The organism is Bradyrhizobium sp. SUTN9-2 (assembly GCF_003122645.1).
GTDB lineage: Bacteria > Pseudomonadota > Alphaproteobacteria > Rhizobiales > Xanthobacteraceae > Bradyrhizobium > Bradyrhizobium yuanmingense.
Map to the genome: position 1 here is coordinate 7,052,652 of NZ_LAXE01000001.1, position 42,435 is coordinate 7,095,086.

Genomic DNA, 42,435 nt, shown 5'->3' on the forward strand with positions numbered 1-42,435 from the left:
GCCGGTCGCCGCGCCCGCGGTCATGCGCGGCGAAGCCGCGCCTGCACCGGACGTCGCCATCGCCTCGGCACGCGAAGCCGCACGCACCGCGCCGACCCTGGAGGCGCTGCGCGAGCTGATGCAAAATTTCGAGGGCTGCGCGTTGAAGCACACCGCGACGCGACTCGTGTTCGCCGACGGCAACCCGCAGGCGCGCATCATGTTCGTCGGCGAGGCGCCGGGCCGCGACGAGGACATCGAGGGACTGCCTTTCGTCGGGCGCAGCGGCAAGCTGCTCGATCTGATGTTAGGGGCCATCGGCCTCAACCGCACCACCGCCTATATCGCCAACGTCATTCCCTGGCGGCCGCCCGGCAACCGCACGCCGACGCCGCAGGAGACGCAAATCTGCCTGCCCTTCATCCAGCGCCAGATCGAGCTGGTGAACCCCGACGTGCTGGTGACGCTTGGCAATCCTTCGACACAGACGCTGCTGTCGACGCGCGAAGGCATCATGCGCACGCGCGGGCGCTGGTTCGACTACGACACCGGCCAGCGGGTGATCCGCGCGCTGCCGACGTTTCACCCGGCCTACCTCTTGCGCTCGCCGGCCTACAAGCGGCTGGCCTGGCAGGATCTGCGGGCGATTGCGAAGGCGCTGGCGCAGGGCGCCGTGTAACGACGCCCACGCCGTCATTCCGGGGCTCGCGAAGCGAGAGCCCGGAATCCATCGAGCGGCAGAGTTGGTGGATGAATGGATTCCGGGCTCGCGGCTTCGCCGCGCCCCGGAATGACACCGACCTACGTCCCCTTCGGCCGCACGATGGCCCAGCCGATGCGCAACAGCTGCTGGCGGCCGGTCACCAGCCATTCGAAGGCGCGCGGGACTTCCGGCACGATGCCGGGAAAGCGCTTGAGGATCTCCGGCGGCGGCGTGCCCGCGGTATCGGAGGCGCGCCAGACCACGACGCCGCCGGTCTCGCTGAACTTGGTCTGGCTCATCCACGGCGTCCGCGCGGGGGCGGCGTCGATGAACAAATGCGGCCGGCCGGAATGCAGCGCGATCAGGCTAGCGAGCTGGGTCTCGCCGGCGACGGCGCGCAGGCGATGGTTGGTGCGGCGGGCGAAGCTCTCGTCGAAGAAGTCCGAGATCGCGCGCGCCGGCATCGAGGTCGCAATTTCGCTAGTGCCCGTCCAGGGCAGGAACAAGACGCCGAGCACCACGCCGGCGGCGGGCGCGGCAACGGCGGCGGCCCAGACCATGCGGAGCATGCGCGCGCGGCGCATCGCGATGAGATCGCCGGCCGCGACGACCACGGCGAGCCCCGTCATGATCAGCACGACGCCGGGGCCGCCGACGACGGAATCGAGCCCCAGCAGGCCGGAGATCAGCACTGCGCCGAGCGGCAGAGCGAACGCGAAGAAATAGACGAAGTTGCGCGCGAGCGGCTCGACCGGCGGGCGGTAGATGATCGGCGGCTCCTCGCCCTTGCCGGCGAACATTCCGGTGTTGAGAAAGGTCAGCGCCGGGATCGCCGCCGCCCCGAGCACGAGGCCGCCGAGCAGCCAGACCGCATGCAGCGCGCGGTCGTTGAGCTCGGCGACTGGCGGCAAGGCCGGAAGCGCCAGCGTCTCGGCCCGCATCAGAAAGACCGCATAGGGCAGCGCCAGCACGGCGACGACGATTAGCGCGAACAGCGGATCGAGCCCGCGCAGCGTCCGGCGGCCGCCGGCGGTCGTAACCGCGAAGACGACGATCAGCAGCAGCAGGAAGATCGCGGCGGGCGTCGTCAGCAGCAGGAGGCCGGCTTCGATCGACCAGGCGAACCAGGCATTACCGCGGCGCTGGCCGATGATCTGCCAGGAGTGCAGCAGCAAGAGCGCCCAGAGCGGCCGTGCCAGGATCAGCGGACCGAAGTCCAGCGCGGACGAGGAGAAGGCCAGCACCGTCATGGTCAGGAGCACGGCGAGCACCGCCTGCTGCGAGCCGACCACGGCACGGGAAAGATGATAGAGCGCGACGAAGGTCGCGATCTCGCAGAGCTGGGCGAGCACATAGACGCCGAGCATGTGGCCGCCGGCGGCGCGATAGGCGATGTCGGCGAGCCAGATGGCAAGCGGCGGGCCGAGATCGGTGCCGACCTGGTATTCCCTGCCGAAGGCCAGAAGGGTCGCGAGAGTGCCGGGCGGGCTGCGGTAGAACACCAGCGCCACGAACAGCCACATCGCGGCCTGCAGCAGCACCGCAATCCAAACGATCAGCCGCGGCCGGGCGCGAATGAGCTCGATGACCAGGGAGGTAAACCGCATGCAACGTCCGAAGGTGCAGCCAACCCGTCCAGCCGGCCCTATTCGCTCACGTCTGTTTTGATAAAGGGCGTCACGGGTTGTGGCAACCGCCGCAGTTCGTCATGCCCGGGCTTGTCCCGCCTGCGCGGCCGAAGCCGCTTCGGCGCGGCGAAGGCCCGGGCATCCACGTTCTTCGTGCCGCTGGTAAGACGTGGGTGGCCGGGTCAAGCCCGGCCATGACGGATGGGAAAGCTGTAGGAGGATCGCTAGAGATTTACGGAAGCGTCGATCTCGACGCTCGCCTCCACCTGCACCTCGACCTCGGTGACCGAGAACAGATCCTGCACCGGCTCGACGGTCCAGGGCATGTGCTTGGCGCGGGCGGCGGCGACGGGAGCGAAGAAGCTGCGGTGGTGGATGGAAGGGCCGAGGCGATCAAGCGCGTCGAGATGCTCGGGGACGGCATAGCCCTTGTGCTGCTCGAAGCCGTAGCCCGGGCAGTCCTGCGCCAGTGCGCACATCAAGCGATCCCGGGTGACCTTGGCGACGATGGAGGCCGCGGCGATCGACAGCACGATACCGTCGCCGCCGATCACGGCCTCGCAGTCGCATGCGGTGTCGAGCCGGTCGCGGCCGTCGACGAAGACGTGCCTAGGCGCCTCGGGCAGGGCCACCACGGCGCGCTTCAGCGCCCACAGCGAGGCGCGCAGGATGTTGTCGCGGTCGATTCGCGCCGGCGAGGCGACGGCGACCGAGACCTGCGCGGTGGCGCAGATCTTGTCGAACAGCTTTTCGCGCTCCTCGGCGGTCAGGCGCTTGGAATCGTCGATGCCGCGGGGAATCCGGTCGGGATCGAGAATCACCGCGGCGGCCACCACGGGGCCTGCGAGCGGGCCGCGGCCAGCCTCGTCGCAGCCCGCGACCGGCCAGACGCCGCGCTTGATCAGCACGCGCTCGCGGCGGAAGCTGGGGGCAGCAACGGCAATGATGCCTTTCCTACCGGCAGGAACCTTCGCAGCATCGGCCGCAGATATCTTTGCCGCCTTGGCGGGCACAGCCTTCGGCGCGGCCTTTTTCTTCGGCGCGGCTTTGGCTGGGGTCTTGGCGGAGGGGTCCCGAATCATGGCCGGGATCGTGCGCCAGGGGGCTTCGCCAGCGCAACCGGGAACCCACGATATTCCCGTTATTCAGGCCGCCCGCCCTACTCCGCCAGATGCACCCGCCGGTCCTCGCCCACCTCGATGCCGGGTGCGACCACGACTTCCCAGACATGTGCATCGGGATCGGCAAAATAGCCGCAATAGCCGCCGTAATCGGTCGCGTGCGCCGCCTTCAGCAAGGTGGCCCCCTTCTCGACGGCGAATGCCAGCACCTCGTCGACCTCCTCGCGGGTCACGCAATTCCAGGCGAGCGTCATGCCGCGAAAGGTGGTGGGCCTCGGCTGGTCCTCCAAGGACGCGTCCGCGGCGAGCCGATCCCAGTGATAAAGCGCGAGCACCGGACCGCCGGTGTCGTAGAACGCAACCGCCTCGCCGGTCTCCTTCAGCCGGCGCGAGAAACCGAGCGCGTCGTAAAAGGCGATGCTGGCGCGGATGTCGTTCACACCGAGCGTGATGACGGTCAGCCGCGGCATCGGCACAGCGAGTTCCTTGAGCATGCGACACCTCTTGCACGTGTCCGCTCAAAACAGGCTGAGCTGATCACCGTTCCGCTTCGGCCGCGCAAAGTGATCAATGGTCAGCTTGGAGCGCCGCTTGTTGAGGCCGAGTCGCTCGCAGGCGATCTCGAAGCGGCGGCCGATGGTCCAGGCCATCGGTCCGGTGCCCTTCATCCGCTCGCCCCATTTGGCGTCGTAGTCGCGCCCGCCGCGCATGTCTCGGATCAGGGTGAAGACGTGGCGATAGCGGTCCGGATAGTTCGCCATCAGCCATTCGCGGAAGAGATCGCGCACCTCCAGCGGCAGCCGCAGCAGCACATAGGCGGCTTCCTTGACCCCGGCATGGGCGGCGGCATCGAGGATGCGCTCGATCTCGGAATCGTTCAGTGCGGGGATCACGGGCGCGACCATTACCGTGGTGGGAATGCCGGCGTCCGAGAGCTGCTTGAGCGCCTCCAGCCGTTTCGGCGGCGTCGAGGCCCGCGGCTCCATGGTGCGCGCCAGCTTCGGATCGAGCGAGGTGACCGAGATCGCGACCTTGGCGAGGTTGCGCTTGGCCATCCGCTGGAGAATGTCGATGTCGCGCAGCACCAGCGCCGACTTGGTGACGATGCCGACGGGATGCCCTGCGCGCTCCAGCACTTCCAAAATGCCGCGCATGATTTTGCGCTCGCGCTCGATCGGCTGGTAGGGATCGGTGTTGGTGCCGATCGCGATCATCCGCGGCTCGTAGCCGGGAGCCGCAAGCTCCTTCTCGAGCAGCGAAGGCGCCTCGGGCTTCACGAACAGTTTTGACTCGAAGTCGAGCCCCGGCGACAGGCCGAGATAGGCGTGGGTCGGCCGCGCGAAGCAATAGACGCAGCCGTGCTCGCAGCCGCGATAGGGATTGATCGAGCGGTCGAAACCGATGTCGGGGGAATCGTTGCGGGTGATCACCTTGCGTGAGGTGTCGATGGCGACACTCGTCTTGAACGGCGGCAGCTCGTCGAGGCTCTGCCAGCCGTCGTCGAAAGCGACGCGCGCCTCGGCCTCGTAACGGCCGCTGGCGTTGGACTGCGCGCCCCGCCCTCGCCGTCGGGCGCGGTCGATGGCGACGCCAAGCTCGGGGAAATCTGAAGGCGCACCCGCCGGCTCGGAGGGCGCCGTGACCGGCGGGTGCTTGAGAGCATGAGAGGATGCTGGACTCATGCAGCCAAGATAGCACGACATAGGAACAAATCAAGAACACAAACCAAAAACGTGAAAACAACCCCATGCACAGTAGAGCTGCCCAAACTTCGCGCGCCTGCCTTTGACCTCACGCAACACGGCCGTCACGACCATCCCGTTTCATGCCCGACGGATCGATCGCCCCGGAACCGGGTTGGTGACGATCGCGAAGTGAAGGTCGGCAGGAACATGACAATCCAACAAAAAACGGCCGAAGCGAGCAGCGACCTCGATCTGCTCGATCGCTATTGGCGCGCCGCCAACTACCTCTCGGTCGGGCAAATCTACCTGCTCGACAATCCGCTGCTCCGCGAGCCGCTGCGGCCCGAGCACATCAAGCCGCGTCTGCTGGGTCATTGGGGCACGACGCCGGGCCTGAACTTCATCTACGCCCATCTCAACCGCGTCATCCGGGCGCTCGATGTCAGCGTGATCTATGTCTGCGGTCCCGGCCATGGCGGTCCGGGCATGGTCGCCAACACTTATCTCGAAGGCAGCTACAGCGAGATCTATCCCGAGATCGCGCGCGATGCGGATGGATTGCGCAAGCTGTTTCGGCAGTTCTCCTTCCCCGGCGGCATTCCGAGCCATGCGGCACCGGAAACGCCCGGCTCGATTCACGAAGGCGGCGAGCTTGGCTATGCGCTGGTGCACGCCTATGGCGCCGCATTCGACAATCCGGATTTGATCGTCGCCTGCGTGGTCGGCGACGGCGAGGCCGAGACCGGCCCGCTCGCTGCGTCCTGGCACTCCAACAAGTTCCTGAACCCCGCCCATGACGGCGCAGTGCTGCCGATCCTGCATCTCAACGGCTACAAGATCGCCAACCCCACCGTGCTCGGGCGGATGCAGGACGCGGAGATCCGCGACCTTTTCCGCGGGTTCGGCCATGAGCCGCTGTTCGTCAGCGGCGACGATCCCAAATTGATGCACCAGGCCATGGCCGATGCGCTCGACGTTGCATTCGCCAGCATCCGCTCGATCCAGCAACATGCCCGCGACGGTCGCACAAGCGTCGAGCGGCCGCGCTGGCCGATGATCGTGCTGCGCAGCCCGAAGGGCTGGACCGGCCCGAAGGAGGTCGACGGCAAGAAGGTCGAGGGCTTTTGGCGCGCGCATCAAGTGCCAGTCGCAGGCTGCCGCGAGAACCCGGCGCATCTCAAGGTGCTCGAAGACTGGATGCGCAGTTACGAGCCGGAAAAGCTGTTCGATGGCAACGGCGTGCTCATTGCCGAGCTTCAGACGCTTGCGCCCGACGGCATCAGGCGCATGGGCGCCAATCCACATGCCAATGGCGGCGTGCTGAAGAAGGAGCTGAAGCTGCCCGACTTCCGCAGCTTCGCGATCGAGGTGCCGCAACCCGGCGAGGTCGTGGCGGAAGCGACGCGCGAGCTCGGCAAATTCCTGCGCGATGTCATCCGCCTCAACGCGAAGGAGCGCAACTTCCGCATCATGGGCCCGGACGAGACGGCATCGAACCGGCTCGACGCCGTGTTCGAAGCCACCGAACGCGTCTGGATGGAGCCCACCGAGCCTTACGACGTGCACCTCGCCCAGGACGGCCGCGTCATGGAGGTGCTGAGCGAGCATCTCTGCCAGGGCTGGCTGGAGGGCTATCTGCTCACCGGACGGCACGGCTTCTTCTCCTGCTACGAGGCCTTCATCCACATCGTGGATTCCATGTTCAACCAACACGCCAAATGGCTGAAGGTGACGCGGGAGCTGCCGTGGCGGCGTCCGATCGCCTCGCTCAATTATCTGCTGACCTCGCATGTCTGGCGCCAGGACCATAACGGCTTCAGCCATCAGGACCCCGGTTTCGTCGATCTCGTCGCCAACAAGAAGGCCGACATCGTCCGCATCTACTTCCCGCCGGACGCCAATACGCTGCTGTGGATCGCCGACCACTGCCTGCGCACCTATAACCGCATCAACGTAATCGTCGCCGGCAAGCAGCCGGCGCCGCAATGGCTGTCGATGCAGGACGCGGCGACGCATTGCGATGCCGGCATCGGCATCTGGACCTGGGCGGGCACGGAGGACGGAAAGGGCGAGCCCGACGTCGTCATGGCCTGCGCCGGCGACGTGCCGACGCTGGAGACGCTCGCTGCCGTCGACCTCCTACGCAAGGCGCTGCCGGACTTGAAGATCCGCGTCGTCAACGTCGTCGACCTCATGACGCTGCAGCCGAGGGAGCAGCATCCGCACGGCCTGTCCGACCGCGACTTCGACAGCCTGTTCACGCGCGACAAGCCTGTGATCTTTGCCTATCACGGCTATCCCTATCTCATTCACCGGCTGACCTATAATCGCACCAACCATGCCGGCATGCATGTACGCGGCTTTGCCGAGGAGGGCACCACGACGACGCCCTTCGACATGGTCGTGCTCAACGAACTCGACCGCTACCACCTCGCGATCGAGGCGATCGAACGGGTGCCGGGACTGGCGACCAAGGCCGCTCAGGTGAAGCAGCAATTCCGCGACAGGCTGATCGAACACTCCCGTTATGTCCGCGAGCACGGTGAAGACATGCCTGAAATACGTGACTGGGTCTGGCAGAACAGCGCCGGCGGCATCACGCCGGCCGAGGCCGGCGACTAGCGATGCCGGACACGGTCCTCGTCCTCAACTCGGGATCGTCGAGCATCAAGTTCGGCCTGTTCGATGTCGCGGCGGCCGAGCCCGCCCTGCTCTGCAAGGGCCTGCTGGACGAGCACGAGGCCAAACCCCGGCTGGTGGTGAAGGGCCCCACGGGCGAAGACCTGTTCGAGACAAGCAATCAGGCGCCTGACGGAGCCCGCGGCCATCTGTTCGCGGACGTGCTCACCTTCATCGAGGACCGGTTCGGTGGACGCAGCCTGCGGGCCATCGGCCATCGCATCGTCCACGGCGGGCCGGATTATTCAGGCCCGGAGGTCCTGACAGACGACATCATTGCGAAACTGGAGGCCTTGACGCCGCTGGCGCCGCTGCACCAGCCGCGCTGCCTCGCGCCGGTGCGCACACTGGCGGCGATCCGGCCCGGGCTGACGCAGATCGCGTGTTTCGACACCGCCTTCCATCACGGCCTCGCGCCGCCGGCGAGCCGCTTCGCCATTCCCCGGCGATTCGAGGCGCGTGGGATCAGGCGCTACGGCTTTCACGGCCTTTCGTTCGAATATGTCGCGGGACGCCTGGCCGAGATCGCGCCGGAGCTCGTGGCCAAGCGCACTGTCATCGCGCATCTCGGCAATGGCGCCAGCCTCTGCGCCCTGCGCGATGGCCACAGCATCGACACCACGATGGGGCTGACGCCGCTCGACGGCCTCGTGATGGGCACGCGCTGCGGTGCGATCGATCCGGGCGTGCTGCTCTATCTGCAACAGCACGAGAACATGTCGGTCGAGAATGTCCAGCACCTGCTCTATCGCGAGTCAGGCCTGTTCGGCGTCTCAGGGATATCCGCCGACATGCGCACGCTGCTGGCGAGCCGCGAGGCTGCGGCGCGTGAGGCCGTCGACCTCTTCACGTTCCGTGCGGCGCAGCAGGTCGCGATGATGGCGACCACGCTCGGCGGCCTGGACTGCCTGATCTTCACCGGTGGCATCGGCGAGCACGCCAAGGAGATCCGCGGCGCGATCGGCGAGCGTCTCGCCTGGATGGGCGTGCGCATCGACGCCGCAAGCAACGATGCCGCGCGCGAGCGCATCAACGGCAACGACAGCATGGTCGAGGTCTTCGTCATCCCCACCAACGAAGAGATGATGATCGCGCGCCATTGCGCGGCTCTGATCTAGGGCGTTATCCCGTTGCGAAAACACCCTCTCCGCAAGCGGGAGAGGGAGTGCACTTACGTTATAGCAATCAAACCTGATCTCATCATGCTTAGTGACCGCGGCCGGTCAGGAGCTGAAAAGTCGCCATCGCGACCTCGATCAGGATCAGCACCACGACGGCGATCTCCAGGCGGAGCGAGCGCTGGGTGTCGATGATATCGGTCAGCGCGTTGGCGGTCTCCGACACCGCGGCAAGCTTGCGCTCGAGCGTGTCGAGGCGCTCCTTCAGTTCGTATTCGTCCTCCAGGCGCGAATAGAGCCGGTCGAGCTCGGGCTTCTCCCAGAGCACGTCGGGCTTCTCGGCGACGGCGACGCGGCCGGCGACCCGCTGCTGCACCAGCAGCGCGTTGCCGATCAATTGCAGGATACCCTTGCGCCGTTGCGGCGTGCGACCGCGCTCGGCGAGCTCCCGTGCAAACGGCTCGATGACGTCGAAGACCGCGGCGACGCGCCGCTCGTCGCGCGCCAGCGACGTGCTCTTGGCGAGTGCGTCCGCAACCAGCAGCAGCCGGTCGTCGGAGAACTTGGCGAGGCAGATCGGCCCGCCCGGCTGGATCGTCTCGCCGGCTTCCTCGTTGCAGAGCTGCGCCTGCGCGATCTCCTCCTCGTAGGGGCTGAACTCTCCGGTAACGCGCGATCTCAGGTTGTCGACGAGGACCTTCTCCTCCGACGGCAACAGCCCGATCAGCACGACGACGCCGTAGCGAAAGATCACGGCAAGGCCGGCATGAACGCGGAAGGCGGCCGGCGTCGAGGACACCAGCGTGCCGATCTCGAGGCCAGACGCGTTGATGCGGTCGCCCAGCATCAGCGCCCGGATCCGCAAGGTCGGCGCGGCCTCCTGCTTCGGCGATGTTGGCGCGGTGCCAACGGCGAGGTGATCGGCGTTCATGCAAAGTCTCTCCCGGGCAGCGAAACGTCGCCACGAAGCATTCGGGGTTAATACCGTCAGGATCGGCTTGTGCCGAAACATTCGGCAATATTACCAGCCGCGCCTGGCACATCTGGCCGCGATGAACTCGCGGCAGTTTACCATCGCACGCCGAAGCCCCTTCCGAAAGTTGCACTCGGCAGCGCGACGGGTTTATGACAACATCATGCAACGCTACGCTTCTCCCGAAGTGCGGAAACTGAAGCCTCAATCATGCTGAGCGTCATCATTCCGACCGAAGGTGTCGAGCAGACGGCGGTCGCAACCCTGGCCGCGCTGGTGCCCGGCGCCACAGCCGGCGTAATCCGGGAAGTGCTTCTGGTCGACGGCACGCGCAACGGCGTTATCGAGCGCGTTGCCGACGCCGCGGGCTGCCGTTTCATCGGCTTCGAAGGGCATTCGCAAGGCGCTGCGCTCGCCGCCGGCGCGCTCCAGGCCCGATCGCCCTGGCTGATGTTCCTGCCTGCCGGCGCTGTGCTGGAAACCGGTTGGATCGAGGAAACCACCCAGTTCATCCAGGCCGTCGCCACCAGCGGCCGGGATCGTGCCGCGGTGTTCCGCTATGCCCGCTCGCCCTACGCAAATACCGCAGTGCGCGACGTCCTCTGGGCGGTGGCGCGCAGGCTCGTCGGTCCGCTCGGCGATCAAGGGCTGCTGATCGCGCGCGATCATTACGACCGGATCGGCGGATACCCGCCCCACGCCCGGCATTCCGAGGCGCGGCTGCTCCGGCGGCTCGGCCGGTCGTCCAGGACCATGCTGCGCAGCCGGATTGTCATGGTCGGCTGAAGCGCCGAGATACTTGCCAACGTCAATCAATTAATTGACAATGGCAAATATCGAGGTGATCCCATGCTATCGAAAGCTTTGCCGTCAAGCGCCGTCGCCGAACAGGCTGCCGGCGACCCCGTCGCGGCGGTTCGCGCCTTCAACCGCTTTTACACCCGCAAGCTCGGTGTGCTCGACCAGCACCTCGGCAATAGTCCGTTCTCGCTCAGCGAGGCGCGGGTGCTCTACGAGCTCGCCCATCGCGACGACCTTGCCGCAAAAGAGATCGGACACGAGCTCGGTCTCGATCCCGGCTATCTCAGCCGCATCGTCCAGAGCTTCGACGAGAAGGGGCTGATCACGCGAAAGCCGCTGCCCGCGGACCGCAGGCAGTACCAGCTCAGCCTGACCGCCAAAGGCCGACAGGCTTTCGCCAAGCTGAACCTGAACTCGCAAAACGAGGTCGCCGCGATGCTGGCTCAGCTTTCGCCTGGCGATGCGACCCGGCTCACGCAGGCGATGGCCACGATCGTGGCCGTGCTGGAGCAACGCCGAAGCCCGCCCGCTTCTTTCATGCTGCGCAGCCATCGCGTCGGCGACATGGGCTGGGTGATCTCCCGCCAGGGCGCCGCCTATGCTGCGGACTACAATTGGGACATCAGTTACGAGGCGCTGGTCGCCGAGATCTGCGCACAGTTCATCAGGAATTACGACGCCGCGCGCGAGCACTGCTGGATCGCGGAGGTCGGTGGCGAGCCGGTCGGCTCGGTGTTCCTGGTCAAGGCCACGGACGAGATCGCCAAACTCCGCCTGTTGCAGGTTGAGAAGAAAGCACGGGGCCTCGGCGTCGGCCGCGCCCTCGTCGAGCAATGCATCCAGGGCGCCCGCGAGCGCGGCTACAGCAAGATGACGCTGTGGACGCAGAGCATTTTGGTGGCTGCGCGCGGGATTTATCAAAGCGCGGGATTCAAGCTGGTCGCGACGGAGCCGCATCACAGCTTCGGTGCCGACCTGGTCGGCGAGACGTGGGAGCTGGATCTCTGATCTCGCAGCGAGCGAGATGCGCGTTGCTGCGCCCTCTCCCCTTGCGGGAGAGGGCATGTCAACTGGCAAATGCAAGCTCGCTTGGGTGAGGGGTATGTCTCCACAAGCATTGGTGCGCGCGGAGAGAACCCCTCATCCGGCGCTTCGCGCCACCTTCTCCCACAAGGGGTGAAGGGAAGAAAAGCAAGAACTCACACCGTCGCGCCCTGCGCTTTCGGCCGGCGCAGATGCTCGTCCAGCCGCGGCATGATCTCGACGAAATTGCAGGGGCGCGTGCGGTAGTCGAGCTGAGCCGCCAGGATGCCGTCCCAGCCGTCGCGGCAGGCGCCGGGCGAGCCCGGCAGGCAGAAGATGTAGGTCGCGCCCGCCACGCCGGCGGTGGCGCGACTCTGGATCGTCGACGCCCCGATCTTGGCGTGGCTCAGCATGTGGAAGGCGATCGAGAAGCCGTCCATGCGCTTCTCGAACAGCGGCTCGATCGCCTCGGGCGTGACGTCGCGCCCGGTAAAGCCGGTGCCGCCGGTGGTGATGACGACGTCGATGCCGCTATCGGCGATCCAGCGGCGGATCACGGCGCGGATCGCCTCGACATCATCGGTGACGATCTCGCGCGCGGCGAGATGATGACCCGCAGCGGTGAGACGATCGGCGAGGGTCTGACCGGACTTGTCGTCCGCAAGCGCGCGCGTGTCGGACACCGTGAGCACCGCAATGTTGAGCGGGATGAATTGTTTGGATTCGTCGATGGAGGCCATTCTTCACCCTCGCTCGTCGTTCCGGGGCTGACGCGTTACAACGCCCCCGCACCGAACGTGTTGCAGGCTTGGACCGTGCCCTGCTGGTAGCCGATCATGAACCATTGCTTGCGTTGCGCCGCCGAGCCGTGGGTGAAGGAGTCGGGTACCACGCGGCCGGTGGCCTGGCGTTGCAGCGTGTCGTCGCCGATCGCGCTCGCCGTGGTCAGCGCCGCCTCGATGTCGCCGGGCTCGAGGAAGTTCGGACGCTTCTTCGCCTCACGGTTGACCCAGACGCCGGACAGACAATCGGCCTGCAACTCCACCTTGACCTGGAGCGCATTGGCCTCGGCCTTCGAGCCGACCTGCTGCTGCAGCCGCGTCACGCGCGGAATGATGCCGAGCAGGTTCTGGATGTGATGGCCGACCTCGTGCGCGATGATGTAGGCGGTGGTGAAATTGCACGCCGACTTGCCGGAGCAGCCGCGAAAGCGGGTCTCGACCTCGCGGAAGAAGGCGGTGTCGAGGAAGATGGTCCGATCGGGCGGACAATAGAACGGCCCCATGGCCGACTGCGCCATGCCGCAGCGGCCGCCATTGGTGGCGTTGCGGAACAGCACGATCTTCGGACCGGTGTACGACTGGCCGTTGGCCTGGAAGATCTCGCTCCAGCGATCGTCGAGCTCGCCGAGGATGCCGGAGATCATGCTGCCCATCTCGTCGGTCGGCGCGCCGCGCTTGCCGGAGGAGGCCTGACGATCGGTCTGATAGGTCGGCGCATGGCCGCCGCCGGAGAGGATCTCGGCGCCGCCGATCAGGATTCGGGGATCGATGCCGAAGGCGTAGCCTACCAGGCCGAGGATGATGATGGTGCCGATGCCAAGCCCGCCACCGCCCATCGGCAGGCCGAACCCGCCGCCTCCGCCTCCGCCAAAGCCACCACCTTCGTCGCGACGATCCTCGATGTCGTCGCTGCGGCGGAAGTCATCGTAGCGCATGGCGGCCTTTCCTCTGGGGTCCCTGATTTAAGTTTCGACGGCGCACAGAAACGCGAAAGCTCAACGCGCCACATACGTAAAATTTCCGTTGCTTTTATCAATATCGTGGCCGGCAAAAATTGCCTAGTGCGACAGCCTGTCGATGCCAGCAAATTTTTCCGAGGGCCGAGCAGTTTTTCCGAGAGAAATTTACAGCCTTTTTCCCGCCACGATCGATCCCGCGAGCCGCGCAATCGCGAAATACACTGTAAAACAAGGCGAATGCGCGCAACAATTTGTGCGCGAACGATCATGCGGGGAGTGCTCACGAAAGCGGCGGGTTAAGTCGATTTTTACTTTGCCCCTTCAATGTAACGGGCAGTCGGTTGTTTGGTCCCGCGTCGCCGACAGCGTCGCCTGAGTCAGAGTTCTTGAGTCATGGTAGAGTCGCGTCGCGGGGCGTCTGCAAGGGCGCCCCGCACAAATTTTGAGTCGCCTTCGCATCGCATCATCGTCGGCGATTGCGTCGCCGAGATGTCGAAGCTCCAGGCAGGCAGCGTCGACCTGGTTTTCGCCGACCCGCCCTACAATCTGCAGCTCAAGGGCGACCTCAAGCGCCCCGACGAATCCCATGTCGATGCCGTCAACGACGACTGGGACAAGTTCGATTCGTTTGCCGCCTACGACGATTTCACCCGCGCCTGGCTGCTCGCCGCACGCCGCGCCATGAAGCCGTCGGCGACGATCTGGGTGATCGGCTCCTATCACAACATCTTCCGCGTCGGCGCCATCATGCAGGACCTCGGCTTCTGGCTGCTGAACGACATCGTCTGGCGCAAGACCAATCCGATGCCGAATTTCCGCGGCCGCCGCTTCACCAACGCGCACGAAACCATGATCTGGGCCGCGCGTGACGAGAAGGCCAAGGGCTACACGTTCAACTACGAGGCATTGAAGGCCGCCAACGAGGATGTGCAGGCGCGGTCCGACTGGCTGATTCCGCTCTGCACCGGCGAGGAGCGCCTCAAGGGCGCCGACGGCAAGAAAGTGCATCCGACACAGAAGCCGGAAGGCCTGCTGGCGCGCGTGCTGCTGTCCTCGTCCAAGCCCGGCGATCTCGTCATCGACCCGTTCAACGGCACCGGCACCACCGGCGCGGTCGCCAAGCGCCTCGGCCGCTCCTATGTCGGCTTCGAGCGCGACAAGACCTACGCCAAGGCGGCCGAGGCGCGCATCGCCAAGGTCGAACCGTTGCCGGAAGAAAGCCTTGCCCCGTTCATGACCGCGCGCGAGGCGCCGCGCGTTGCGTTCTCCGAGCTGATCGAGCGCGGCATGATCATGCCCGGCACCAAGCTGTTCGACGCCAAGAAGAAGCTGGGCGCATTGGTGCGCGCCGACGGCGCCATCATGCTTGGCGACAAGGTCGGCTCGATCCACCGGATCGGCGCGGTGGCGCAAGGCGCGCAGGCCTGCAACGGCTGGACCTTCTGGCACGTCGAGACCAAGAAGGGCCTCAAGCTGATCGACGAGCTCCGCGCCGAGATCCGCGCGGGAATGGCGGCGGAGTAGTTTCCTCTCCTAAGTCATTCCGGGGCGCGCGCAAAGCGCGCGAGCCCGGAATCCATCCAACAGCGTCCCATGCCGCCCAATGGATTCCGGGCTCGCGCTTCGCGCGCCCCGGAATGACGTCCGCGTGAGTTGAAAGCCGCGCCAACCAGGACTAGACTCGCCCCCATCAGCCTCCGTCCTGACCGGCCTGCTCCCATGCGACGACAGTCCGAGACATTGCTGCTGGTGCCGCTGCTGCCGATCTTCCTGATCGACATGTTTCCGATGTTCCTGATCGCGCTGCTCGGATTCTTCGGCCTGGCGCTGTTCGGCGTGCTCGTGATCTGCGTCGGGCTCGCCAGCAGCAACGAGGCGCACGACAATTTCAACCACGACGTTATCGTCCACGGCTATGCGCGCGGGTCGGAGCGCGCGGCACGGGCCTCCGACATGCATCTCGCCGCGCGGCTCGGCCTGCGGCTGGAGGCCGTGGGCGCGGCCATGGTCCTCGCGGCGGCAATCGGCCTCTGTTACGCCGCCTGATCTGCGTACCGCGCAGACACCGCCCGGCAAACTCGCCGGTTGCTCTCTCGGGCGAGGTTCAGGCAAGACAGGCTCGCCCAACGAGGCCGCGGCCGCGCGCGGCAATATAGACACCGGGGAGATGCTTGATGCTCAAGTTCTATTTCAATGGATCACCGAACCCGACCAAGGTCGCGCTCTATCTCGAAGAATCCGGCCTGCCCTACGAGCCGGTGAAGGTCGACACCCGCAAGGGCGAGCAGTTCACGCCGGAATTCCTCAAGATCAATCCGAACGGCAAGGTGCCGGCGATCGACGATGGGGGCACCATCGTGTTCGATTCGAACGCCATCCTGCTCTATCTCGCCGAGAAGACCGGCAAATTCCTCCCCTCCAACCGCGCCGAGCTCTTGTCCTGGCTGATGTTCGTCGCGAGCGGCGTCGGGCCGTTTTCGGGTCAGGCCGTGCACTTCAAGCATTTTGCGCCGAAGGACCAGAACCACGACTACGCCAACAACCGCTATCAGTACGAGACCGACCGCCACTACAAGATCCTCGACGCTCACCTGAAGGACCGCCGCTACATGGTCGGCGACAGCTATTCGATCGTCGACATGGCGATGTGGGGCTGGGCGCGGATGGTGCCGTTCAAGCTCGGCGACGACGCCTTTGCGCGATACCCGAACGTGAAGCGGCTGGTCGACGAGATCTCGGCGCGCCCGGCGGCGGCGCGTGCCATCGCCCTGAAGGACAAGTTCACCTTCAAGGCCGAGATGGACGACGAAGCGCGAGCCAACATGTTCAAGCACATGACCACCAAGGTGGCTTGATCGCGCCGCTGTTCGAGGCCACGCGCATCCGCGTGGCCTCTTGCTTTCAAGACGTCAGGCAGCGTGGACCGAGCTCAGGAACTTGGCGACTTCCTGCTTCAACCGGTTGCTGTCGGCCGACAGCGAGCGCGCCGCCGACAAAACCTGCGAGGAGGCCGAGCCGGTCTCGGAGGCGCCGCGCTGCACGTCGCCGATGTTGGACGAGACGAGCTGCGTGCCCTGGGCCGCCTGCTGGACGTTGCGGGAGATCTCCTGCGTCGCCGCGCCCTGCTGCTCCACGGCCGCGGCGACCGTCGAGGCGATCTCCGACAGCCGCTCGATGGTGCCGCTGATCTCCCGGATCGAACCGACCGACTCCTCGGTCGCGGCCTGGATGCCGGAGACCTGCTGGGCGATCTCGCCGGTGGCCCTTGCCGTCTGCTCGGCGAGCGCCTTGACCTCGGTAGCGACCACGGCAAAGCCGCGGCCGGCTTCGCCCGCACGCGCCGCCTCGATCGTGGCGTTCAGCGCCAAGAGGTTGGTCTGGCCGGCAATGGTGCTGATCAGCTCGACCACGTCACCGATCCGCGCGGCGGCCTTGGAGAGCGCACCGACGCGCTCGTTGGTCCGGCTCGCCTGACCGACAGCCTCGGTGGCGATGCGGGCGGATTCCTGCACCTGGCGGGCGATCTCGGAGACCGAGGAGGAGAGCTCCTCGGTCGCAGAGGCGACCGCCTGCACATTGGCCGAGGCCTCCTGCGAAGCGCTGGCGACCTCCGTCGAGAGGTCCTGGGCGCGCGCGGCAGTCGTCGTCAACGTGCCGGCGGAGGCTTCGAGCTCGCCCGATGCCGACGACACCGTGTTGACGATCTCGCCGACGGCCTGCTCGAACTGATCGGCGAGCCTGGCCATGTCTTTCCTGCGGTTCTCGGCCTGCCGCGCCTCGAGTTCGGCCTGCTCGGCGCGCATGCTCTCGGTCTCGATCATGTTGTCCTTGAAGACCTGGATCGCCTTGGCCATGTCGCCGATCTCGTCGACCCTGCCGCGGCCGGGAATCTCGACCTCGAGATTGCCGCCGGCAAGCCGCCCCATCGCCTGCGTCATCGAGGTCAGCGGACCGACGATGCTGCGGGCGATGAGGAAGGCGACGATGCCTCCGAACAGGATGGCGAGGCCGCCGGCGATCTCCTGCACGGTCGTCGTTCCCGCGATCACGGCCTCGGCGGTGGTGCGCGATACCTGGTAGTCCTCCTTCAGCGTCGTTTCCGCCACCTTGAGCTTGCCGATGCTGTCGACGATGAGGGGCGCGAGGCTCTTGTGGTAGATCTCGTCCGCTTTAAGCATCGCTGCGGAGGTCGTCTCGAACGCCGTCTTGTAGGTTTCAAGCGAGGTCTTCACCGGCGCCAGCGTGGCGCGCAACGCCGCCGCCTGCGGGCTCTTTTCGAGTGCCCCGAGCCGTTGTAATGCCCTGTCGATGCTCGCCCTGAAGGTCGCAGGGCCCTGCGCATCGCGAAGGGCCAGAAAACGCCAGTTTACGATCCTCACGAGCAGGATTCGGGATTCGAGATCGGCGACGAGGGAAGCGGTATCTTCATCGACGGCGGCGCGCGCCACGTCGACGAGCTTGTTCGTCTTGGTGGCCAGGTCCTCGCCACTCGGCAGCAGCGTCGCCTTGCCCGTTCTCGTCTCGTTGACGGCGTCGCCGAGATTGTCACGCAGGCGTCGCATTTTCGCGATCTCGTCGATCAGGCCGTTGTAGAGCGCGCGCCGCTCCTCGGAGAGCGCCCCCTGAGCGCCGACCCGGAGCAGCTCGCTCGCCGCGGTCTCGCGCTCTTGCGCTTCCTTCATTGCGGACTCGTTGCCGTCGTAGACGTAGCGCAAATTGGCCCGCTGAATCGCCTGCAGATGGGCCGATATTTCCAGCACCCGCGCCGTGCTGTCCGAGAGGGCGGATTGTCTTGCGACCTGATCCTGCACATCCCGCAAATTCCAGACGGCAACCACCGCCATCACGACACCCACCGCCACCAGGGCCATGAAGCCTGCGTACAGGCGTCCCCTGATCCGCAAACGAAATTTCGGCATTCCCACTGTCCACCCAGATGCATGTGAATTCGAGGGGCCGAACGACTCCGGCGATCGTCACGGCCACTCCGGCAGCCGCACGCCGCGCCCTGGCGGCCTACGCTGCACCGCGACAGAATGGGGGACACTTCTTAATTGAACCTTCAAATTCCTCGCGCGCCCGATCTCGACCTGCACCAAATCTGCCGATTTTGGCGGCAGCTATGCAAAGCCGCATGCGAATCCGCTGTGCCATGCACGCCGATGCATGCTGTTCGTCAGGGGATGCCTATTGGGCGCCGGCCTGCTGCAATTTGCCGAGTGCATTCTCGACCACTTCCAACGTGTAAGGCTTCTGGACCACCGGCGCGGCGGCCAATGGCTCGGGGATCGGCGCGCGCTCGCCATAGCCGGTCGCGAAGATGAAGGGCACCCCGATCTCCTTCAGCCTCTGTGCGACCTTGATGCTGCTCTCGCTGCCGAGATTGAGGTCGAGCAGGGCAAAGCTCGGCCGCGAACGCTCGATCGAGCGCAGTGCCTGGTCGACGGTTGCGGCGGTGTCGACGTGGCGGGCGCCGAGGTCGAGCAGGATGACCTCCGCGGCCATCGCGATGATCAAGTTGTCCTCCACGATCAGGGCGGTGTCGGAAATCCGTGGACGGGCAGATTGCTGCTCCTCGATACGCATGGCGGCTCCCGCGATGGATGGGACGAGCTGGACGAAGTTGGGCGGAATGACGAACTTCGCCTGGACGCCCAGGAGGTCGAAACGGATCTCGGCATCGCCCTTGAGATCGAACGGCACCGACCGCTCGATGATGGTGGTGCCGAAGCCGCGCCGCGACGGCGGCTGCACGGGCGGACCGCCGCTCTCCTTCCACTCGATGACGAGGCTGGAAGACGGGTCGAGGCGCCAGACCACCTCGACACTGCCGGTGGAATCGGCAAGCGCGCCGTACTTGGCGGAATTGGTCATCATCTCATGAACGACGAGCGCCAGCGTCGCGAACGCCTTTGGATCGAGCGCGACGTCCGGACCGCCCATCTTCACCCGGTCTGCGCGCGCACCGAGATAGGCGCCGGCCTCGGACTCGACCAGGGTGCGGAGCGCGACGGGTGCCCAGTTCAGGTTCGTGATCTGGTCGTGGGCGCGCGCGAGAGCCTGGATGCGGCCGCCGAGCACGCTGGCGAACTCCTCGATGCCGGTCGCAGTCTCCTTGCTCTGCGCCACCAGGGCGCGCACGAGGCTCAGGATGTTGCGGACGCGATGATTGAGCTCGGCGATCATCAGTTCCTGCCGCTCCTGTGCCCCGCGGCGCTCGCGCGCGGCGAGGTCGGACAGTTGCAGGATCACCTCCAGCAGCGTGACGCGCAGGCTCTCGGCGATGCGGATATCGGCCGCCGACCACGGCTTCGACTGCCCCGCCACCGTTTCCTGCCATAGCTCGAAGCTCTTGCGCGGGGTCAGACGCGGCCCATGCGGCCCTTCGTCGTAGACCTTGTTGGGATCGGCAGCCCATTTCACCGATCGCGTGACTTCGCGGCGGAAGAAGATCAGGCAATCGCGCGGGGTCCGCGAGATCGGGATGGCGAGAAAGCCCGCCGCGCGGTCACGGAAGGCCTGGCCGGCGGCGTAGACCTGGGCGATCTCGGCGCTGGCGAAGATCCGGCCCGGCGAAGTCCGGTTGATGAAGGCGACGAGATCCTTCACCTCGTCTTCGGTCGGGGTCTCGCCCTCGAGCGCGATATTGTTGTCGGACCAGACTGCGACGCCGTCGCACTCGATCATCTTGCGATAGTCGCCCAGGAAATCGACGATCGCCCGCCGGCTGTGCTCATGCGAGGCCGCGATCTCGATCAATCGCTCCTGGACCTGATGCGCGCGGGCCTCATAGGCGACGTCACCCTCGCGCTCGCGGCCTTCCACGATCCACGAGAACATCTGACCGAACAGCTCGGAGGCCGTGCGTTTGTCGAACGAAATGTAACGCGGCGAATAATGGTGGCAGGCAAACAGACCCCACAGCTTGCCGTCGCGCAGGATCGACACCGACATGGAGGCGGCAACGCCCATGTTGCGCAGATATTCGATGTGGATCGGCGACACCGAGCGCAGCACGCTCATCGACAGGTCGAGCAGTCCCGCATTATGCGTGGCCGTGGACATCAGCGCGGCAGGCCGCGCGTCGACGTCGGCGATGATGCGCAGCCAGTTGCGCTGATAGAGCGCGCGCGCCTGCCTTGGGATGTCGGAGGCGGGGTAACGCAGACCGAAAAAGGATTCGAGCCCAGACTCCGCCGTCTCGGCGATCACCTCGCCGGACCCGTCCGGGTGAAACTGATAGACCATGACGCGGTCGAAGCCGGTCAGCACCTTAAGCTGACGCGCCGCCTCGCGCGCCAGATCGGCCATTCCGCGCGTCTTGCGGATCCGTTCGAGCATCAAGCGCACGAGCTCGCCGGAATTGACGCCGGGCTCGTGGACGCTCGGCTCCGCCTCGATGATCAGATAGACGCCGGAGAGATGAATCGAAAGATCGAAGGGTGGTTTGCCCGGCTGTAGCTCGACGCCGAACAGGCGTTCGGTCGCATCCGGACCGCCGAGATGATCGACCCGGCTGCGGATCGTTTCGACCGCCGCCTCGGAGATCACGCCCGACAGCGGCCGCTGCAGCAGGTCGGCAACATCCGTTCCAAGGAAGCTCTCGACGTTGTCCGACGCCATGCAGATCGTGAAATCCGAGAGCACGGCCAGCAGGAAGCCAAACGGCTGCACGCTGCCAGGAATGTGGATCGGCTCGCGATCGCAATTGGTGAGATTGACGGCCTGGTTCATGACCGGTCCGCCGCCTGCTCGAATGCGGCGAAGGCGATGTGGGCCGCCGCGATCGCCTCGTCTTCGTCCGAACGCTCGTCGATTGCAAGCTTCGCCAGGAAACTTTGCCAAAACCGCCTGCCGGTGCCGTGACTGAGATAGGCGACAGCTTCGCGGATGCGCGGATTGCCGGAATCCGCGACCATCTTCAGCAGGAATTTTGCCCCGAGACGGGAGCCTTCGAGCACATACATCGTGCCCAGCACGCCGCTGCGCGTCAGTGGGGGTACGGACACCAGCCTCGGCACCGCGCTGCCGAGGCGCTCGAGATCAGCCAGGATTGCCACGCTTCGCGACCGCTCCGGCCAGTCCGAGAAAGCCCTGCTGACGTCGGCCTCGACGAGTGCCGTCTCGAGCGGCAGCAAGGCGCCGGCGCTGGCTTGCAGAAAGCGCCGATAGCCGGAGAGCTCGGTCAGATCGAACGCCGATAGCTGCGCGTCGAGGTCGCGGTGCGCGGCCGACGTTGCGTCTCTTAGTCGTTCGCGCAGTCCGGAGAAGCTGCGGCCTCCCTGCGTTGAAACGTCCGAAGCCCCAGCCAGCATGAAATTCCCGAGAACGCAGGTTGCCGCGGGCGCGACGCGCCCGGCAACCGAGGGAACGCCGGCGGCACGCAATAGTTCCGCCGGCCTTGGCACTGCGAGAGGCGAGACATCGGGGGTCCACTCCGTTCATTTCCGCCGAACCGGCTTTCTGAGCTCGTGCTCGATCTCGCTCCGGGACATCCCGAAATCCTGAAGCTCGCGTTCGGTCATGGCCGCGAGCTGGCAGCGGACCCGAGACCGCTCGCGCCGGGCCTGCATGAGTTCCAGCAGCGCCCGGCAGGCCCGCACAAACATCGCGGGCCGTGACGAACAGGAGCGGCCGGTGGACGCGAGCTGGTCCAAGCCGGTCAGCTCGCTGCCCTCGCGGGAGCTTGCGGAAACGGGCCGAGCGCCTTCTCGGTCAGCACCGAGTCGCAATACTCGCGGATCTCCTTGATCTTGCCGTGCTCCAGACGAAAGACCAGACAATAATCGTTGTCGTAACGCACCCCCTCGGGCGTGACGTTATCGCCCTTGGCTTCGACCACCACGATGTCGTCATCGGCGATGAAGCGATGGGCGACGGTACGCGTGCGGTCGCGCAAGCGCGTGCGGACATAACCGTGCAGATCCTTGAGGATCGCCTCCTTGCCGGCAAAGGTGCGCGACCAGGAATATTGCCCGGTGACGACCCATTTGGCGTCGTCGGCGAGACTTGCGCTGAACAGGGCGCGGTCGCGCGCGGCGGGATCGGGATTGGCGGCCGCGGCAAAGATATCCTGCAGCAGTTTCTTGTTGGCGCTCGCGTTCATGGCGGCATCTCCTCGTGGTGACAACGCCGAGATCATCGCCGAGCCAACGTCATTCTTCAAATCGATATGAAATATGATATCTATTCACCTCATGAATTTGAAAACGCTCGACCTCAACCTGTTGACCGCGCTCGACGCATTGCTCCGCGAAGCCAATGTCAGCCGCGCGGCCCTGAGGATTGGCCTGTCACAGCCGGCCACGAGCCACGCATTGCAGCGCCTGCGCGACATCTTCGGTGACCCGCTGCTGGTGCGCACGGGCGTACGGATGGAGCTGACGCCGCGGGCGCTGGCCCTGCGTGCGCCGCTGGCGCAGGCGCTCGACCAGGTCCGCGGGCTGTTCGTGCCCGATGACTTCGATGCCGCGCGCAGCGAGCGGCAGTTCCGCCTGATGATGCCAGATCTCGCGGTCGAGCTGTTGATGCCGCCCTTGATGGCGAAAGTGACGCGCCTTGCCCCCAACGTCCGCATCGACGTGGTGCCGTGGCGGGGACCTGCGATCTTCCACGCCGAGTTCGCCCGCACCATCGATCTCGTGATCTCGATCGGCAACGCCTTCAAGGGGTTTCATCGCCAGCTGCTCTACACCGACAGCGACGCGCTGGCGGTGCGGCGCGGCCATCCCGTCGGATCGAGGCTGAAGCGGCGCGAGGCGTTCCTGGCCGCCCGCCATGTCGGCGTGATCATCCGCGGCAATGCCGAGGATCTCATCGACACCTGGCTGCACAGCAAAGGCGTCGAGCGACATATCTCGCTTGTCGTGACGGGCTATCTCGAAGCCTTGCACGTTGCCGCGCGCACCGATCTCGTCGCCTTCGTGCCGCGCCGGCTGATCGCCGCGCTGTCGCAGCAGCTCGGCCTCGTCACGGTGACGCCGCCGCTCGATCCAGGGATCGACGAGCAGTTCATGTTCCACCCGACGCGCGCGCAGATGGACCCCGGTTCGATCTGGCTGAGAAGGCTGATGCTGGAGACGGGGCGGCAGCTGGAGCAAGCCAGGCGCAAACTCCCGTAGCAACTCTCGTAGGGTGGGTTAGCCGAAGGCGTAACCCACCACTTTGGCTTCCGCAGCGACAGAAGAGGTGGGTTACGCTGCGCTAACCCACCCCACAACAGCTGCGCTCCTACGCCTTCTGCGCCGCCATCACCTTGCTCACCGCGGGGCGATCGGACATGCGCTTGAAGTGATCGGCGATCTTCGGCGTCGCATTGATGTCGACGCTGTCGCCTTCGAGCCAGGTCGAGAGCGTATAGAGATAGGGATCGCAGATCGTGTACTGATCGCCCATCACCCAGGGTCCCCGAAACATCTTCTGCTCGATCAGCTTGAAGCAAGCGCCCATGGTCTTCGGCACCATCGCCTTCATGTCGGCGAACGAGCTCTCCTCCGTCGCCCAGCGCGCGCCGCGCATCTTGTGGGCGTGGTTGATGTGCACGGTCGAGCAGAGATAGGAGTTGAACGACTGCACCTGGGCGAAGTCGAAGGGATCGTCGAGCGGCGCGAGCTTCGCCTTGGGGAAGGTCTGCGCGAGATAGGCCAGCATCGCCGGCGTCTCGGTCAGGACGCCGCGGTCGGTGACCAGCGCCGGCACCCGGCCCTTTGGGTTGATGGCGAGATAGTCCGGGCTGTTCTGCTGGTTGTCCTTGAAGCTCAGCCGCTCAGCGGTGTAGTCGGCGCCGGCCTCTTCCAGGGTGATGTAAGTGGCAAGCGCGCAGGTGCCGGTGGCGTAGTAGAGCTTGAGCATGTCGGACCTCATGGGGAAAACCGGAGGTTAACGGTCCTCCGCCGCGCCGTCCATAGGCGGCCTGTTCGCAGTTGCCCACGGCCGCCCAGCTGTGCCAAGACGCCTCCATCGGAGGGGTTTTCTCATGACGGTACTCATCGCCGGTGGCGGCATCGGCGGGCTGACGCTTGCGCTCAGCCTGCATCAAATCGGCGTTCCCGTGAAAGTGTTCGAGAGCGTCGCGGAACTGAAGCCGCTCGGGGTCGGCATCAACGTGCTGCCGCATGCGGTGCGCGAGCTGATCGAGCTCGGCCTGCTGGACAAGCTGGACGCCAGCGGTGTGCGGACGCGCGAGCTCGCCTATTTCTCCAAGCACGGCAAGCCGATCTGGAGCGAGCCGCGCGGCCTTGAGGCCGGCTACAAATGGCCGCAATTCTCGATCCATCGCGGCACGCTGCAGCAGATCCTGCTCGACACCGCGCTCGAGCGGCTCGGCCGCGACAACATCCTCACCAGCCATCATCTGACCGGCTGGACCGAGACGGCGGGCGGCGTGCGCGCCGACTTCGTCGACAGGGCGACCGGCAAGGCCGCCGGCACCTACGAGGGCACGATCCTGATCGCCGCCGACGGCATCCATTCCGCCGCACGAGAAAAGCTCTATCTGAACGAAGGCCCGCCGATCTGGAACGGCCGCATCCTCTGGCGCGGCGTCACGCCGGCCAAAGCCTTCCTCACCGGCCGCAGCATGATCATGGCCGGTCACGAGATCCTGAAATTCGTCTGCTATCCGATCTCGAAAGAAGCGGACGCCGACGGCAACCACCTCATCAACTGGGTCGCGGAGCGCCACATGCCGCCGACCTATCAGTGGCGTCGCGAGGACTATAACCGCACGGCGCGGCTCGATGAGTTCCTGCCCTGGTTCGAAAGCTGGCAGTTCGACTGGCTCGACGTGCCCGCCCTGATCAGGAACTGCCCGCACGCTTACGAATATCCGCTGGTCGACCGCGATCCGGTGTCGCAATGGACCTTCGGCCGCGTCACGCTGATGGGCGATGCCGCGCATCCGATGTACCCGATCGGCTCGAACGGCGCCTCGCAGGCGATCCTCGACGCGCGCGTCATCACCCGCGAGATCCTGGCGCACGGTCCGACGCAGGCGGCACTGCTCGCCTATGAGGCCGAGCGGCGGCCCGCAACCACCGACCTCGTCCTGCTCAACCGCAAGAACGGTCCCGAGCAGGTGATGCAGCTGGTCGAGGAGCGCGCGCCTGACGGGTACAAGGTCGTCACCGACGTGCTGTCGCAAAAGGAGCTGGAGGACATCGCCGCGAACTACAAGCGCGTTGCGGGATTTCAGGTCGAGGCGCTGAATGCGAAGCCGCCGATCGTGAGCAAGGACGCGCGCGCGGTCGGGTGAGTTCTTTGCTCAAGGCGAGATGTGCGCGAATACGCCCTCTCCCCTTGCGGGAGAGGGCAGCGACGCAGGTAGAAGCGGACTCACTTGGGTGAGGGGTTCTGTCCGCAGGTAAATCTTTTGCAGTAGAATTCGCTGAGGCAACCCCTCATCCGGCGCTTCGCGCCACCTTCTCCCGCAAGGGGAGAAGGAAGAGCAGTGCGCACCGCCGAACTATTTTCCCACCACCCTCGCCGCCTCCAACAATCGCTCGCTGGCGCTTGCCGTCGCCAGCACGGTGCCGTCCTCTGCCATCAGCTTGGCTTCGACGAAGGCGATGGTCTTGCCGAGCTGCGTGACCTTGGCTTCGCCGGTGATCGGACCGGGCTTTGCGGGTGCCAAAAAATTCACGGTCATGCTGATCGTGGTGGTGTAGAGCCGGCCCTCGCTCATCACCAGCACCGCCGGACCCATGGTGTCGTCGAGCATCGCCGAGAGCATGCCGCCCTGGATGAAGCCCGCGGGGTTGCAGAACTCCGGCTTGCCGTCGAAGCCGAGCTTGATCCAGCCCTCGTCCGGACGGGCATCGAGCAGGCGCCAGCCGAGCAGCTCGGCGCAGGGGGGCCTTGGGAAGTTATCGAGCGCGGTCTTGACCATGCGAGATCTCCTTTGCCCCCTGTTAGCGCAAGCCTGCTGACAGCCTGCTGTCAGCAGGATGGATGCTAGAGATCCAATCCATGCGCGATGACCTTGCGCATGACGTTGGGCAGCGCCTCATCTGCCAGAGTCGCGATCGGCACCCAACGCATGCCCTCGGGCGCGCGGACCCGGGCCTCGGCCTTGGCCGTGTAGACCACCAGCTCGAGCGGAAAATGCGTGAAGACGTGGGTGACGGCGCCCACCTTGCGCTGCCAGCGCGACAGCCCCTTGAGCTGCGGCGCCTGCTGCTTCGCCGTTGCATCGTCCTGGCCGGCGAGCCAGTCCGAGCACGGCACCTCCGTCATGCCGCCGAGCAACCCCTTTTCGGGCCGCGAGCGAACCAGCAATTCGGCACCGCGCGTGACCACGAAGGCGGCGCCGCGCCTGAGCGTCCCGCTCTTCTTCGGTGCCTTGCGCGGGAACGTCTCCTGGGTGCCCTGCGCGCGTGCCGTGCAGTCCTCTGTGAACGGACACAGCGAGCAGGCCGGCTTCTTCGGCGTGCAGATCGAGGCGCCGAGATCCATCAGCGCCTGCGCGCTGTCGCCGGCGCGAGACTCCGCCAGCAGCGTCGCGGCGAGTTGCTGGATGAGCGGCTTGGCTTGTGGCAGCTCCTCCTCGACCGCGAACAGCCGCGACACCACGCGCTCGATATTGCCGTCGACCGGCATGGTGCGGCGGTCGAACGCGATCGCCGCAATCGCCGCCGCCGTGTAGGGCCCGATCCCCGGCAGCGCGCGCAGCCCCTCCTCGGTATCCGGAAACACGCCGCCATGCTCGCGCGTCACCGCCACGGCGCAGGCATGGAGGTTGCGTGCGCGCGAGTAATAGCCGAGCCCGGCCCACATCCGCAGCACGTCGTCCTGCGAGGCTCGCCCCAGCGCCGTGACATCCGGCCAGCGCGCGACGAATTTTTCGAAATAAGGGCCGACCGCCTTCACGGTGGTCTGCTGGAGCATGATCTCGGAGAGCCAGACGCGGTAAGGATCGGACGCCTCGCCCGGCGCGGCGCGCCACGGCAATCGGCGGCGGTGGCGGTCGTACCATTGCAGGAGCGCGAGCGGGCGAACCGACGACGCCGTACTCTGTTCCTTCTTGCGCGCAGTCGTGGAGAGCATGCACCTTTACTAGAGGAGGATTCCGCCTGTGGCCAGCGCGACCGGACCGTTGCGCCCTATAACGCCTTGCGTTATACACAGACATGATCCAGAGCTTCACCAACTCCGAGACAGAGTTGATCTGGTCCGGTCGGCGAAGTCGAAAACTGCCGCCCGACATTCAGAATGTGGCTTTGCGAAAGCTGCGCTTGTTGAACCAGGCGCGGGTGTTGGCGGATCTCAAGGTTCCTCCGGGCAATCGACTGGAGCCCTGAAAGCCAACCGCGAAGGTCAGCACTCGATCCGGATCAACGATCAGTGGCGCATCTGTTTTGTGTGGGATGAAGGAGGACCGAGAGATGTCGAAATCGTCGACTACCACTAGGAACGGGTTCCTCCGCAATCCCCATCCCGGCGAGATCCTGCTGGAGGAGTTTTTGAAGCCGATGGAGCTGAGCCAGAACGCGCTGGCGCGGGCCGTTCACGTCCCGCCGCGGCGGATCAACGAGATCGTCCTCGGCAAGCGCGACATCACCGCCGACACTGACCTGCGGCTCGCCCGCTATTTCGGTCTGTCGGAGGGCTTTTTCCTGGGTCTGCAGATGGACTATGATCTGATGCAACGACGGCGCGAGATCGATCGCGACCTCAAGGCGATCCGGCCTCGCGCCGCGGCATAACGGACGGCTCATGTCCAAATCCGGCCCCATCTTCAAGCCCGGCCGCGTCAGCGCCAAACCGCTCGGGATCCTGCTCGACGACGTCTTTGCCGAGGCCTATGCCAAGCAGGGCTTTGCGGCGCGCGAGCTGGTGACGCGGTGGGCGCAGATCGCGGGGCCGGAGATCGCGGCCCATGCCGAGCCGCTCAAGATGCAATGGCCGCGGCCGGTGGAGGGTCAGCCGCAGGAGTCGGCAACCCTGGTGCTGCGGGTCGAGGGGCCGATGGCGCTGGAGATCCAGCATTCGGCCGACGTGATCCTGGAGCGGGTCAACCGCTTCTTCGGCTGGAGCGCTGTCGGCAAGCTGGCCTTCCGCCAGGCACCCCTGTCGCGGCCGCGGGCCCGGAAGCGGCCCGGCCCACCCGACCCCAAGGCCGTCGCCAAGGTGGCGGAGAACCTGACCGAGATCGAAGATGAAGAACTGAAGACCGCGCTGGCGCGCCTGGGGGCCGCCATCAAGCGAAATTGAGCCTCATTCCGCGGCCAAACTGGACCTGTCCGTAGCGCCCGCCATTGCCTCAAACGACGTTTCAAGCTAGCGACAGGCCGTCCGAGCAGGAAACCTTGACCCGTCCTTCGGGCGAACCTTGCCAATCCCGGGAGCCGACCTTGATCATCACCCGCCGCGCCTTCACCACGTTGCTGTCGCTGACCGGGCTTGCCGCGTTCGCCGGGCTCTCGCCGCTGCGGTTCATCTCGGACGCCATGATCCCTGAAGCAATGGCGCAGTCGGCCGCCGATGTCGCCAAGCCGGTATCGCTGCCCGACATGGCGCTCGGCCCGAAGGATGCCGCCGTCACCATCACCGAATACGCCTCGATGACGTGTCCGCACTGCGCCGCCTTCAACGAGCAGGTGTTCCCGAAGATCAAGACGGAATACATCGACACCGGCAAGGTGCGTTACATCTTCCGCGAGTTCCCGCTCGACATCAAAGCCGCCGCCGGCTCGATGCTGTCGCGCTGCATCGCAAAGGACGATGCGCCGAAATACTTCGCGGTCACCGACATGCTGTTCCGCCAGCAGAATGACTGGGTGATGAAGAACACCACCGAGACCCTGACGCGGATCGGCAAGCAGGCCGGCCTCACCCAGCAGCAGGTCGAGGCCTGCCTGAAGGACCAGGCGCTGCTCGACAAGATTGCCGCCGACCAGAAATATGCCAGCGACGTGCTCAAGGTGGATTCGACGCCGACCTTCTTCATCAACGGCGAGAAGATCAAGGGCGACACCTCGTTCGAGGAGTTCGCCAAGAAGATCAACCCGCTGCTGAAGAGCTGATTCGCGCGTCAAGATCCTGATTCGCATCTCGAAAGCCGTATCTTTCCCGGCATAAATCCCTTGGGAAAAGCGGCTTTCGCCGGTTGCCCTCGCGGCGCACCGCGGCCATTGTCCAGCCGCATGAGGCGCCTCGCGCGACTCACCCAGACAGCGACATTGCCTTCCATGGTATTGTCCCGGCAGGGGGATTCGCGCCTGCCAACAGAGATGCGTGCTTATGAAAATCACCCGCCTGCGCCTTCACGGTTTCAAGTCCTTCGTTGAGCCCACGGACTTCGTCATCGAGCCCGGCCTGACCGGCGTGGTCGGCCCCAACGGCTGCGGCAAGTCCAATCTCGTCGAGGCGCTGCGCTGGGCGATGGGCGAGACCTCCTACAAGTCGCTGCGCGCGGCCGACATGGATGCGGTGATCTTCGCCGGCTCCGGCAATCGTCCGGCGCGCAACCATGCCGAAGTGACGATGACGATCGACAATGCCGACCGCACCGCGCCGGCGGCGATGAACGACAGCCAGATCCTGGAAATCTCCCGCCGCATCGAGCGCGAGGCCGGCTCGGTCTACCGCATCAACGGCCGCGACGTGCGCGCCCGCGACGTGCAGATCCTGTTCGCGGACGCCGCCACCGGTGCGCGTTCGCCCGCCCTCGTCCACCAGGGCAAGATCGGCGAGATCATCCAGGCCAAGCCCGAGCAGCGCCGCCGCGTGCTGGAAGACGCCGCCGGCGTCGCCGGCCTGCACGCCCGCCGTCACGAGGCCGAGCTGCGGCTGAAGGCGGCCGAAACCAACCTCACCCGCGTCGAGGATGTGATCGGCCAGCTCTCCGGCCAGATGGAAGGCCTGAAGAAGCAGGCTCGCCAGGCCGTGCGCTATCGCGAGGTCGCCGCCAAGGTCCGCAAGGCCGAAGCCACGCTGTTCCACCTGCGCTGGGTCGGTGCCCATGCCGACGTCAACGAATCCGGCCAGACCCACGATCTCGCCGTGCGCGAGATGGCCGAGCGCACCCAGCACCAGGCCGAAGCGGCCCGCATCCAGGCGATCCGCGCCGCCGAGATGCCGGCGCTGCGCGATGCCGAAGCGCGCGCCGCGGCCGGCCTGCAGCGCCTGACCAATGCCCGCGAGCAGCTCGACCGTGAGGAAGAGCGCGCCAAGGAGCGCGTCGCCGAGCTCGAGCGCCGCCTCGCCCAGTTCGAGGGCGACATCTCCCGCGCCCAGCAGCAGACCATGGACGCCGACGTCGCGCTGCAGCGGCTCGACGCCGAAGATGCCGAGCTGAAGGAAGAGATCAAGTCGCGCGTCGAGAAGCGCTCCGGCGTCGACGAGCGCGTTGCCGAGGCCGAGGCGGTGCTGACCGAGACCGAGCAGCGCTTCGCCGAGCTCACCACCGCGCTCGCCGACCTCACGGCGAAGCGCAACCAGCTCGAAGCCAACGTCCGCACCCATCGCGACAAGCTCGCCCGGCTCGATCAGGAGATCGCGAACGTCACGGCGGAAGAGCAGAAGCTCACCGAAGCAACCGGCGGCTTCGGCGATCTCGACGAGCTGACCGCGCTGGTCGAGACGGCGGAAGAGACGCTGGCGGCCTCCGAAGCTGCGGCGCAGGCCAGCGAAGCGGCGCATGTCGCGGCACGCCAGACGCTGGAATCCTCACGCTCGCCGCTGGTCGAGGCCGACAAGCGCGTGCAGCGGCTCGAGACCGAGGCGCGCACGATCTCCAAGATCGTCAACGGCGAGACCAAGAATTTGTGGCCGCCGATCATCGACGGCATCACGGTCGACAAGGGCTTTGAAAAGGCGATCGGCGCCGCGCTCGGCGACGATCTCGACGCCCCGATCGATCCGTCGGCGCCGATGCGCTGGACCAATGTCGGACACACCGAGGGCGATCCGGAGCTGCCCGAAGGCGCCGTTCCGCTCTCCAACCATGTGCAGGCGCCGGCCGAGCTGGCGCGTCGCCTCGCGCAGATCGGTGTCGTCCCGCGCGAGCGCGGCGCCGAGCTGGTGTCGCAGCTCAAGACCGGCCAGCGGCTGGTCTCGCCCGAGGGCGACGTCTGGCGCTGGGACGGCTTCGTCGCCGCGGCGCACGCACCGACCGGCGCCGCGCGGCGCCTGGCCGAGCGCGCCCGCCTCGTCGACATCGAGAACGAGCTGGAGCAGGCCCGCATCGACGCGCAGATCAAGCGCCAGGCGCTGGAGAATGCCGAGTCCGAGCTGCAGATGGCGGCCAGCACCGAAGGCGCCAGCCGCGAAGCCTGGCGCGGCGCCCAGCGCGAGCTCAACGTCGCGCGCGAGCGCCACGCCAATGCCGAGCGCGAGATCAGCCGCCATGCCGCGCGCAAGGCGACGCTGTCGGAGGCGCACAGCCGGCTCGCCGCCGATCGCGCCGAAGCCGAGGCCGCCTACGAATACGCCCAGGCCGGCATCGGCGAGCTGCCGTCAAGCGAGGACACCGAAACCCAGCTCGCGGCCGTCCGCAGCGACATCGAAGGCCGCCGCCGCATGGCCGCCCAGGTCCGCGCCGAGGCGCAGGCGCTGGCACGCGAAGCCGAGCTCGCCGATCGCCGCGTGCAGGCGATCCTCGCCGAGCGCACCGAGTGGCAGAACCGCAAGGAGAGCGCGGCCTCCCACATCGACACCATCCAGGCCCGCATCGCCGAGCTCACCATCGAGCGCAGCGAGCTCGAAAACGCCCCGGCCGTGTTCGCCGAGAAGCGCAGCGCGCTGATCACCGAGATCGAATACGCCGAGAACGACCGCCGCATGGCCGCCGACGCACTTGCCACCGCGGAAACCGCAATGGCCGAGACCGACCGCGTCGCCAAGCTGACGCTCGAGGCGCTCTCCAGCGCCCGCGAGGCCACCGCCCGCGCCGAGGAGCGCATGGAAGGCGCCCGCCGCCGTCTGGAAGACATCGAGCGCGAGATCCGCGACATGCTCGAGGTCGAGCCGCAGGCCGTCGCCGGCCTTGCCGAGCTCGAGCCCGGCGCCGAACTGCCGCCGCTGCACGAGATCGAGGAGGACCTCGAGAAGATGCGCCGGGACCGCGAGCGCCTCGGCGCCGTCAATCTGCGCGCCGAGGAAGAGCTGCGCGAGGTCGAGACCCAGCACACCGGCCTCGTCACCGAGCGCGACGACCTTGTGGAAGCCATCAAGCGGCTGCGCCAGGGCATCCAGAGCCTCAACAAGGAAGCTCGCGAGCGGCTGCTGACCTCGTTCGACGTCGTCAACGACCACTTCAAGCGCCTGTTCGTCGAGCTGTTCGGCGGCGGCGAAGCCGCGCTGCACCTGATCGAGAGCGACGACCCCTTGGAAGCCGGCCTCGAAATCATCGCCAAGCCGCCGGGCAAGAAGCCGCAGACGCTGTCGCTGCTCTCGGGCGGCGAGCAGGCGCTGACCGCGATGGCACTGATCTTCGCGGTGTTCCTCACCAACCCGTCGCCGATCTGCGTGCTGGACGAAGTCGACGCGCCGCTCGACGACCACAACGTAGAACGGTACTGCAACCTCTTGCACGAAATGACCGGCTCGACGGACACGCGCTTCATCATCATCACGCACAACCCGATCACGATGGCGCGGATGAACCGCCTGTTCGGCGTCACCATGGCCGAGCGCGGCGTGTCGCAGCTGGTGTCGGTGAGCCTCGCCGAGGCCGTGGACATTCTCGACCAGAACGTGGCGTGATCTTGGACCGTCATTCCGGGGCGATGCGCAGCATCGAACCCGGAATCCATGGTGCGACCGACGCTGCAGATAAATGGATTCCGGGTTCTCGCTTCGCGAGCCCCGGAATGACGTGGGGTTGCTGATGATCTCCCCCACCCTTCCCGCCGAACTGAAAGCCGCCCTCGACGGCAAGCTGCAGGGCTTGTCTCGCAGCGACGCGGCCCGGCGCTCGCAGAAGATATCGACTACGTATCGCGCCGGCGGCACCTCCGGCACGATCAAGTCGGACGCAGATGCGCTCGCGTATGCGCTGGCGCGCATGCCCGCGACCTACGCGGCGGTGGCGGCGAGCCTCAATGCGCTCACCGAGATCGCGCCTGATCTCGCCCCCGAAACATTGCTCGACGTCGGCGCCGGTCCGGGCACCGCCAGCTGGGCCGCCGCGGAAGCCTTTCCTTCGCTACAGGATTTTACCCTGCTCGATGCCAACCCGACGCTCAGCCGGCTCGCGCTCGAGCTCGCACGCGACAGCTCGCGCCTCGCGGAGTGCCGTTATCTGCCCGGCGATGCCGGCGGCAACCTCGCCGAGGTCTCACAGGCCGATCTCGTCATCGCCAGCTACATCATCGGCGAGCTCAGCGAGGCCGATCAGCGCAAGCTGACCGAGGCGATGTGGGCCAGGGCGCGCCACGCGCTGGTGGTGATCGAGCCCGGCACGCCCGCCGGCTATGCCCGCATCCTCGCCCTGCGCCAGCAGCTGATCGCAGCTGGCGCTTTCGTCACCGCGCCCTGCCCGCACGAAAGGCCGTGCCCGCTCATCGCGCCCGACTGGTGCCATTTCAGCCAGCGCCTGCCCCGGTCGCAGGCGCACCGGCAGATCAAGGGCGCCGAGGTTCCGTTCGAGGACGAGCGCTTCATCTACGTCGCCCTGACCCGCACCCCGCCCGCGAGCCGCGCCGCGCGCGTGCTGGCACCGCCGGACGTCGGCAAGGCCGAGATCGCGGCCAAGCTTTGCACGGAGGCTGGGGTTGCGCCGGCAAAAGTCCCGCGGCGGGACAAGGCGGCCTATGCCGAGGCCCGGCGCTGGCGCTGGGGCGATGCCGTCATGTCCGAAAGTTAATTTCGCTGGCCGTGCCTGCCTTGAACTCGGGCCGTTCCTGATCCGACCAAGTCTTACCTTCCCTCCGCGCCGGGCTCTCATCCTGCGTTAATTTCGTCTACCCTAGCGCCCGCCTTCTTCCCTCTTCAGGAGTTCTCCATGTCGACCGGCTGGATCGTTCTCGGCGTCATCGTCGTCCTCGCGCTGATCGCTTTCAGCGCCTACAACCGCCTGGTGGCGCTGAGCCAGCGTGTCGGCCAGGCCTTTGCCGACATCGACGTGCAGCTCAAGCAGCGTCACGACCTGATCCCGAACCTGGTCGAGACGGTGAAGGGCTACGCCTCGCACGAGCGCGGCACGCTCGACGACGTCATCAAGGCGCGCAATTCGGCGATGTCGGCACAGGGCCCGACGCAGGTGTCCGCGGCCGAGAACCAGCTCTCCGGCGCGCTCGGCCGGCTGATCGCGCTGTCGGAGGCCTATCCCGACCTCAAGGCCAACGCCAATTTCCAGCAGCTCGCGTCCGAGCTCTCCGACCTCGAAAACAAGATCGCGGCGAGCCGCCGCTTCTTCAACAACGCGGTGCAGGAATACAATACCGGCATCCAGCAGCTGCCCGCAGCTCTGTTCGCGGGCATGTTCGGCTTCACCAAAAAGGACTTCTTCGATCTCGGCGCCAGCCGCACCGAGGTCGAGACCGTGCCGCAGGTGAAGTTCTGATTTGAGCCGATAGGCCGGCAGGGCATCGCGTCATGGCCGCGTATGGTCTCTACACGCACATCGCCTCGAACAAGCTTCGTTCGATGCTGCTGCTCGCCGGCCTGTTCGCGCTGGTCTATGTGCTGGTCTATGCCGGCGCGCTGGTGGCCGAGGTGTTCATCGACGACAGTGAGACCGCCGCGTACTATCTGAGACACGCCTTCTCGGACCTGCTCAAGGCCGCGCCGATTGCAACGGTCGTGGCGGCGGTCTGGATCGTGATCGCCTATTTCTTTCACCAGTCGATGATCGATGCCGTGACCGGCGGCCACAGCGTCACCCGGCAGGAACAGCCGCGGCTCTACAATCTGCTCGAGAACCTCTGCATCTCGCGCGGCCTCACCATGCCGAAGCTGAAGATCATGGAGAGCCCGGCGCTAAACGCGTTCGCGACCGGCCTCAATCCGCGGCAATATTCCATCACGGTCACCACGGGTCTCCTCGATGCGCTCAACGACAAGGAGATCGAGGCGGTGCTCGGCCACGAGCTGACCCACATCAAGAACGGCGATGTGCAACTCATGGTGGTCGCCGTCATCATCGCCGGCGTGGTCGGCTTCTTCGGCGAATTGTTCTTCCGCCTGTTCACGAATCTGAACTGGAGCTCGGGCGGCTCCTCGTCCTCGGGCTCGTCCTCGTCGTCGCGGTCGTCCTCGTCGTCGAGCGACAGCAAGAGCTCCGGCGGCGGCGCGATCATCGTCATCATCATCGCCATCGTGCTGATCGTGCTGGCCTGGCTGCTGTCGCAGGTGGTGAAGCTCGCACTGTCGCGGTCACGCGAATATCTCGCCGACGCCGGTTCGGTCGAGCTGACGAAAGACCCCGACGCGATGATCTCGGCGCTGCGCAAGATCGAGGGCCGCGGCGAGCTGCCGGGCGCGACCTCGGCGGTGATGGAGCTCTGCGTCGACAATCCGCGCGAGGGCTTTGCCGACCTGTTCGCGACCCACCCTTCCGTGCAGTCCCGGGTCGACGCGCTGGTCAAGTTCGCCGGCGGGCGCGATCCGGGACCGCTGCCGGACCCCGCCGAAGAGACGGAACAACTCGAGACCGAACATGCCGAGGCGCAGGACGGGCCGCCGCCGCTCTCGCAGGGGCCGTGGAGCGATGCGGCCGGTCCCGCCAGCCCGCCGCCCGTTCCCGCGCCCAGTCCCTCAGGAGCCCCGGCAGCCAATCCGATGGGACCGTGGAGCCGTCACTGACGGCGTGATTTGCCACTTCATGTGGCGGGTTTCCCGGCAATCGGGAAAATCCTCGGGAATTGCCGTAAGTGGAGCGCGAGGAATTGAATTCTCCCTTGTTTCTGCCATGTTCGCGCCCAACAGCAGACTTGGGACATCGATTTGGGGCCCGGCCGATTGCGACCTCGCGATCGGGGGCGCGCGTTAGGGGACAGCAATGGCAAAGCCGGCAGTGGTTGTGGTGGGCGCGGACAAGGGCGGGGTCGGCAAGACCACGGTATCGCGCACCCTGCTCGATTATTTCTCGGCCAATAACGTGCCGACGCGGGCGTTCGATACGGAGTCGCCGCGCGGAACCCTGAAACGCTTCCACCCCGACATCACCGAGATCGTCGACATGACGACGACGGCCGATCAGATGAAGATCTTCGACACGCTCAACGCTGTCAGCCCTTCGGTCACCGTGATCGACGTCCGCGCCGGCCTGCTTTCGCCGGCGCTGGCCTCGCTGCGCGACATCGGCTTCCTCGATGCCGCCAAGGCCGGCCAGATCACCTTCGCCGTGTTCCACATCCTCGGACCCTCGATCGCCTCGCTGGAGGAGATCGCGGAGACCGCAGGCTTCATGGGGGGCGCGAAATATTTCCTGGTCAAGAACTTCATCAACGACACCCAGTTCTTCCAGTGGGACCAGGCGACCTACAATTCCTACTTCCACCGCATCAAGGACGCGACCGAGCTGACGATCCCCAAGCTCAACGAAATGGCCTATGAGCAGGTCGAGGTGTCCTCCGTCCCGTTCCTGAAATTCGTGGCCAACAAGGGCATCAGCGACGAGGCCGCGAACTATTCCTTCGTGCTGCGCGGTTATGTCCGGCACTGGCTGGCCAACGTCTGGAGCGAATACGACCGCATCCGCCTGACTGACATCGTCGGCTCGAAATCCGCCACCCGCAACAGCGAAAAATAGTTGCGCAAGCCGGGCTGATACGGCTGGATTGGGCGGTGAGTTGGCCTGATATAGCTGGCAATGCCCGCGACACCCGTCTACATCATCTGCTCGCCCCGCCCGCAGGTCGGCAAGACCTTGCTGGCGCGGCTTTTGAGCGAATTCCTGCTGCTCAAGAATGGCAACGTCGCGGCCTTCGACGTCAATCTGAAGGAGCCGTCGCTGCTCGATTACCTGCCGAAGGTGACCGAGACCGCCGACGTGATCGACACCTTCGGCAAGATGCAGCTGATGGACCGCGTCATCGTCGATGACGGACTTGCCAAGGTGATCGACCTCGGCTTCCACGCCTTCGACGAGTTCTTCAAGATGACCGACGAGATCGGCCTTCTGAAGGAGGCGGCGCGGCGCCACGTTGCGCCGATGATCCTGTTCGTCGCCGACACCGACCGCGTCTCGGCCCGCGCCCACGAGATGCTGCGCGGGCAGATCCCGCGGATGAACCTGGTCACGGTGGACAACGAATATGTGGTCCGCGGCGAGCTGCCCGCGGCGATGGGGGGCGGCCGGCTGTTCCGCCTGCCCGCACTGCCCGGTTTCCTCAAGACCTATATCGACCGGCTGAATTTCTCCTTCACCGGCTATCTGCGCCAGGAGAAGGACTCTTCGACCGAGCTGCACCAATGGACCCGGCGCAACTACATCGCCTTCCGGGAGCTCGAGCTCAGCCTGATATTGCAGCGGTCGTGAAGCATTCGATCGGGAAGCCCGGTGTTCACCTCTCCCCAGCGGGGAGAGGTGAACCGCGTCCTTGGCCCACACACCACCCCCGAAGCTTGTTCTGCCTCGTTGACGCTCAGTGCCCCTCGAACGACATCAGCGTGCGCACGGGCACGTCCATGGCGCGCAGCTTGGCGGCGCCGCCGAGCTCGGGCAGGTCGACGATGAAGCAGGCGGCAACCACGTTGGCGCCGATCTGGCGCAGCAGCTTGACCGCGCCTTCCGCGGTGCCGCCGGTGGCGATGAGATCGTCGACCAGGATCACGCGCTCGCCGGGTGCGACCGCGTCGACATGCATCTCCATCTCGTCGATGCCGTATTCGAGCGAATAGGCGATGCGCACCGTGGTATGCGGCAGCTTGCCCTTCTTGCGGATCGGCACGAAGCCCGCCGAGAGCTGATGCGCCACCGCGCCGCCGATGATGAAGCCGCGCGCCTCCATGCCGGCGACCTTGTCGATCTTGTTGCCGGCCCAGGGGTTGACGAGCTCGTCCACGGCTCGGCGGAACGCGCGCGCATCCGCGAGCAGGGTGGTGATGTCGCGGAACATGATCCCGGGCTTGGGATAATCCGGGATGGTGCGGACGCTGGCCTTGATGTCGTGGTCAAAAGTCATTCGTGCCTCTCAATTGACCGGCGCATCCAGCCGGAACGCGTTTTCGACAATACGTAGCCCCACCTCGCCGCCGAGCGACATCAGCGATTCCGGGTGGAATTGCACGCCGGCGACCGGCAGGGTCTTGTGCTCCAGCGCCATGGCGACGCCGTCCTCGGTGCTGGCGGTGACGCTGAGCACCTCCGGCATGCTGTCGCGCTCGACATAGAGCGAGTGATAGCGTCCGATGACGATCTCGTTCGGCAAATTGCGCATCAGCCGTCCGCCGCGCACCTGCACCCGCGAGGGCCGGCCGTGGGCGGGATGGGTGAGCTGGCCGAGCTCGCCGCCGAAATATTCGCCGATCGCCTGCACGCCGAGGCAGACGCCGAACACCGGCAGCTTCCTCTCGAGCGCCGCATCGATCGTCGCCTTGATCCCGAAATCCTCAGGGCGCCCGGGGCCGGGCGACAGCACCAGCAAGTCCCACCTCTTCTGCTTGAGCATGTCGAGCGCATGCACATAGCGGACCACGGTGACGCTGGCGCCGACCTGGCGGAAATAATCGGCGAGCATGTGCACGAAGCTGTCGTCATGGTCGATCAGCAGCACCTGCTTGCCCGAGCCGGTGGCATCAGGCGCAAAGGTCGAGAGCGGCTTCGGCGGATCGCCGCGCAGCGCCTGGAACAGCGCGGCCGCCTTGACCTGGCACTCGCGGTCTTCTGCGGCGGGGTCTGAATCGAACAGGCAGGTGGCGCCGACGCGCACTTCGGCGAGGCCATCCTTCATGCGGATGGTGCGGATGGTGAGGCCGGTGTTAATGCTGCCGTCGAAATTCACCGCGCCGATCGCGCCGGCATACCAGCGCCGCGGCGAGCGCTCGTGGTCCTCGACGAATTGCATGGCCCAGAGCTTCGGCGCACCGGTGACGGTGACAGCCCAGGCGTGGGTGAGGAAGGCATCGAGCGCATCGAAGCCGGGGCGCAACATGCCCTCGACGTGGTCAACGGTGTGGAACAGCTTTGAGTAAGTCTCGATCTGGCGGCGCGCCAGGACCTTGATGGTGCCGGGCACGCAGACGCGCGCCTTGTCGTTGCGGTCGACGTCGGTGCACATGTTGAGCTCGAACTCGTCCTTCTCCGAGTTCAGCAGCTGGCGGATCTGCTCGGCATCGCCGATCGCATCAAGGCCGCGCGCGATCGTGCCCGAGATCGGGCAGGTCTCGACGCGGCGGCCGTCCGAGCGCACGAACATTTCGGGCGAAGCCGAGACGAGAAACTCGCCCTCGCCGAGATTCATCAGCGCACCATAGGGCGACGGGTTGATGACGCAGAGGCGCTGGAACACTTCGGCCGGCGAGCGGTCGCAGGGCTCGGCGAACAGCTGGCCCGGCACGGCCTCGAACAGATCGCCACGGGCAAAGGCGGCGCGCGCTGTCTCGACCGTGGCCTGATATTCGCCCGGCGCGTGATCGGCAAAGCCCTGGCGCGGCGTCTTCAGATAGGGGCTGTCGGCGGTCTCGCGCGGCAGGCCTTCGGTCGACTTGCCCTTCCAGGCGAAATCGTAAGAGAGCACCACGCCGCGGCCGGTGGCACGGTCGTAGGCGAGCAGGCGATCGGGCACGTAGAGCACGATGTCTCGCTGGTCGGCCTCGCGCGGGCGCTTCTGCACGAGGTCCTCGATCTGAAAGACGAGGTCGTAGGCAAAGGCGCCGAACAGGCCGAGCAGGCCGTCATCACTGGCGGAGAAGGCGGCGACGAGATCGCGCACCAGCGACATCACGCTGGCACGCCGCGTGCGCTGGTCCTCCTCGACCGGCGCATCACCGCGGATGATGTGGCCGGCAAGGCGGCTCGCCGTTCTCTCGGAGATGACGACACAGGGTTCGCGCGAGACATCGCCGAGGAAGGCGATCAGCACCTCTCCGCGCGCGTTCAGCGCTTCCAGCTTGAAATTGACGCCAACTGTCTCGAGCTTGAGCGGCGGGTCGGAGAAGCCGAGATCGAAGCTCTCGTAGCGGCCGGGCACGGTCGTGCCCGAGGACAGCACCACGCCGCGGCGGCGGTCGAGCAGGTTGATCAGGTCGTCGAGCCGGTTGGCGCCGCCGGTGAACTGCTCGGCCACACGCGTGATCGCAAGCCCCGCGCGGGTCACGTAGTCGCTTCGAGCCGGGAGGGCAAAGACTGTCCTGTTCATGTCGTCCTCTTACGAAACTTGTCGAGGGAACGCCACACAGGACAAACGATCAGGCCGCCGCGCTGTGCTGGCGACCTCAGACGATTTTGGGAAAAGAAATCGCACCGGCCACCTCGTCAGGAGGTGCGCCACCAAAGACGGGCTGGGCGGACGGCGGTGCTCATGGGCGGATAATCACCATGGCGCGGGGGCGCCGTCAAGGGTGCGGCAAGGCGGTAGCCCGGATGGAGCGCAGCGCAATCCGGGGTTCGTCCACAATCGGAAAGTCCCCGGATTCCGCTTCGCTCCATCCGGGCTACGGACTAGAGGCCGCACCGCTTCCAAAGCGCGGCCATGTCTGCATCGGTCGCGTACTCGGCTCGATCGGCCTCGCGGAGCCCCTCAAGAACGGCAGCGCGATGGTCCTCCGGGACCTTGAAGGCCTCACGCTTCGACTGCGCATCGGCTTCAGATTTGTCCTTCACGCTCCTACCCCAGATGCTTCCTGAAAAACTCCGTCGCTCGGCCCCAGGCGAGCTCGGCGGCTTCGCGGTCGTGCACGGCCTGGCGCTGCTCGTTGACGAAGGCGTGCTCGGCGTCATAGCGGAACAGCTCCAGCGACTTGCCGGCGGCCTTCATGGCCTTCTCGAAGCCGCCCACCAGCTCTGGTGTGCACCAATCGTCCTTGTTGGCGAAATGGGCCTGGAGCGGGATCTTGACGTCGGCGGGCTTGGCCGCCTGCTCGGGCGGGATGCCGTAGAACACGACGCCCGCCGCGAGCTCCGGGATCTTGGTCGCGCCGATGATGGTCACGGCGCCGCCGAGGCAGAAGCCGGTCAGCCCGACCTTGGCACCGTTGCGCGACAGATATTGCGTGGCGCCGCGCACGGTCTGCGTGGTGGCGTCCATGAAGTCGAGCGAGTTCATCTCCTTGTTGGCGCTGTCCGTGTCGTGATACGGCACCACCTTGCCCTTGTAGAGATCGGGCGCCAGCGCGTCGAAGCCGGCCAGCGCGAAGCGGTCGCACAGGCCCTTGATCTGATCGGACAGGCCCCACCATTCCTGGATCACGACGACGCCCGGCGCATTGCCGCGCCCGGCATTGGCGAGATAGCCCGAGGCGTCCTTACCGTCCGGGCGCTTGAAGGTGATGCTGGTTCCCATGGTGTCCTCCGGTGAGTTTCTGGGGGATCGGTTGGCGGTATTTTGGCGGGTGGGAGCGCGCGGCGCAATCCACACTCTTGTCATTCCGGGGCGATGCTTCAGCATCGAGCCCGGAATCCATTCATCACCATCTCCGCCGCGCAATGGATTCCGGGCTCGCGCTTTCGCGCGCCCCGGAATGACAGCCCAACAAAAAGCCCCCTTGCGGGGGCTTTTTCATTTCTCGTCTTTCGCCGCTCAGTGCGAGGCGGCCCAGACCTTCTTCTTGGTGAAGTACATCAGGCCCGCGAAGACGATCAGGAACACGAAGACCTGGAAGCCGAGGCGCTTGCGCGCTTCCATGTGCGGCTCGGCGGTCCACATCAGGAAGGTGGTGACGTCCTTGGCGTACTGCGCAACCGTAGTCGGCGAGCCGTCGTCATAGGTCACCTGGCCGTCGCTGATCGGCTTCGGCATCTTGATGGCGTGGCCCGGGAAGTACCTGTTGAAGTACGAGCCCTCCGGGAGGGTGACGCCCTCCGGCACCTTGTCCTCATAGCCCTGGAGCAATGCGGCGACGTAGTCAGGCCCCTGCTCCTGGTACTGGGTGAAGACGT

Annotated in this window: 39 protein-coding genes and 1 pseudogene; 20 read left to right on the forward strand and 20 right to left on the reverse strand. The window is 66.0% G+C overall.

The genetic code is table 11. The annotated features are described in order from the left end of the window. A partial coding sequence (locus XF30_RS32695; RefSeq protein WP_244609059.1) for a uracil-DNA glycosylase occupies positions 1-658 on the forward strand: 658 nt, incomplete at its 5' end. 122 nt (positions 659-780) lie between these two features. On the opposite strand, the gene XF30_RS32700 is transcribed toward XF30_RS32695, so the two are convergent. From XF30_RS32700 to XF30_RS32715, 4 genes are all read right to left on the reverse strand, one after another. Further along, positions 781-2,289 (reverse strand): glycosyltransferase family 39 protein, encoded by a 1,509-nt coding sequence (locus tag XF30_RS32700; protein ID WP_109144974.1) that lies wholly within the window; start codon positions 2,287-2,289, stop codon positions 781-783. A 245-nt stretch (positions 2,290-2,534) separates the two neighbouring features. Next, positions 2,535-3,392 carry a ribonuclease HII gene (rnhB, locus tag XF30_RS32705; RefSeq protein WP_109144975.1) on the reverse strand — a complete coding sequence of 286 codons (858 nt, stop codon included), beginning with the start codon at positions 3,390-3,392 and terminating at the stop codon, positions 2,535-2,537. Between the two features lie 77 nt (positions 3,393-3,469). Then, on the reverse strand, positions 3,470-3,925 hold the full coding sequence (locus XF30_RS32710; protein WP_109144976.1) for a VOC family protein: 456 nt from the start codon (positions 3,923-3,925) through the stop codon (positions 3,470-3,472). Positions 3,926-3,949: 24 nt separating this feature from the next. Next, positions 3,950-5,113: a PA0069 family radical SAM protein gene (locus XF30_RS32715; protein ID WP_109144977.1), complete on the reverse strand. Its 1,164-nt coding sequence runs from the start codon at positions 5,111-5,113 to the stop codon at positions 3,950-3,952. A 210-nt stretch (positions 5,114-5,323) separates the two neighbouring features. Between XF30_RS32715 and XF30_RS32720 the strand changes: the two genes are divergently transcribed. Together XF30_RS32720 and XF30_RS32725 are read left to right on the forward strand one after the other, a co-directional pair. Beyond that, the gene (locus tag XF30_RS32720) at positions 5,324-7,738 is read left to right on the forward strand and encodes a phosphoketolase family protein (protein ID WP_192893316.1); all 2,415 of its coding nucleotides are present in this window, start codon (positions 5,324-5,326) and stop codon (positions 7,736-7,738) included. Positions 7,739-7,740: 2 nt separating this feature from the next. Then, on the forward strand, positions 7,741-8,913 hold the full coding sequence (locus XF30_RS32725; protein WP_109144979.1) for an acetate/propionate family kinase: 1,173 nt from the start codon (positions 7,741-7,743) through the stop codon (positions 8,911-8,913). Between the two features lie 88 nt (positions 8,914-9,001). On the opposite strand, the gene XF30_RS32730 is transcribed toward XF30_RS32725, so the two are convergent. Next, the gene (locus XF30_RS32730; protein ID WP_109144980.1) at positions 9,002-9,844 is read right to left on the reverse strand and encodes an RMD1 family protein; all 843 of its coding nucleotides are present in this window, start codon (positions 9,842-9,844) and stop codon (positions 9,002-9,004) included. 252 nt (positions 9,845-10,096) lie between these two features. Between XF30_RS32730 and XF30_RS32735 the strand changes: the two genes are divergently transcribed. Both XF30_RS32735 and XF30_RS32740 read left to right on the forward strand, forming a co-directional pair. After that, a complete protein-coding gene (locus tag XF30_RS32735) occupies positions 10,097-10,672 on the forward strand; it encodes a glycosyltransferase family protein (protein ID WP_109144981.1) in 576 nt (191 codons plus the stop codon). Between the two features lie 63 nt (positions 10,673-10,735). Beyond that, positions 10,736-11,695, forward strand: a complete 960-nt coding sequence (locus XF30_RS32740; protein ID WP_109144982.1) for a bifunctional helix-turn-helix transcriptional regulator/GNAT family N-acetyltransferase — start codon at positions 10,736-10,738, stop codon at positions 11,693-11,695. 191 nt (positions 11,696-11,886) lie between these two features. Here the strand turns inward: XF30_RS32740 and moaB are convergent, their stop codons facing one another. Next, positions 11,887-12,450 carry a molybdenum cofactor biosynthesis protein B gene (gene moaB, locus XF30_RS32745; protein ID WP_036037229.1) on the reverse strand — a complete coding sequence of 188 codons (564 nt, stop codon included), beginning with the start codon at positions 12,448-12,450 and terminating at the stop codon, positions 11,887-11,889. Between the two features lie 35 nt (positions 12,451-12,485). After that, entirely contained in the window at positions 12,486-13,427 is a 942-nt protein-coding gene (ypfJ, locus tag XF30_RS32750) for a KPN_02809 family neutral zinc metallopeptidase (protein ID WP_036006315.1), read from the reverse strand. Between the two features lie 417 nt (positions 13,428-13,844). Here ypfJ and XF30_RS32755 point away from each other — a divergent pair, with 417 nt between their 5' ends. From XF30_RS32755 to XF30_RS32765, 3 genes are all read left to right on the forward strand, one after another. Beyond that, positions 13,845-14,975: a site-specific DNA-methyltransferase gene (locus tag XF30_RS32755; RefSeq protein WP_036006312.1), complete on the forward strand. Its 1,131-nt coding sequence runs from the start codon at positions 13,845-13,847 to the stop codon at positions 14,973-14,975. A gap of 195 nt (positions 14,976-15,170) precedes the next feature. After that, positions 15,171-15,497, forward strand: coding sequence for a hypothetical protein (locus XF30_RS32760; protein ID WP_109144983.1), 327 nt, complete (start codon positions 15,171-15,173; stop codon positions 15,495-15,497). A 128-nt stretch (positions 15,498-15,625) separates the two neighbouring features. Further along, complete coding sequence (locus tag XF30_RS32765) at positions 15,626-16,306, forward strand: glutathione S-transferase family protein (protein ID WP_036024860.1); 681 nt, start codon at positions 15,626-15,628, stop codon at positions 16,304-16,306. 54 nt (positions 16,307-16,360) lie between these two features. Here XF30_RS32765 and XF30_RS32770 read toward each other — a convergent pair whose 3' ends face one another. From XF30_RS32770 to XF30_RS32790, 5 genes are all read right to left on the reverse strand, one after another. Continuing rightward, the gene (locus XF30_RS32770; protein ID WP_192893317.1) at positions 16,361-18,370 is read right to left on the reverse strand and encodes a methyl-accepting chemotaxis protein; all 2,010 of its coding nucleotides are present in this window, start codon (positions 18,368-18,370) and stop codon (positions 16,361-16,363) included. Between the two features lie 268 nt (positions 18,371-18,638). Continuing rightward, positions 18,639-21,185, reverse strand: a complete 2,547-nt coding sequence (locus tag XF30_RS32775; RefSeq protein WP_109144985.1) for an HWE histidine kinase domain-containing protein — start codon at positions 21,183-21,185, stop codon at positions 18,639-18,641. Next, complete coding sequence (locus XF30_RS32780) at positions 21,182-21,766, reverse strand: biliverdin-producing heme oxygenase (RefSeq protein ID WP_109145942.1); 585 nt, start codon at positions 21,764-21,766, stop codon at positions 21,182-21,184. The genes XF30_RS32775 and XF30_RS32780 overlap by 4 nt, the downstream gene beginning before the upstream one ends. Before the next feature lie 126 nt (positions 21,767-21,892). Further along, positions 21,893-22,108 carry a DUF1127 domain-containing protein gene (locus tag XF30_RS32785; RefSeq protein WP_225189499.1) on the reverse strand — a complete coding sequence of 72 codons (216 nt, stop codon included), beginning with the start codon at positions 22,106-22,108 and terminating at the stop codon, positions 21,893-21,895. A gap of 5 nt (positions 22,109-22,113) precedes the next feature. Beyond that, positions 22,114-22,557 carry a nuclear transport factor 2 family protein gene (locus tag XF30_RS32790; RefSeq protein WP_192893318.1) on the reverse strand — a complete coding sequence of 148 codons (444 nt, stop codon included), beginning with the start codon at positions 22,555-22,557 and terminating at the stop codon, positions 22,114-22,116. Positions 22,558-22,648: 91 nt separating this feature from the next. Here XF30_RS32790 and XF30_RS32795 point away from each other — a divergent pair, with 91 nt between their 5' ends. Continuing rightward, complete coding sequence (locus XF30_RS32795; protein ID WP_109144987.1) at positions 22,649-23,572, forward strand: LysR family transcriptional regulator; 924 nt, start codon at positions 22,649-22,651, stop codon at positions 23,570-23,572. 109 nt (positions 23,573-23,681) lie between these two features. On the opposite strand, the gene XF30_RS32800 is transcribed toward XF30_RS32795, so the two are convergent. Next, positions 23,682-24,302, reverse strand: a complete 621-nt coding sequence (locus XF30_RS32800) for a glutathione S-transferase family protein (protein ID WP_036006329.1) — start codon at positions 24,300-24,302, stop codon at positions 23,682-23,684. 124 nt (positions 24,303-24,426) lie between these two features. Between XF30_RS32800 and XF30_RS32805 the strand changes: the two genes are divergently transcribed. Then, complete coding sequence (locus tag XF30_RS32805) at positions 24,427-25,704, forward strand: flavin-dependent oxidoreductase (protein ID WP_109144988.1); 1,278 nt, start codon at positions 24,427-24,429, stop codon at positions 25,702-25,704. 210 nt (positions 25,705-25,914) lie between these two features. Here XF30_RS32805 and XF30_RS32810 read toward each other — a convergent pair whose 3' ends face one another. Together XF30_RS32810 and mutY are read right to left on the reverse strand one after the other, a co-directional pair. Next, on the reverse strand, positions 25,915-26,337 hold the full coding sequence (locus XF30_RS32810; protein WP_109144989.1) for a PaaI family thioesterase: 423 nt from the start codon (positions 26,335-26,337) through the stop codon (positions 25,915-25,917). A gap of 65 nt (positions 26,338-26,402) precedes the next feature. After that, positions 26,403-27,494: an A/G-specific adenine glycosylase gene (mutY, locus tag XF30_RS32815; RefSeq protein WP_109144990.1), complete on the reverse strand. Its 1,092-nt coding sequence runs from the start codon at positions 27,492-27,494 to the stop codon at positions 26,403-26,405. A gap of 83 nt (positions 27,495-27,577) precedes the next feature. Here mutY and XF30_RS32820 point away from each other — a divergent pair. The 10 genes and pseudogenes from XF30_RS32820 (at position 27,578) to XF30_RS32865 (ending at position 37,875) form a co-directional block, all read left to right on the forward strand. Beyond that, positions 27,578-27,858, forward strand: a pseudogene (locus XF30_RS32820) (type II toxin-antitoxin system RelE/ParE family toxin). Further along, positions 27,833-28,153, forward strand: coding sequence for a HigA family addiction module antitoxin (locus XF30_RS32825; protein WP_036024868.1), 321 nt, complete (start codon positions 27,833-27,835; stop codon positions 28,151-28,153). The pseudogene XF30_RS32820 and the gene XF30_RS32825 overlap by 26 nt, the downstream one beginning before the upstream one ends. Before the next feature lie 10 nt (positions 28,154-28,163). Continuing rightward, positions 28,164-28,661: a DUF721 domain-containing protein gene (locus XF30_RS32830; RefSeq protein ID WP_109144991.1), complete on the forward strand. Its 498-nt coding sequence runs from the start codon at positions 28,164-28,166 to the stop codon at positions 28,659-28,661. A 140-nt stretch (positions 28,662-28,801) separates the two neighbouring features. Next, complete coding sequence (locus tag XF30_RS32835; RefSeq protein WP_109144992.1) at positions 28,802-29,473, forward strand: DsbA family protein; 672 nt, start codon at positions 28,802-28,804, stop codon at positions 29,471-29,473. Between the two features lie 217 nt (positions 29,474-29,690). Next, complete coding sequence (gene smc / locus XF30_RS32840) at positions 29,691-33,155, forward strand: chromosome segregation protein SMC (protein ID WP_109144993.1); 3,465 nt, start codon at positions 29,691-29,693, stop codon at positions 33,153-33,155. 124 nt (positions 33,156-33,279) lie between these two features. Further along, the gene (locus XF30_RS32845) at positions 33,280-34,257 is read left to right on the forward strand and encodes a small ribosomal subunit Rsm22 family protein (RefSeq protein WP_192893319.1); all 978 of its coding nucleotides are present in this window, start codon (positions 33,280-33,282) and stop codon (positions 34,255-34,257) included. Positions 34,258-34,395: 138 nt separating this feature from the next. Continuing rightward, on the forward strand, positions 34,396-34,956 hold the full coding sequence (locus XF30_RS32850) for a LemA family protein (RefSeq protein ID WP_109144995.1): 561 nt from the start codon (positions 34,396-34,398) through the stop codon (positions 34,954-34,956). Between the two features lie 32 nt (positions 34,957-34,988). Further along, positions 34,989-36,197, forward strand: coding sequence for a M48 family metallopeptidase (locus XF30_RS32855; protein WP_109144996.1), 1,209 nt, complete (start codon positions 34,989-34,991; stop codon positions 36,195-36,197). A 196-nt stretch (positions 36,198-36,393) separates the two neighbouring features. Further along, on the forward strand, positions 36,394-37,146 hold the full coding sequence (locus XF30_RS32860; protein WP_036024846.1) for a P-loop NTPase family protein: 753 nt from the start codon (positions 36,394-36,396) through the stop codon (positions 37,144-37,146). A 60-nt stretch (positions 37,147-37,206) separates the two neighbouring features. Next, the gene (locus XF30_RS32865; RefSeq protein ID WP_109144997.1) at positions 37,207-37,875 is read left to right on the forward strand and encodes a hypothetical protein; all 669 of its coding nucleotides are present in this window, start codon (positions 37,207-37,209) and stop codon (positions 37,873-37,875) included. Between the two features lie 106 nt (positions 37,876-37,981). Here XF30_RS32865 and XF30_RS32870 read toward each other — a convergent pair whose 3' ends face one another. From XF30_RS32870 to XF30_RS32885, 5 genes are all read right to left on the reverse strand, one after another. Then, a complete protein-coding gene (locus XF30_RS32870) occupies positions 37,982-38,521 on the reverse strand; it encodes an adenine phosphoribosyltransferase (protein ID WP_036024845.1) in 540 nt (179 codons plus the stop codon). Between the two features lie 9 nt (positions 38,522-38,530). Beyond that, positions 38,531-40,696, reverse strand: coding sequence for an anthranilate synthase component I (locus XF30_RS32875; protein ID WP_109144998.1), 2,166 nt, complete (start codon positions 40,694-40,696; stop codon positions 38,531-38,533). Positions 40,697-40,998: 302 nt separating this feature from the next. Further along, positions 40,999-41,160, reverse strand: a complete 162-nt coding sequence (locus tag XF30_RS38325; RefSeq protein WP_157784007.1) for a hypothetical protein — start codon at positions 41,158-41,160, stop codon at positions 40,999-41,001. Between the two features lie 4 nt (positions 41,161-41,164). Further along, on the reverse strand, positions 41,165-41,839 hold the full coding sequence (locus XF30_RS32880; RefSeq protein WP_036006275.1) for a dienelactone hydrolase family protein: 675 nt from the start codon (positions 41,837-41,839) through the stop codon (positions 41,165-41,167). A gap of 237 nt (positions 41,840-42,076) precedes the next feature. Next, positions 42,077-42,435: cytochrome c1 (locus XF30_RS32885; protein WP_244609060.1), on the reverse strand; the 359-nt coding region annotated here is incomplete at its 5' end.

Coding starts and splice junctions, on each gene's coding strand:
- XF30_RS32700 (WP_109144974.1), bottom strand. CDS start 2,289: ATGCGGTTTACCTCCCTGGTCATCGAGCTCATTCGCGCCCGGCCGCGG.
- rnhB (WP_109144975.1), bottom strand. CDS start 3,392: ATGATTCGGGACCCCTCCGCCAAGACCCCAGCCAAAGCCGCGCCGAAG.
- XF30_RS32710 (WP_109144976.1), bottom strand. CDS start 3,925: ATGCTCAAGGAACTCGCTGTGCCGATGCCGCGGCTGACCGTCATCACG.
- XF30_RS32715 (WP_109144977.1), bottom strand. CDS start 5,113: ATGAGTCCAGCATCCTCTCATGCTCTCAAGCACCCGCCGGTCACGGCG.
- XF30_RS32720 (WP_192893316.1), top strand. CDS start 5,324: ATGACAATCCAACAAAAAACGGCCGAAGCGAGCAGCGACCTCGATCTG.
- XF30_RS32725 (WP_109144979.1), top strand. CDS start 7,741: ATGCCGGACACGGTCCTCGTCCTCAACTCGGGATCGTCGAGCATCAAG.
- XF30_RS32730 (WP_109144980.1), bottom strand. CDS start 9,844: ATGAACGCCGATCACCTCGCCGTTGGCACCGCGCCAACATCGCCGAAG.
- XF30_RS32735 (WP_109144981.1), top strand. CDS start 10,097: ATGCTGAGCGTCATCATTCCGACCGAAGGTGTCGAGCAGACGGCGGTC.
- XF30_RS32740 (WP_109144982.1), top strand. CDS start 10,736: ATGCTATCGAAAGCTTTGCCGTCAAGCGCCGTCGCCGAACAGGCTGCC.
- moaB (WP_036037229.1), bottom strand. CDS start 12,450: ATGGCCTCCATCGACGAATCCAAACAATTCATCCCGCTCAACATTGCG.
- ypfJ (WP_036006315.1), bottom strand. CDS start 13,427: ATGCGCTACGATGACTTCCGCCGCAGCGACGACATCGAGGATCGTCGC.
- XF30_RS32755 (WP_036006312.1), top strand. CDS start 13,845: ATGGTAGAGTCGCGTCGCGGGGCGTCTGCAAGGGCGCCCCGCACAAAT.
- XF30_RS32760 (WP_109144983.1), top strand. CDS start 15,171: ATGCGACGACAGTCCGAGACATTGCTGCTGGTGCCGCTGCTGCCGATC.
- XF30_RS32765 (WP_036024860.1), top strand. CDS start 15,626: ATGCTCAAGTTCTATTTCAATGGATCACCGAACCCGACCAAGGTCGCG.
- XF30_RS32770 (WP_192893317.1), bottom strand. CDS start 18,370: ATGCCGAAATTTCGTTTGCGGATCAGGGGACGCCTGTACGCAGGCTTC.
- XF30_RS32775 (WP_109144985.1), bottom strand. CDS start 21,185: ATGAACCAGGCCGTCAATCTCACCAATTGCGATCGCGAGCCGATCCAC.
- XF30_RS32780 (WP_109145942.1), bottom strand. CDS start 21,766: ATGCTGGCTGGGGCTTCGGACGTTTCAACGCAGGGAGGCCGCAGCTTC.
- XF30_RS32790 (WP_192893318.1), bottom strand. CDS start 22,557: ATGAACGCGAGCGCCAACAAGAAACTGCTGCAGGATATCTTTGCCGCG.
- XF30_RS32795 (WP_109144987.1), top strand. CDS start 22,649: ATGAATTTGAAAACGCTCGACCTCAACCTGTTGACCGCGCTCGACGCA.
- XF30_RS32800 (WP_036006329.1), bottom strand. CDS start 24,302: ATGCTCAAGCTCTACTACGCCACCGGCACCTGCGCGCTTGCCACTTAC.
- XF30_RS32805 (WP_109144988.1), top strand. CDS start 24,427: ATGACGGTACTCATCGCCGGTGGCGGCATCGGCGGGCTGACGCTTGCG.
- XF30_RS32810 (WP_109144989.1), bottom strand. CDS start 26,337: ATGGTCAAGACCGCGCTCGATAACTTCCCAAGGCCCCCCTGCGCCGAG.
- mutY (WP_109144990.1), bottom strand. CDS start 27,494: ATGCTCTCCACGACTGCGCGCAAGAAGGAACAGAGTACGGCGTCGTCG.
- XF30_RS32825 (WP_036024868.1), top strand. CDS start 27,833: ATGTCGAAATCGTCGACTACCACTAGGAACGGGTTCCTCCGCAATCCC.
- XF30_RS32830 (WP_109144991.1), top strand. CDS start 28,164: ATGTCCAAATCCGGCCCCATCTTCAAGCCCGGCCGCGTCAGCGCCAAA.
- smc (WP_109144993.1), top strand. CDS start 29,691: ATGAAAATCACCCGCCTGCGCCTTCACGGTTTCAAGTCCTTCGTTGAG.
- XF30_RS32845 (WP_192893319.1), top strand. CDS start 33,280: ATGATCTCCCCCACCCTTCCCGCCGAACTGAAAGCCGCCCTCGACGGC.
- XF30_RS32850 (WP_109144995.1), top strand. CDS start 34,396: ATGTCGACCGGCTGGATCGTTCTCGGCGTCATCGTCGTCCTCGCGCTG.
- XF30_RS32855 (WP_109144996.1), top strand. CDS start 34,989: ATGGCCGCGTATGGTCTCTACACGCACATCGCCTCGAACAAGCTTCGT.
- XF30_RS32860 (WP_036024846.1), top strand. CDS start 36,394: ATGGCAAAGCCGGCAGTGGTTGTGGTGGGCGCGGACAAGGGCGGGGTC.
- XF30_RS32865 (WP_109144997.1), top strand. CDS start 37,207: ATGCCCGCGACACCCGTCTACATCATCTGCTCGCCCCGCCCGCAGGTC.
- XF30_RS32870 (WP_036024845.1), bottom strand. CDS start 38,521: ATGACTTTTGACCACGACATCAAGGCCAGCGTCCGCACCATCCCGGAT.
- XF30_RS32875 (WP_109144998.1), bottom strand. CDS start 40,696: ATGAACAGGACAGTCTTTGCCCTCCCGGCTCGAAGCGACTACGTGACC.
- XF30_RS32880 (WP_036006275.1), bottom strand. CDS start 41,839: ATGGGAACCAGCATCACCTTCAAGCGCCCGGACGGTAAGGACGCCTCG.